This is a genomic window from Limimaricola soesokkakensis (genome assembly GCF_900172345.1).
Classification (GTDB): domain Bacteria; phylum Pseudomonadota; class Alphaproteobacteria; order Rhodobacterales; family Rhodobacteraceae; genus Limimaricola; species Limimaricola soesokkakensis.
The window spans coordinates 497,081-543,416 of sequence record NZ_FWFY01000002.1 but is presented as its reverse complement, the minus strand read 5'-3'; the positions used below and the strand labels follow the sequence as shown (position 1 = coordinate 543,416).

The 46,336-nt window shown below is 69.0% G+C and carries 42 protein-coding genes, 1 tRNA gene and 2 riboswitches (1 of these 45 only partly in view); of the genes, 24 read left to right on the top strand and 19 right to left on the bottom strand.

Features of this window, described 5'->3' with window-relative positions; translation table 11 throughout:
- Window positions 1-485 precede the first annotated feature (485 nt).
- The 4 genes from msrQ to LOS8367_RS05355 form a co-directional block, all read right to left on the bottom strand.
- Window positions 486-1,115, bottom strand: coding sequence for a protein-methionine-sulfoxide reductase heme-binding subunit MsrQ (gene msrQ, locus LOS8367_RS05370; protein WP_085895438.1), 630 nt, complete (start codon window positions 1,113-1,115; stop codon window positions 486-488).
- Window positions 1,115-2,014 carry a protein-methionine-sulfoxide reductase catalytic subunit MsrP gene (msrP, locus tag LOS8367_RS05365; RefSeq protein ID WP_085895437.1) on the bottom strand — a complete coding sequence of 300 codons (900 nt, stop codon included), beginning with the start codon at window positions 2,012-2,014 and terminating at the stop codon, window positions 1,115-1,117. Before msrP ends, msrQ begins: the two co-directional genes overlap by 1 nt.
- Window positions 2,015-2,213: 199 nt before the next feature.
- Window positions 2,214-4,829, bottom strand: coding sequence for an ATP-dependent chaperone ClpB (gene clpB / locus LOS8367_RS05360; RefSeq protein ID WP_085895436.1), 2,616 nt, complete (start codon window positions 4,827-4,829; stop codon window positions 2,214-2,216).
- 172 nt (window positions 4,830-5,001) lie between these two features.
- Entirely contained in the window at window positions 5,002-5,364 is a 363-nt protein-coding gene (locus LOS8367_RS05355; protein WP_085895435.1) for a hypothetical protein, read from the bottom strand.
- A gap of 146 nt (window positions 5,365-5,510) precedes the next feature.
- Here LOS8367_RS05355 and pyrF point away from each other — a divergent pair, with 146 nt between their 5' ends.
- Window positions 5,511-6,242 (top strand): orotidine-5'-phosphate decarboxylase, encoded by a 732-nt coding sequence (gene pyrF, locus LOS8367_RS05350; RefSeq protein WP_085895434.1) that lies wholly within the window; start codon window positions 5,511-5,513, stop codon window positions 6,240-6,242.
- Between the two features lie 112 nt (window positions 6,243-6,354).
- Complete coding sequence (locus LOS8367_RS05345) at window positions 6,355-6,567, top strand: orotidine 5'-phosphate decarboxylase (RefSeq protein ID WP_085895433.1); 213 nt, start codon at window positions 6,355-6,357, stop codon at window positions 6,565-6,567.
- 70 nt (window positions 6,568-6,637) lie between these two features.
- Here LOS8367_RS05345 and LOS8367_RS05340 read toward each other — a convergent pair whose 3' ends face one another.
- Complete coding sequence (locus LOS8367_RS05340) at window positions 6,638-7,879, bottom strand: D-amino acid dehydrogenase (RefSeq protein ID WP_085895432.1); 1,242 nt, start codon at window positions 7,877-7,879, stop codon at window positions 6,638-6,640.
- A 119-nt stretch (window positions 7,880-7,998) separates the two neighbouring features.
- Window positions 7,999-8,090: riboswitch (glycine riboswitch) on the bottom strand.
- A 185-nt stretch (window positions 8,091-8,275) separates the two neighbouring features.
- Between LOS8367_RS05340 and LOS8367_RS05335 the strand changes: the two genes are divergently transcribed.
- On the top strand, window positions 8,276-9,040 hold the full coding sequence (locus LOS8367_RS05335) for an HpcH/HpaI aldolase family protein (protein ID WP_085895476.1): 765 nt from the start codon (window positions 8,276-8,278) through the stop codon (window positions 9,038-9,040).
- Here the strand turns inward: LOS8367_RS05335 and LOS8367_RS05330 are convergent.
- A complete protein-coding gene (locus LOS8367_RS05330) occupies window positions 9,037-9,474 on the bottom strand; it encodes an NUDIX hydrolase (protein WP_085895431.1) in 438 nt (145 codons plus the stop codon). The two genes, LOS8367_RS05335 and LOS8367_RS05330, sit on opposite strands and share 4 nt — an antisense overlap.
- Here LOS8367_RS05330 and LOS8367_RS05325 point away from each other — a divergent pair.
- A complete protein-coding gene (locus LOS8367_RS05325; protein ID WP_085895430.1) occupies window positions 9,473-10,729 on the top strand; it encodes a DNA polymerase IV in 1,257 nt (418 codons plus the stop codon). The two genes, LOS8367_RS05330 and LOS8367_RS05325, sit on opposite strands and share 2 nt — an antisense overlap.
- On the opposite strand, the gene LOS8367_RS05320 is transcribed toward LOS8367_RS05325, so the two are convergent.
- From LOS8367_RS05320 to LOS8367_RS05310, 3 genes are all read right to left on the bottom strand, one after another.
- Window positions 10,726-11,613 carry a lytic transglycosylase domain-containing protein gene (locus tag LOS8367_RS05320; RefSeq protein ID WP_085895429.1) on the bottom strand — a complete coding sequence of 296 codons (888 nt, stop codon included), beginning with the start codon at window positions 11,611-11,613 and terminating at the stop codon, window positions 10,726-10,728. The two genes, LOS8367_RS05325 and LOS8367_RS05320, sit on opposite strands and share 4 nt — an antisense overlap.
- A 50-nt stretch (window positions 11,614-11,663) precedes the next feature.
- Entirely contained in the window at window positions 11,664-13,457 is a 1,794-nt protein-coding gene (locus LOS8367_RS05315; protein WP_085895428.1) for an SLC13 family permease, read from the bottom strand.
- Between the two features lie 80 nt (window positions 13,458-13,537).
- The gene (locus LOS8367_RS05310) at window positions 13,538-14,401 is read right to left on the bottom strand and encodes an N-formylglutamate amidohydrolase (RefSeq protein WP_085895427.1); all 864 of its coding nucleotides are present in this window, start codon (window positions 14,399-14,401) and stop codon (window positions 13,538-13,540) included.
- A gap of 144 nt (window positions 14,402-14,545) precedes the next feature.
- Between LOS8367_RS05310 and LOS8367_RS05305 the strand changes: the two genes are divergently transcribed.
- Both LOS8367_RS05305 and ykgO read left to right on the top strand, forming a co-directional pair.
- Window positions 14,546-14,620, top strand: a tRNA-Val gene (locus tag LOS8367_RS05305).
- 82 nt (window positions 14,621-14,702) lie between these two features.
- Complete coding sequence (gene ykgO, locus LOS8367_RS05300) at window positions 14,703-14,828, top strand: type B 50S ribosomal protein L36 (protein ID WP_008884645.1); 126 nt, start codon at window positions 14,703-14,705, stop codon at window positions 14,826-14,828.
- Window positions 14,829-15,005: 177 nt separating this feature from the next.
- Here ykgO and LOS8367_RS05295 read toward each other — a convergent pair whose 3' ends face one another.
- The 3 genes from LOS8367_RS05295 to LOS8367_RS05285 all read right to left on the bottom strand — a co-directional run bounded on the left by LOS8367_RS05295 (window position 15,006) and on the right by LOS8367_RS05285 (window position 18,699).
- Complete coding sequence (locus tag LOS8367_RS05295; RefSeq protein ID WP_085895426.1) at window positions 15,006-16,667, bottom strand: peptidoglycan-binding domain-containing protein; 1,662 nt, start codon at window positions 16,665-16,667, stop codon at window positions 15,006-15,008.
- A 170-nt stretch (window positions 16,668-16,837) separates the two neighbouring features.
- The gene (locus LOS8367_RS05290; RefSeq protein ID WP_085895425.1) at window positions 16,838-17,686 is read right to left on the bottom strand and encodes a DUF481 domain-containing protein; all 849 of its coding nucleotides are present in this window, start codon (window positions 17,684-17,686) and stop codon (window positions 16,838-16,840) included.
- Between the two features lie 275 nt (window positions 17,687-17,961).
- Window positions 17,962-18,699 carry an SDR family NAD(P)-dependent oxidoreductase gene (locus LOS8367_RS05285; RefSeq protein WP_085895424.1) on the bottom strand — a complete coding sequence of 246 codons (738 nt, stop codon included), beginning with the start codon at window positions 18,697-18,699 and terminating at the stop codon, window positions 17,962-17,964.
- A gap of 177 nt (window positions 18,700-18,876) precedes the next feature.
- Between LOS8367_RS05285 and LOS8367_RS05280 the strand changes: the two genes are divergently transcribed.
- From LOS8367_RS05280 to LOS8367_RS05255, 6 genes are all read left to right on the top strand, one after another.
- Window positions 18,877-19,875: a glutathione S-transferase family protein gene (locus LOS8367_RS05280; RefSeq protein WP_085895423.1), complete on the top strand. Its 999-nt coding sequence runs from the start codon at window positions 18,877-18,879 to the stop codon at window positions 19,873-19,875.
- Between the two features lie 79 nt (window positions 19,876-19,954).
- Window positions 19,955-20,338, top strand: a complete 384-nt coding sequence (locus LOS8367_RS05275; RefSeq protein WP_085895422.1) for a DUF1636 family protein — start codon at window positions 19,955-19,957, stop codon at window positions 20,336-20,338.
- A complete protein-coding gene (locus LOS8367_RS05270; RefSeq protein ID WP_085895421.1) occupies window positions 20,335-21,282 on the top strand; it encodes a threonine-phosphate decarboxylase in 948 nt (315 codons plus the stop codon). Before LOS8367_RS05275 ends, LOS8367_RS05270 begins: the two co-directional genes overlap by 4 nt.
- Before the next feature lie 20 nt (window positions 21,283-21,302).
- Window positions 21,303-22,184, top strand: coding sequence for an adenosylcobinamide-phosphate synthase CbiB (gene cbiB / locus LOS8367_RS05265; RefSeq protein ID WP_242665511.1), 882 nt, complete (start codon window positions 21,303-21,305; stop codon window positions 22,182-22,184).
- A gap of 64 nt (window positions 22,185-22,248) precedes the next feature.
- Window positions 22,249-23,451: a lytic murein transglycosylase gene (locus LOS8367_RS05260; protein ID WP_085895419.1), complete on the top strand. Its 1,203-nt coding sequence runs from the start codon at window positions 22,249-22,251 to the stop codon at window positions 23,449-23,451.
- Window positions 23,452-23,533: 82 nt separating this feature from the next.
- Window positions 23,534-24,271, top strand: a complete 738-nt coding sequence (locus LOS8367_RS05255; RefSeq protein WP_085895418.1) for a MauE/DoxX family redox-associated membrane protein — start codon at window positions 23,534-23,536, stop codon at window positions 24,269-24,271.
- A 340-nt stretch (window positions 24,272-24,611) separates the two neighbouring features.
- On the opposite strand, the gene smc is transcribed toward LOS8367_RS05255, so the two are convergent.
- Window positions 24,612-28,067: a chromosome segregation protein SMC gene (smc, locus tag LOS8367_RS05250; RefSeq protein ID WP_085895417.1), complete on the bottom strand. Its 3,456-nt coding sequence runs from the start codon at window positions 28,065-28,067 to the stop codon at window positions 24,612-24,614.
- A gap of 163 nt (window positions 28,068-28,230) precedes the next feature.
- Window positions 28,231-28,453: riboswitch (cobalamin riboswitch) on the top strand.
- A gap of 35 nt (window positions 28,454-28,488) precedes the next feature.
- Between smc and LOS8367_RS05245 the strand changes: the two genes are divergently transcribed.
- Window positions 28,489-28,659, top strand: coding sequence for a CbtB domain-containing protein (locus LOS8367_RS05245; protein WP_085895416.1), 171 nt, complete (start codon window positions 28,489-28,491; stop codon window positions 28,657-28,659).
- 10 nt (window positions 28,660-28,669) lie between these two features.
- Complete coding sequence (locus LOS8367_RS05240; protein ID WP_085895415.1) at window positions 28,670-29,347, top strand: CbtA family protein; 678 nt, start codon at window positions 28,670-28,672, stop codon at window positions 29,345-29,347.
- On the opposite strand, the gene LOS8367_RS05235 is transcribed toward LOS8367_RS05240, so the two are convergent.
- Complete coding sequence (locus LOS8367_RS05235; RefSeq protein WP_085895414.1) at window positions 29,344-29,673, bottom strand: DUF1636 family protein; 330 nt, start codon at window positions 29,671-29,673, stop codon at window positions 29,344-29,346. The genes LOS8367_RS05240 and LOS8367_RS05235 overlap by 4 nt on opposite strands.
- 45 nt (window positions 29,674-29,718) lie before the next feature.
- Between LOS8367_RS05235 and cobW the strand changes: the two genes are divergently transcribed.
- Window positions 29,719-30,783 carry a cobalamin biosynthesis protein CobW gene (gene cobW / locus LOS8367_RS05230; RefSeq protein WP_085895413.1) on the top strand — a complete coding sequence of 355 codons (1,065 nt, stop codon included), beginning with the start codon at window positions 29,719-29,721 and terminating at the stop codon, window positions 30,781-30,783.
- The gene (locus LOS8367_RS05225) at window positions 30,780-31,232 is read left to right on the top strand and encodes a GNAT family N-acetyltransferase (RefSeq protein ID WP_242665505.1); all 453 of its coding nucleotides are present in this window, start codon (window positions 30,780-30,782) and stop codon (window positions 31,230-31,232) included. Before cobW ends, LOS8367_RS05225 begins: the two co-directional genes overlap by 4 nt.
- Window positions 31,233-31,234: 2 nt before the next feature.
- Here LOS8367_RS05225 and LOS8367_RS05220 read toward each other — a convergent pair whose 3' ends face one another.
- Window positions 31,235-31,417, bottom strand: coding sequence for a hypothetical protein (locus LOS8367_RS05220; protein ID WP_085895412.1), 183 nt, complete (start codon window positions 31,415-31,417; stop codon window positions 31,235-31,237).
- Between the two features lie 78 nt (window positions 31,418-31,495).
- Between LOS8367_RS05220 and cobN the strand changes: the two genes are divergently transcribed.
- From cobN to cobO, 5 genes are read left to right on the top strand one after another with little or no spacing between them, the layout of a single operon-like run.
- Window positions 31,496-35,191 carry a cobaltochelatase subunit CobN gene (gene cobN, locus LOS8367_RS05215; protein WP_085895411.1) on the top strand — a complete coding sequence of 1,232 codons (3,696 nt, stop codon included), beginning with the start codon at window positions 31,496-31,498 and terminating at the stop codon, window positions 35,189-35,191.
- On the top strand, window positions 35,188-35,832 hold the full coding sequence (locus LOS8367_RS05210) for a nucleotidyltransferase family protein (protein WP_207569220.1): 645 nt from the start codon (window positions 35,188-35,190) through the stop codon (window positions 35,830-35,832). Before cobN ends, LOS8367_RS05210 begins: the two co-directional genes overlap by 4 nt.
- Complete coding sequence (locus tag LOS8367_RS05205; protein WP_085895410.1) at window positions 35,829-36,179, top strand: CidA/LrgA family protein; 351 nt, start codon at window positions 35,829-35,831, stop codon at window positions 36,177-36,179. The genes LOS8367_RS05210 and LOS8367_RS05205 overlap by 4 nt, the downstream gene beginning before the upstream one ends.
- Window positions 36,176-36,913, top strand: a complete 738-nt coding sequence (locus LOS8367_RS05200) for an LrgB family protein (protein WP_085895409.1) — start codon at window positions 36,176-36,178, stop codon at window positions 36,911-36,913. The genes LOS8367_RS05205 and LOS8367_RS05200 overlap by 4 nt, the downstream gene beginning before the upstream one ends.
- Before the next feature lie 57 nt (window positions 36,914-36,970).
- Window positions 36,971-37,579, top strand: a complete 609-nt coding sequence (gene cobO, locus LOS8367_RS05195) for a cob(I)yrinic acid a,c-diamide adenosyltransferase (protein WP_085895408.1) — start codon at window positions 36,971-36,973, stop codon at window positions 37,577-37,579.
- Here the strand turns inward: cobO and LOS8367_RS05190 are convergent.
- The 3 genes from LOS8367_RS05190 to LOS8367_RS05180 form a co-directional block, all read right to left on the bottom strand.
- Entirely contained in the window at window positions 37,576-38,961 is a 1,386-nt protein-coding gene (locus LOS8367_RS05190; RefSeq protein ID WP_165761384.1) for an HWE histidine kinase domain-containing protein, read from the bottom strand. The two genes, cobO and LOS8367_RS05190, sit on opposite strands and share 4 nt — an antisense overlap.
- Window positions 38,962-39,080: 119 nt before the next feature.
- Window positions 39,081-40,706, bottom strand: coding sequence for a thiamine pyrophosphate-binding protein (locus LOS8367_RS05185; RefSeq protein ID WP_106534967.1), 1,626 nt, complete (start codon window positions 40,704-40,706; stop codon window positions 39,081-39,083).
- 73 nt (window positions 40,707-40,779) lie between these two features.
- Window positions 40,780-41,826: an NAD(P)/FAD-dependent oxidoreductase gene (locus tag LOS8367_RS05180; RefSeq protein ID WP_085895405.1), complete on the bottom strand. Its 1,047-nt coding sequence runs from the start codon at window positions 41,824-41,826 to the stop codon at window positions 40,780-40,782.
- Window positions 41,827-41,874: 48 nt separating this feature from the next.
- Between LOS8367_RS05180 and mnmC2 the strand changes: the two genes are divergently transcribed.
- The gene (gene mnmC2 / locus LOS8367_RS05175) at window positions 41,875-42,552 is read left to right on the top strand and encodes a tRNA (5-methylaminomethyl-2-thiouridine)(34)-methyltransferase MnmC2 (protein WP_085895404.1); all 678 of its coding nucleotides are present in this window, start codon (window positions 41,875-41,877) and stop codon (window positions 42,550-42,552) included.
- On the top strand, window positions 42,552-43,418 hold the full coding sequence (locus tag LOS8367_RS05170; RefSeq protein ID WP_085895403.1) for a DMT family transporter: 867 nt from the start codon (window positions 42,552-42,554) through the stop codon (window positions 43,416-43,418). The genes mnmC2 and LOS8367_RS05170 overlap by 1 nt, the downstream gene beginning before the upstream one ends.
- Before the next feature lies 1 nt (window position 43,419).
- On the opposite strand, the gene LOS8367_RS05165 is transcribed toward LOS8367_RS05170, so the two are convergent.
- Window positions 43,420-45,531 (bottom strand): lytic transglycosylase domain-containing protein, encoded by a 2,112-nt coding sequence (locus LOS8367_RS05165; RefSeq protein WP_085895402.1) that lies wholly within the window; start codon window positions 45,529-45,531, stop codon window positions 43,420-43,422.
- A 148-nt stretch (window positions 45,532-45,679) separates the two neighbouring features.
- On the opposite strand from LOS8367_RS05165, the gene dapA reads away from it, so the two are divergent.
- Window positions 45,680-46,336, top strand: partial view of a 4-hydroxy-tetrahydrodipicolinate synthase gene (dapA, locus tag LOS8367_RS05160; protein ID WP_085895401.1) — the 5' portion only. Its footprint extends 219 nt past the window's final position; the window shows 657 of its 876 coding nt (coding positions 1-657); it begins with the start codon at window positions 45,680-45,682; the stop codon falls past the right edge of the window.

The following is a 46,336-nucleotide window of genomic DNA, read 5'->3' as shown; positions in this document are numbered from 1 at the left end:
ACGTTCGAACCTCTGCACATCGTCCCATCCGGCTAGGATGGGACAGTCATCCGTCTGACTGTGCTTCCAGGTTTCATCAGAAACCGAAAGTCCGTCAAACGGTGAAGCTGACACCGGTCATCGGGGCGAACCCCTACCGGCGCGACATACAGACGTTGATCCATCGAACTGAACCAAGCCGCCCGCATATCTCTTCAGATATCTGCGATGTCAAAGAGCAAGAAGAAAACCAAACAACCGCGCCCTAACTTCCGGCGCGCCGCCCAGTCCCCTTCGGAATTTCCCACCGACGCTGCATCTCTGCGCCGCCGGTGAGGGGCTATTTAGGGAAAGGTTCCGGGGGCCGCAAGCGCAAATCTCAACTTTTCTGCCCTGCCCGCGAAACCAGCATGATGTTGTGAATAATCCGTCATTTCGAGGCCCTCTGATGGCCTCCAAGCGCCATCATGCGCAACAATCGACAATTCGCCATTCTTGCTCGAATGTCAGGCCGCGGCGCGCCCTTGCTGCAGCAGCGATTTCCAGCGAATCCGAGTCGCCAGAAGCCCAAGGATCAACCCAAGATAAACCAGTGGCTCGATCTGAAAGCCCTTGGCGAGCCAGATATAGTGAACCGCGCCCAGAATCGCGATGCCGTAGACCAGCTGATGCAGACGCCGCCAGTTGCGACCCAGCCTGCGAACCGACCAGTTGTTTGAAGTCAGTGCCAATGGGATCAGCCCGAGAAAGGCGATCATGCCGACCGTCACATAGGGCCGCTTCAGGATGTCGGCCCAGACCCGACCGAAGCTCTGCACGTCCAGAAGCGCCCAGACCGAGAAATGCGCCAGCACGAAGAAGAAGCACAGCAGCCCGATCGCGCGCCGGAACTTCAGCAAGCTGACACGGGTGTATTTCATCAGCGGGGTCACCGCGAGGCCAGCGACCAGAAGCTTCAGCGCCGTGTCGCCATATTCGCGCTCCAGCGCGTTGATCGGCTCGACCCCGAGCCGCCCGGTCAGCGCCTGCCAAAACAGGAAGCCCGCCCAGATCGCGCCCAATACATAGAGCGGCCAAGCCGGGACCCGGCGCAGCATGCCGTTGATCCGCTGCGCGGTGGTGAGCGGTCGTGCCATCAGAACTGCGCCTTCAGGTCCATGCCCTCGTAGAGAGAGGCGACCTCGTCATAGCCGTTGTACATGAGCGTGTCCTGCCGCGAAGAGAACAGCCCGCCGCCGATGCGCCGCTCGGTGGCCTGGCTCCAGCGCGGATGGTCGACGGTGGGATTCACATTGGCATAGAAGCCGTATTCCGAGGGCGCGAGGCTGTTCCAAGTCGTGACTGGCTCCTCCTCCACCAGAGAAATCCGCACGATCGACTTGATCGACTTGAAACCATATTTCCACGGCACCACGAGTCGGATTGGCGCACCGTTCTGCTTGGGCATCGGCTCGTCATAGAGCCCGGTCGCCATGATGGTTAGCGGGTGCATCGCCTCGTCGAGCCTGAGCCCCTCAACATATGGAAAGTCGAGCACACCCCGGCGCACGCCGGGCATGTTCTCGGGCTGCACCGCCGTCTCGAAGGCAACGTAGCGAGCATTGGACTGCACGCCCGCCCGATCGAGGATGTCCTTGAGCTCGATCCCCTGCCACGGCACCACCATCGACCAGGCCTCGACGCAGCGCAGGCGGTAGATACGGTCCTCGACCGCAAGCCCGCCGATCAGCTCGGCGAGAGGATAAGTGCCCGGATTGTCGACGAGGCCGTCCACGGTCACCTGCCAATCGGTGGTGTCGAGCGCTTCGGCATTCTTGGCCGGATCGGCCTTGCCGGTACCGAACTCATAGTAGTTGTTGTAGGTGGTGATCTCTTCATAGCTGTTGGGCTCGAGAGCCTCCTGCGCCCCAACTGGTCTGGCAAGACCGCCGAGGCCCAGCGCCCCTGCTCCAGCCATGATCTGACGGCGATTCAGGAACAGGCCGCGCGGCGTCGCGTCGGCGCGGGTCAGGTTGTTGGTACAGCGATAGGCCATCGGGCTCTCCTCGGTCGGGCAGGGTTCGACATAGACACGTTCTAGACCGCGAACATGTTTCGCAGCGTCACGATGGCGTTGAAACACCGGTGAAACTCGTAACTTGGGATGAAAACCGCGTGACCCGGCCGAGGGCCTCCGGCACGCAAAGGCCCCGGCGGATCGCTCCGCCGGGGCCAGCTCGCGCGGGGCGCACGGATCAGTGCAGCACCGCGCTCTCGGGCTTGGGCCGGTTGCTGCCCGACACCCGGTCGCCGACGATCAGCCCGTCGGCGCCGGCACTGACCTGCACCCCCTGGCCGTCGCGGATGTCGCCCGCGAGGATCATCTCGGCGAGCTGGTCCTGCAACGCCCGCTGGATCACCCGCTTGAGCGGGCGTGCCCCGAAGACCGGGTCATAGCCCTCATCGGCAAGCCACTTCTTCGCGGACTCGTCCAGCGACAGCGTGATGTTGCGGTTCGCCAGACGCTTCTCCAGCCGCTTGAGCTGGATCTCGACGATGCCCGCCATGTCGTCGCGGCCGAGCCGGTCGAAGATGATCGTCTCGTCGAGCCGGTTGAGGAACTCGGGTCGGAAATGCGCCCGCACCGCATCCATCACGTCGCGCTTGGCGCGCCCCGAATCCGCCCCGTCGGGCAGCTGGCTCAACGCCTGCGCGCCGAGGTTCGAGGTCAACACGATCAGCGTCTGCTTGAAATCGACCGTGCGGCCCTGCCCATCGGTGAGCACGCCATCGTCCAGCACCTGCAACAGCACGTTGAACACGTCCGGATGCGCCTTTTCGACCTCGTCGAACAGGATCACCTGGTACGGCCTGCGCCGCACCGCCTCGGTCAGCACGCCGCCCTCGTCATAGCCGACATAGCCCGGAGGCGCGCCGATCAGCCGGGCCACCGCGTGCTTCTCCATGAACTCGGACATGTCGATGCGCACCATCGCCTGGTCGTCGTCGAAGAGATACTCGGCCACGGCCTTGGTGAGCTCGGTCTTGCCGACGCCAGTCGGTCCAAGAAACAGGAACGAGCCCAAGGGACGGTGCTCGTCGTTGAGACCGGCCCGCGCGCGGCGCACCGCATTGGCCACCGCCCGCACGGCGGTGTGCTGGCCGATGACGCGGCGGCCAAGCTCCTCCTCCATGCGCAGAAGCTTCTCACGCTCGCCCTCGAGCATCTTCGAGGTCGGGATGCCGGTCCAGCGCTCCACCACCTCGGCGATCTGCTCGGGACGCACCGCCTCCTCGACCATCAGCGGATCGTCGGATTCCTCCGCCGCTTTCAACTCGCGCTCGAGCTGTGGAATGACGCCGTAGCTGAGCTCACCCGCCTTGGCGAGGTTGCCTTCGCGCTTGGCAATGTCGAGCTCGGCGCGGGCGCGGTCGAGCCGCTCCTTCAGCGTGCGAGACCCTTCGAGCCGATCCCGCTCGGCCTGCCACTTGGCGGTCATCGCATCGGCCTTCTCGATCAGAGCGCCCAACTCCTCCTCGATCTTCGCCAGCCGCTCCTTGGAGGCTTCGTCATCCTCGCGCCGGAGCGCCTCGGCCTCGATCTGCATCTGCAGGATCTGCCGGTCGAGCGCGTCGAGCTCCTCGGGCTTGCTGTCCACTTCCATGCGCAGCCGCGACGCCGCCTCATCGACGAGGTCGATCGCCTTGTCGGGCAGGAAGCGGTCGGTGATGTAGCGATGCGACAGCTGCGCCGCCGCCACGAGCGCGGAATCCGAGATCCGCACGCCGTGATGCAGCTCGTATTTCTCGCGGATGCCGCGCAGGATCGAGATCGTGTCCTCGACGGTCGGCTCCTCGACCATCAGCGGCTGGAACCGCCGGGCCAACGCCGCGTCCTTCTCGACATATTTGCGGTACTCGTCGAGCGTGGTCGCGCCGATGCAGTGCAGCTCGCCGCGCGCCAGCGCCGGCTTGATAAGGTTCGCCGCATCCATGGCGCCGTCGGATTTGCCCGCGCCCACCAGCGTGTGCATCTCGTCGATGAACAGGATGATCTCGCCGGCGGCGGCCTCGATCTCCTTCAGGACCGCCTTCAGCCGCTCCTCGAACTCGCCGCGATACTTCGCGCCGGCGATCAGCGCGCCCATGTCGAGCGCCATCAGCCGCTTGTTGCGCAGGGATTCGGGCACGTCGCCATCGACGATCCGCAGCGCCAGCCCCTCGGCGATCGCGGTCTTGCCGACGCCCGGCTCGCCGATCAGCACCGGGTTGTTCTTGGTGCGGCGCGACAGCACCTGCATCGAGCGACGGATTTCCTCGTCGCGGCCGATGATCGGGTCGATCTTGCCCTGCTCGGCGGCCTCTGTCAGGTCGCGCGCGTATTTCTTCAGCGCGTCATAGCCTTCCTCGGCATTGGCGCTGTCGGCAGTGCGGCCCTTCCGCACGGCGTTAATCGCGGCATTCAACGACTGCGCGCTGACCTTGCCGGCGTCGAGCGCCTCCTTTGCCTTGGACTTCACCATGGCAAGCGCCATGAGGATTCGCTCGGCCGGGACGAAGCTGTCGCCCGCCTTCTTCGCGATCTTCTCGGCCTCGTCGAGGACGCGGCCGGTGCTCTGGTCGAGATAGGTCTGCCCGGCATCGCCCGACACCTTGGGCAGCTTCGACACGGCCGCATCGGCCGCCTCGCGCACGCGCGCCGCGTCGCCGCCCGCATTGGTGATCAGGTTCGCGGCCAGGCCCTGCTCGTCATCCATGAGCGCCTTCAAGAGGTGCTCCGGCGCGAGGCGCTGGTGGCTTTCGCGCATCGCGATGGTCTGCGCCGCCTGGATGAAGCCGCGCGACCGCTCGGTGAACTTTTCGAGGTTCATCTGTCTCTCCTTGTTGAAGCGCCCGGTCCCGGGCGCCCGCTCCAGCGGCGCGCCCCTGTCGGGCCTCAAGGGGAAAAATGGGAGGGGCGGCGCCGTTGCGCAAGTATCACAGTCGTAAAAAGGGCCACCGGAGCGCGCTCCGATGGCCCTGTTGTCAATGACTTGGGCTCGATCACTCCGATGGCGGGACCGGGTCGAGGCCGCCATCATCATCGACATTGTCGAAATCCGGCTCGCCGGCCTCGTCGCTGTCGGTATCGGCCACGCTCGGACGCACGTTGTCGTCGGGGGTCTGCGGCTCGGCGTCGTCGGTCAGCGCATCGTCGATGATCGCGTCGTCGGGCTCGGCATCGCCGGTTTCACCCACGCGATCGGGGGTCTCGCTCGGCATCTCGAGCGGGGCGGTGTCGAACTCCTCTGCCTCCTCGGCGCGGAACCAGCCGCCCAGCACGAGGAAGATGACGAGGAGGATGAATCCCATCGGGATCATCACGTAGATCAGGGCGCGGCGCGAGCTGCGGGGCTTGTCGGCCATGTCGGTCTCCTTGGCTTGGCCGCCCAAGCGGCCCGTTCCCAAGCGCAACGCGGCTTTGCCCTCGGCGTTCCCGTCCCCGCGCTTGACCTGCCCGCCGCGCGCGCGTCAAAAGCGCGCGACCCCCCTCGGACCCCCGGAGCGCCGCCATGACCGACCATGCCCTCGCCGATGACCGCCTGATCGTCGCCATCGACCGCCCGGACGCGCTGTCCGGGCTGCAGCTCGCCGAACAACTCGGCGACGCGGTCTCCTTCTACAAGATCGGGCTGGGCATGCTGACGGGTGGCGGCCTCGCGCTGGCACGCGAGCTCAAGGACGAGCATGGCAAGCGCATATTCCTCGACATGAAGCTGTTCGACATCGGCGCGACGGTCGAGGCGGCGGTGCGCGGGCTGGCACAGTTCGATCTCGACTTCCTGACCGTGCATGGCGACCCGCATGTGGTGCGCGCCGCGCGCGAGGGCGCGGGCGGCAAGCAGACCCAGATCCTCGCCGTGACGATCCTGACCTCGCTCGACCGCGACGATCTCGATGCGGGGATGATGCGCGCGGGCACGGTGGCCGAGATGGTGGTCGAGCGCGCCGCTCGTGCGCTCGAGGCCGGGGCCGATGGCGTCATCGCCAGTCCGCAGGAGGCCGCGGCGATCCGCTCGCTGCCCGAGGCGCGCGGCAAGCTCATCGTGACACCCGGCGTGCGGCCGGTGGGCGCGGCGCTCGGCGACCAGAAGCGGGTGATGACGCCGGCGCAGGCGATCGCGGCGGGGGCCGACCATGTCGTGGTGGGCCGGCCGATCTGGCAGGCGGATAACCCCCGCGCCGCCGCGCAGGCGATCCTGCAGGAAATGGTATCCGCTCAAGCACGCACCCCCAACACCTAGGGGATTCAATTCCCACGAAAAATGAATCGAAGAGTCTTCGCGGTCACAGGGAACCGAAATCGCGTTTTGTCGGTTGACGATCCAGAAAAAGCGAGCAGCGGAGACACTTCGAATGCAGACCATCAGACTCGGCGACGTGCGTTACAACGCCCAGATCGGTGCCTTCGAGGCGCGCGTGGACGTGGACCGCAACGGCACCACCTATCGTTACCCCTGTCAGGTGGCCGGGCCGATCGACATGGATGCCGGCCATGTGCGCGCCGGGCTGACCCGTCACGCGATGCGCATGTCCGACAGCGGCGCCTCGCTCTGGTCGCATCTCTGAACGCACCGCTTCACCGCCATACGAAAAAGGCCCGCCATCCGGCGGGCCTTTCGAGTCTTTGGCGATGCCCTCAGGCCGCCTGCGGCACCAATGCCCCGAAGAGGCGGGGGGCATCCCCCTCGCCCACCGTTTCGCCCAGCGCCTCGGCGGTGGCAGCCGAAAGCGTCCAGCCGAGATGACCGTGGCCGGTGTTGTAGAACACGCGGGGATGCCGGCCCGCGCCCACCTTCGGCATCATGTTCGGCATCATCGGCCGCAGCCCGGCCCAAGGCACGCAATGCTCGGTCGAAACGCCGGGAAACAGCCGCTCGACCCAGTCGACCAGCGGCTTTACCCGATCCGAACGGATGTCGCGGTTGAAGCCGTTGAACTCGGCCGTCCCCGCCACGCGGAACCGGTCCTCGCCCAGTCGCGAGGTGACGATCTTCGCCTTGTCGTCGAGCAGCGAGACATAGGGCGCGGCGGCCCGGCTCGACGCATCGCGCAGATTCACGGTGATCGAATACCCCTTCACCGGGTAGATGTTCACCCGGTCGCCAAGCTTCGCGGCGATCGCCCGCGAGCCGACGCCGGCGCAGACCACGACGCCGTCGAAGCGCTCGGGCTCGCCGGCAGTGACGGTGACGCCATCATCCGATGCACGCACATCCGTGATCTCGGTCCCCATCCGGAACCGCACGCCCTGCCCTGCCAGCCAATCGGCAAGACCGGTGGTGAACTTGTGGATGTCGCCGGTGGAATCGCTCTCGGTGACGAAGCCACCGGTGAGCGGCCCGGTCAGTTGCGGCACGCGCGCGCGCACCTCGTCGGGGCTCAGCTCGTCACGCCGCAGCCCGCCTTGCGCCAGGAGCTTGTTGACCCGCCGTCCATCGGCGAGGTCCTTCTCGGTCTGGTAGAAATGCACGATGGTGGCGGGCGAGAAGTCGAAATCGATCCCCGCCGTCTCGGCCATCTCGCGCATCCCGGCCCGCGCCGCGATGGCGAGCTTCGTGGTCGCGATGGTGTTGACCTCGTAGTTGCGGATCTGCCCGAGGAACTCGGCCATCCAGCTCAGCTTGTGCCACGACGGCTTGGGATTCACCGACAGCGGGGCATCGGGCTTCAGCAGCCACTTCGTGCCCTTGAGCACGGTGGCCCAGCGGTTCCAGACCTCGGCGTTCGAGGCCGAGAGTTGGCCACCATTGGCAAAGCTCGTCTCCATGGCAGCATAGCGCTGCCGGTCGAAGACGGTGACCTCGTGGCCCCGTTTCCACAGTGAATAGGCGGTGGTGACACCGGTGATCCCGGCGCCCAAGACGGCGTAATGCGGCATATGGCCTGCTCCAGCGCGCCCCTTCCGTCCCTGGTGCCTGAGAGCTTCGTCGCCCCCCGCATCATGCGGATCGCGACTTTCCCCTTCGGCGGGCCTCGCGGCCTCTCTCCGGATGTCATGCGGCCCAACCGGTCCTTTTGCCTGAGAGATCGCGGGGCGCGCGACTGCTCCTTCGGCGGCGGACCGTCCCGCTCTCTCCCGGCAGGACCGTTTCCTATAGGAAACATACGGCAAGCGGGATCGTTCCGCCAGAGCATACCGCACAGAATTCCCTCGGGTCGCGCGAAATGCGTGACATTTCCGCCGCCACGCTTGCAACTGCCCGGAATCGCGCCGATCCTCCGAGGCGACCCGGGCCGATGGATCGGCGACACGCCGCGCAGGGAGGAGGGCGAGGTGGAGAATCCGAAGAACCAGTTCAAGGCAGCCCTACGAGAGGGGCGCCAGCAGATCGGCCTGTGGAACATGATCACCGGGCCACTGGTGCCCGAGGCGTTGTCGGGGCTGGGATATGACTGGGTCGTGATCGACACCGAGCATTCGCCCACCGATGTCTCGGACGTGCTGCCGGCGCTGCAGGCGATGGCCGCCGAGCCCGGCACCTCGGCCGTGGTGCGGCCCGCTTGGAACGACCCGGTCCTGATCAAGCGGCTTCTGGATTTCGGCGCGCAGACGCTGCTCATTCCTTACGTGCAATCGGCCGAGGAGGCGCGCGCGGCCGTCGCCGCCACCCGCTACCCGCCGGTCGGCATGCGCGGCGTCGCCGGGCTGCACCGCGCGACGCGCTATGGCCGGATCGGCGACTACATGGCCCATGCGCATGAAGAGACCTGCGTGCTGGTACAGGTCGAGACCCGTGCCGCGCTCGACCGGCTGGAGGAGATCGCCGGGGTCGAGGGCGTCGACGGCGTGTTCATCGGCCCCGCCGACCTCGCCGCCAGCCTCGGACATCCGGGGCGGCAGGACCACCCGGAGGTCGTCGAGGCGATCATGGGCGCGATCGATCGGCTCGGCGCGATGGGCGTGCCGGCGGGCACCCTGACCCTCGACGACGCCTTCGCGCGCCGTTGCATGGAGCGCGGCACCCGCTTCACCGCGGTTGGCATCGACGCCTCGCTCATGCTGTCGGGCGCGCGCGATCTTCTGGCGCGGTTCCGCTAGAGCCCGCGCCAGAGCCTGAGCCGCGCCTGCAGGGCAGGCACCGCATCCGGCGCGGCAAGAAACGCCTCCGGCGCCATCAGTGACCATCCCTGCCCCTCGTCACCGAAGACGATCTCCGCCTGGGCCGCCGCCGCCATGCGCAGCACGTAGAACCAGACGAGGCCGGGGCGGGTGGCGCCGTCGAAGCTGCGCCGCCATAGCATCTCGGCCCGGCCCATCTCCAACCCCACTTCCTCGCGCATCTCGCGCGCCAGCGTCGCCTCTGGGCTCTCGTCGCCCTCGCGCCCGCCGCCCGGGAAATCCAGCGAACCGGGAAAGCTGATGTCGGGCCGGTCGTCGCGCCGGATCACGAGCAGGCGATCCCCTAGAAACAGCGCCGCCTTCGCGCCGTCGAAGCTTTCGCCGCCCCAAGCGGAACTGTATGATGTCGCCATGCCGTCCCTTTGCCGCGCCTGTCTCACTGCCTTCGACGAGGCGGGCAAACGCTGCCCCGCCTGCCGGTCCCCGCGCGTCACATCCCATCCGGAACTGTTCACGCTGTCCATCGCGCACATGGATTGCGACGCCTTCTTCGCCAGCGTCGAGAAGCGCGACAACCCCGATCTGGTCGACAAACCGGTGATCGTCGGCGGCGGCAGGCGCGGCGTCGTCTCGACCGCCTGCTATCTCGCCCGGATCAGGGGCGTGAAATCGGCGATGCCGATGTTCCAGGCGCTCAAGCTCTGCCCGGAGGCGGTGGTGGTGAAGCCGCGATTCGAGGCCTACACCGAGGCCTCGCGCGCGATCCGCGCGATGATGGAGGAGATGACCCCCGCGATCGAGCCGCTCTCGCTCGACGAGGCGTTTCTCGACCTCACCGGGACCGAGCGGCTGCATGGCGCGCCGCCCGCCGTGATGCTGGCGCGGCTGACGAAGCGGATGCAGGACGAGTTGGGCCTCACCGGCTCGATCGGGCTGTCGCACAACAAGTTCCTCGCCAAGATGGCCAGCGATTTCGACAAGCCGCGCGGCTTTTCGGTGATCGGCAAGGCGGAAACCCTCGACCTGCTGCGCCCCAAGCCGATCGGCCTGATCTGGGGCGTCGGGCCACAGGCGCAGGCTAGCCTCGACGCCGTCGGCATCCGCACCTTCGAGGACGTGCTGCGCTGGGAGCTGTCGGATCTGGTGCGGCGCTTCGGCGGATTGGGCGAGCGGATCTACCACCTCGCGCGCGGCGAGGATCGCAGGCGGGTCAGCCCGCACGAGCCGGTCAAGGGCATCTCAAACGAAACCACCTTCGAGGCCGACACCAAGGACCCCGAGATCCTCGACGGGCATATCTGGCGCATGGCCGAGAAGGTGTCGTCGCGCGCCAAGGCGAAGGACCTGGTGGGCCGCGTCGTCACGCTCAAGCTCAAGCGCGCCGATCACACGCTACTGACCCGCCGCGTCAGCCTGCGCGCACCGACCCAGATCGCCGACACGCTCTATCGCACCGCGCGCGGGCTGTTCGACGCGCGCGGCGAAAGCGGCGCCTACCGGCTCTTGGGCGTCGGGCTATCGGAGCTGTCGCCGGTGGCGACCGCGCCCTCCGAGGCGGATCTGCTCGATCCGGACCGCGCCGCGCGGGAGCGGGCCGAGCGGGCAGCGGACGCGATCCGCGCGCGATTCGGCGCCGAGGCGATTCTCAAGGGCCGAGCGCTGCGCTAGTTCTTCAGCACCATGCAGGAGGCGCCCGCCGCCCGCAGCTTCGCGCAGAGCGCTTCGGCCTGGGCCCGGCTTTCGCGACCGATCTGGGCGACATGGCGCTGCGCCGGCTGGCCCGGCAGCCGCGAACGGGTAAATGCCACCTGCTCGGAACCGATCACCCCGCCCGCCTGCCGCCGGAGCTGCGCCACCCGCTTCTCCACCGCGCCGCGCCCCGGCGCCGAGGCGAGGATCACGCCCCATGGCAGGATCGGCACCGTGACCCGGAACTGCGCGATGCTGCGCCCCTTGGCCTGTTCTTGGCAGGCATCGCGGAACGGCCGCCCCGACGCGAGCGTGAGATCGAGCTTTTCGGGCGGGGCATCGCGCCATTCCAGCGCCGCGTAGCCGGTGATCGCCTGCACATAGGCCTCGGTCTCGTTGGGCAGCCAGTCATTTCCGGCGAGGAACTTCTCGGCCCGGGCCTCGCCCGCGTTATAGGCGACGGCGGCAAGGCCGAGACTGCCGAAACGATCAGTCAGTTCCGCCAAATAAGCGGCCGAGGCGGCCAGCGCCTGAACCGGGTCGAACGGATCGGCCAAGCCGCGCAGCTTCGCGGTGCCGGGCATGAACTGCGCGATGCCCAGCGCCCCCGCCGGGCTCACCGCGCCCGCGTCGAACAGGCTCTCGCGCCACAGCAGCCGCGCGAAGAAGCCCACGTCGAGCGCGTTGCGCTCCGCGAAGGTCTCGATCGCGGCGCAGACATCGGGGATGTAGCTGTCGAGCGCGATGCAGGGGCCACCCGGCAGGCAGCGCCGTTCGGATGCCTGCACGATCCTTTCCTGCGCCATCAGCGGCGCGGCGGACCAACCGGCCCAGAACACGAGGCAAAACAGGATACGGATCATGCGGCCCAGTCTTGCGGGATTCGCGCGCCGAGAGAAATCAACTTCGCGTCTCAGCCGGGTGTCAGTGGAAATACCAGCGGGATCACCAGCACCGCGGCCGCGCCAACGATCAGGTTCATCGGCACGCCGATTCTCAGGAAATCCGCGAACCGGTAATCGCCGGCGCCATAGACCAACGTGTTGGTCTGGTAGCCCACCGGCGTGGCGAAGCTGGCCGAGGCCCCCATCATCACCGCGACCACCAGCGGCCGCGGGTCGATTCCCGTCTGCTGGCCCAGCGCCACGGCGATCGGCGTGACCACCACCGCCACGGCGTTGTTGGTCACCGTCTCGGTCAGGATCGAGGTCAGCGCGTAGAGCGCGGCCAGCAGCACGATCGGCGGCAGCTCTTCGAGCCAGGGCGCCAGCGTCTCGACAATCAGCGCAACCGTTCCGGTGTCTTCCAGCCCGATGCCGATGATCAACATGGCGAGAATCAGCACGATGATGCCCGCATCGATCGAGCCCCATGCCTCGTCATTGTCGATGCAGCGGCACAGCAGGATCGCCGCCACCGCGCCTAGCGCCAGGAGCGCGATCGGCGCCACCTCGAAGGCCGCGAGACCGACCACCATGAGCAGCGCCAGCAGCGCCAGAGGCGCGCGCCGCCGCCTGTAGGCGCGGCCCGAGGGGCGGGTGACCGAAACCAGTTCGTTGCCCTGCGCCAACCGGTCGAGCCCTTCGGCCGTGCCTTCGAGCAGCAGCTTGTCGGCGGGGCGAAGCCGGGCCGAGCCCAGATCGGGACCTGGAACGTGCCCCTGCCGATGCGCGCCGAGCACCCTGAGACCGTAGCGATAGCCGACGGAGAGCTGTGAGACGGTGTCTCGTGGGCTGCCATGGGCCGGCGTCACCATCGCCTCGGCCACGAGCAAATCCTCGTCGCCGACCCGGGCGCCGGTGCCGCGCCTGAGGCCGACCACCACCCCCGGCAGGGCCCGCAACGTCAGGATCTCGGACGTGGTGGCGATCGCCACGAAGATGTCACCCGCCGCGACCACGTGATCCTCGAGCCCCGAACGGCGCAGCCGCGCGCCCTCGCGCCGGGCGGTGATCCGGATGCCCGGCCGCGTCAGATCCGCAACCTCCGACAACGGCTTGCCGATGCCTGCATGGCCTTCGAGAAGGCGGACCTCGGTCAGGAACGTCGTCTCCGCGACCCCCGCATCACCGCGCGCGCGCCGGTCGGGCAAGAGCCAGGGCCCCAGCAGCGCCAGCGCCACACCGCCCACGGCGGCCACGGCGAATCCGACCGGCGCGATCTCGAAGATCCGGAACGTCTCGAGCCCGTGCTCGGCCGCGACCCCCGCCACGAGGATGTTGGTCGAACTGCCGATCAGCGTCAGCGTGCCGCCCAGCACCGCCGCATAGGAGAGCGGGATCAGCAGCCGCGTCTCGGCGATACCGAGGCTGCGTGCCAGGCGGATGATGACCGGGATCAGAATCAGCACCACGGGAGTGTTGTTGACGATGCCCGATGCGAGCAGCGTCGCCCCGAGAAACACCCCCAGCGCCACGGCGGGACGGGTCTCGGCCCTAGCGATGACGAGCGCCGCGAGCGCGTCGAGAAGCCCGGTACGCACCAGCGCGCCGGAGATCACGAACATCGCCGCGATGGTGATCGGCGCCGGGTTCGAGAACACCTCCAGCACCCGATCGGCCGGGGTCAGCCCCAACATCACGAACAGCGCCGCGGCGCCGGCGGCCGTGACGTCCGGGGGATAGCGTTCGATCAGGAAAGCCACGAAGAGCAAGGCGAGCGCCAGCAGCGCCACGATGGGCTGAAGCTCCGCGGGTATGAGTGGCAAGTCCGATCCTCCGGGGTCCTGGGCCGGGTCATGCCGGTGCCTGCCGGTCAACCGGCACCGCGCGAGGAGGTTCCGCGTCTCTACTCTGCCGCGAGCTGCCCGGAGCCCGCGGCTCCGATCACCGCGATCTCGGCGATCACCCCCGACAGACGCGCCCGGAATGCCTCGAACCCCGAATGCGGTTCGATTCGCGCCTCGTCCATGTAAAGCGAGCGATCGATCTCGATCTGCACCGCGTGCTGGCGCCGCGAGGGACGGCCATATGTCTGAGTAACATAGGCGCCGGCGAAGGGCGTGTTGCGCGCCACCCTGAGGCCGGCAGCGGTGAAGGCGGCTTCGATCCGCGCCATCACCCGCGGCGCCGCGGCGGCGCCGTAGCGGTCGCCCAGCACCACATGCGGGCGCGGCCGGCCACGCGTGCCGGCCAGTTCGATCGCCTCATGCGGCATCGAGTGGCAATCGATCAGGATCGACTCGCCGAACTGTTCCAGGCTTTCGGCCAGGAGCGACTGCAGGGCGGCGTGGTAGGGGATCCAGCCGGTGTCGAGCCGCTCGCGCGCCTCGTCGAGGCCGATCTTGCCGGAATAGATCGCCCGGCCGCCAGCGACGACGCGGGGAATCACCCCCAGCCCGCTGGCGACGCGCGGGTTGTGCGCGCGTCGCACCACCCCCTCGACCAGCGCCGGATCGAGCTCGTCGGCGGCGCGATTCAGATCGACCCAGGCGCGCGGCACCCGCGCCGCCAGAAGCGGCGCGCCGTGCTCCGGCGCCGCCGCGAAAAGCTGGTCGACGAAGGCATCCTCGGAGGAGCGGATCAGCCGCGCATCAAGCCCGGTACGGGCCAGAAGCGACTTGGGATAATCACGCCCGGAATGGGGCGAGGCGAAGACGACGCAGCTGGTACGCGCCGCCGGTCGGGTCAGGTCGAAGGCGGCCATGCGCATGAACTCCGGGGGGCTCCGAGGGAAAGGATAGCTTGGAAACTTCTTCGGCCAAAACCCCTTGAACCCCTCCGCCGTTCCCCGTATAGCACCGCTCACCCGACGACGAACGGTGACCCGCAAGGGTCGCGGGACGTCTGACGGCCAGGGCGGTTAGCTCAGCGGTAGAGCACTTCGTTGACATCGAAGGGGTCACAAGTTCGAACCTTGTACCGCCCACCACGGATTTCACCGGCCCCCAACTTCGGGGGCCGAATTTTGCAACCACGGCGCAATCGCCGCGCCGCGACAAGGAGAGAGCACCATGAAGGTCGCCAACTCGCTTCGTTCGCTCAAGCAGCGCCATCGCGATTGCCGCGTCGTGCGCCGCAAGGGCCGCGTCTACGTCATCAACAAGACGCAGCGCCGCTTCAAGGCCCGCCAGGGCTGAAGCCGGCGATCCGCTCCCGCAGCGGATACAGGGATCAGGGGCCGCCTCCGAAAGGAGGCGGCCCTTTCCTTTTGTCGCATTCGAAGCTCCATCGTAACGTAGGAAGCCCGGCTTCGCCGCGAAGCTGAGGGGCCTCCCGGCGGAAGCGCCCCCCCTGCGAGAGGGAGGGGCCGCGCCTCAGGGATTGACGATATCGGTGACGGAATCGGCAAGAAGCCGCACCACCGTCGCCTCGTCGAGATAGCCCGTCGCCTCGATCTCGCGCGCTCGCTGGTAGCGCCGGATCGCCCGGCGGGTGGCCTCATCGAAGCTACCATCCACCTCGCCGGGCTCCAGCCCTTGCGCGTCGAGCCGCTGCTCCACCAGGCGCGCCGTCAGCGCGTTGAGCCCGAGATCGCGCTCGACCTGCTCGGCCGCGGCGCGGGCGTCGCTCTGCGCGACCTCCTGGCGCAGCGCCGCGATCTTCGCCTCGGCCTCCTCCTTGAAGCTGCCCTCGGGATAGGCGCGCTGGTAATCGCGATAAGCCTCGATCGTGTCGGCCTCGCGGGCCCTGTCCCAGGCGGCGCGGTCCTCGGCCTGCGCGGCCCGGCGCTTTTCCTCCTCGATCAATGCCAGCCGGTCGGCCGCCGTCTCGGCAAAGAGCCCGTCCGGGTAGCGGTCGAGATAGGCCCTGAGCCCCGGCTCGTCGCCCCGGGCGCCAGTTTCATCCCAGAAGGACCGGTCGGCGCGGGCCGCCTGCTCGCGCTGCCGCTCGGCCTCGGCCTCGAGTTCGGCGGCGCGCCGCGCGGCCTGCGCGTCGATTCGGCTGATCTGCTCCGGCGTCAGATAGGAGGTCTGGGAGAACCCGTTCTGCTGCTGCCAGTTGCTGATCGCCTGACGGGTGCCGGGACCAAAGATGCCGTCGATGCCACGGGTGTTGAAATCGAGCAGGCTCAGGCTGCGCTGGATGTCGCGGCGCTGGTCGCGGCTGAGGCCGATCGCCTCCTCGGCCAATCGCGCATCGCGATCGGGTTCGGCGATGATCTCGGCGATGGCGGCCTCGGCGGCTTCGGCATTGGCGCCGCGCGGGTAGCGCGCGAGGTAGTCGCGATAGGCCTCGATCGTGCCCAGCGCCACCGTGCCGCGCCAAAGGGCCGCCTCGGCCGCGGGATCGGCCTCCGGCGTGGCGACCGTGGGCGTTTCGGGCCGTTCGGGCATGAAGATGCGGGCGCGCGGCAGGTAGCCCTGCGCCTCCAGCTCCTCGGCCTCGCGAATTGCGGCGCTGAGATCGCCGCGTGGCTCGGCCAGCGGGCCCTGCATGAACCGCGCCACGGCGCGGGGGCTGCCGGTCAGCACCGTGACACCTTGCGGAATCTCCAGCGCGCCCAGCCCCTCGCCGACCCACGGGTCGAAGGAGTTGGAGCCGTCCGGCTCGACCGCGATCAGCAGCAGCGACCGCCCCGGCGCCTCGGCCAGCGCCCGCAGCACCCCCTCGACCGGCAGCGCCGCAGCACCAGGGTTCAAGAGCCCCGGCCCCTCAGCCTCGGCGGTGAGGAACCAGCTGCGCGCGCCATCCGTGGCGAAGCGACCCGAGAGCGCCACCACCAGACGGTTCGCCTCCGGCACCCGTTCGAGCCAGTCTCGGGCGATGTCGGCGGTGCTTCCAGCCCGGCCGTTGGGCAGCGCGAAGACCTCGAATCCCAGCCCGCGCAGTTCGTCGGCTGCTTCGATGATCTCGGTCCCGCGCGACAGCCGTCCCAGCGTCTCGTAGCGCTCGGTCCCCAGAAGCAGCGCCGCATCCTGCGCCAGCGCCGCGCCGGCCCAGAAAATGAGCGCGGTGCTCGTCAACAGATGGCGCATTCGGGGCTCCTCCTTGTTCTTTCGCGTTCGTTCGCGCGGCCAGACTGGCCCGACCGGGCCGCGTCATCAAATAGCAACTTCGTGGTGGCGGGTCGAAAAGGGACCCCGACACGGAAAAGGGAGACGGGTTTCCCCGCCTCCCTTCCCGGAATGCAACCGATCGAGGGAGATCAGTTGAACGAATAGACGATCGACACGCCAAGGGTGTTGTCGGTGTCGTCGTCACCGGGCGCCGGGTCGGTGCGGTACTCGGTGAACAGGTTGGTGCGCATCGCGAGCGCGTTGTTCATCGCGACGGTGACGCCCAGATCGTTGGTGACATAGGTGTCGGCGTCGGAGGCGATCACGTCGGTGTCGTTGGTGATGAACAGGTCCGGCGAAATCCGGTTGAAGTAGTTCGACGACACGGACAGCGCGGCCTCGTCGATCTCTTCGCCCTCGGCGGTCTCGAGGTAGCGGTAGCCCGGACCGGCCTGGATCGACCACTGCACGTCGGGGGTGTTGAACACGCGGTAGCCCACGCCGACGCCGACGAAGGCGTCGGTTTCGAAGGTGTCGTCCTCGTCATAGGCCACGACCGCGGTGCCGAAGCCGTAGAAGGTGTCCGAGAAGTCGCGGGTGTAGTCGTAGCCGGCGAGCAGACGGTTCAGGTCGTCCTCTTCCTCTTCGGCGTCGAAGTAGGAGTAGCTCAGCTTGACCTCGTGGCCGTTGACGCCGTCGAAGAAGCCGAAGCGGGCACCGAGGCCGAGGGTCGCGGTGTCGTCATTGCCGCTGGTGGCGGTGCCGCGGGCCGAGATCGAGCCGGTGAAACCGAGTTCACGGCCTTCGTTGCCAAAGGTCGGGTCTTCGACTTCGAAGTCGTCCTCGATGTCCTCGTCGAGATCCTCCAGCGTGTCGTCGAGCTGGTTCTCGGAGCTGAAGACCGGGCTGTTGACGTCGTCGAAGTTCTGAGCGGCGGCGGCAGTGCCCATCAGGCCGAGGATGGTCGAGGCCATCAGCAGTTTGTAAGTGGCAGTCATTTCATTGTCCTTTCGGTTCCAGAGGCCGGCCTGTGACCGGTTCCGTTGCGGGTTCCATGGTCGCTGAACGCGGCCTTCGCAAATCCGATCCCCTCCTGCAACCGAAGGCACACGAGAGGGGCATTTTTGCAACACGACATCGTTCCGCCCCCTTCGCTCCGGAATATGAACCGGCCCGACGCAGGGTCAAACACAATTAACGTTACGGAATGCAGCACGGCCTCGGCCGGAGTGAGGCTGTTGCAAATTGGCAACTCATTGGTGACCAGCTAGGGTCAGCGCTGCCCATAGAGACGGAAATAGGCCCAGTCGGGCAGGAACTGACCGCTGCGCATCAGCAGGGAGGTGCCATAGGGAAAGTTCATCTTGAACCGGTCCGAGCTCATATGCTCGAACATCTCGCGCGCCGCGCGGGCGGGCTCCATCGCGAAGGGAGCGGGCGCGTCCGAGCGCTCACCTAGGCGGGTGCGCATCGCGCCCGGGTTGACGAGCTGAACCTCGACCCCGCTGCCTCTCAGATCATGGTGCAGCGACTCGGCCAGATGCATCACCGCCGCCTTGGAAGCGCCGTAGCCCACCGATCGTGGCAATCCACGGAACCCGCTCAGCGCCCCGGTCAGCACGACATGGCCGCGTCCCCGCGATAGCATCCCCGGCAGCACGGCGCCGACGATCCGGGCGGGGCCGATGTAATTGACCGCCGCCATCTCCTCGAGCCGGGCCTCGTCCCAGTCACGCGCGCTCATCGGCCAGCAGGTCCCCACGAGGCAGGCCACCCCGTCGATCTCGCCTGCGTCCGACGCGGCCGCCTGCACCGCCTTGGCATCGGTGACGTCGAGCGGCAGCACCGTGGCACGGCCCGGCAACGCCGCCGCGAGCGCCTCGAGCCGATCGCGCCCGCGCGCGCTCAAGACAAGTTCCACGCCCGACCGGCTCAGGCAGAAGGCAAGCTCGCGCCCCAGCCCTTCGCTCGCGCCGACCAGCCAGTACCGCTTGCCTTGCCAGTCCCGCACCTGCCCTGCCCTCCATCCTATGCGTCGCCAAGACAACCGGGCCGCCGCGTAGCGGTTCCGGCAGCCTCGGACCCCGGTTCCGGCCCCGCACCGCACAACACCTGTTCGTGCACGAGGCTGACGCAACGCGATATTCGGACCTAGATGTCGGCGATCCGCAGCAACCGAGGAGCGATCATGGGACGTCTGCAGAACGGCGAATGGCAGGATGTCTGGTACGACACGAAATCGACCGGCGGCAAATTCGAGCGCACGACCACCAAGTTCCGCAACTGGATCACGCCCGATGGCCGCCCCGGCCCCACGGGCGAGGGCGGTTTCGAAGCCGAATCCGGCCGTTATCACCTGTTCGTCTCCTATGCCTGTCCCTGGGCACACCGGGCGCTGATCTTTCGCGCCCTGAAGGGGCTCGATGCGCATATCGATGTCAGCATCGTGCATCCCGAAATGCTGTCGGATGGCTGGGAATTCCGCACCGATTTCGCCGGCGCCACCGGCGATCGCCTGTTCGGCCTGCCTTTCCTGCGCGATATCTATACCCGTGCCGATCCAAAGATCTCCGGCCGGGTCACGGTGCCGGTGTTGTGGGACAAGCAGCGCGACACAATCGTCTCGAACGAGAGCGCCGAGATCATCCGAATGCTGAACGGCGCCTTCGACGAGATCACCGGCAATCGCGACGATTACTGGCCGGAGGCGCTGCGCGACGGCATCGAAGAGGTCAACGAGCGCGTCTATCACACGGTCAATAACGGCGTGTACAAGGCGGGCTTCGCCACCTCGCAGGAGGCCTATGACGAGGCGGTGGAAGACCTGTTCGACAGCCTCGATTGGCTCGAGGCGCGGCTGTCCGAGAACCGCTATCTCATGGGGGATCGGATCACCGAGGCCGATTGGCGGCTGTTTACCACGCTGATACGCTTCGACACGGTCTATCACGGGCATTTCAAGTGCAACCGCGCCAAGCTCGTCGAATACCCGAACCTGTGGGGCTACACGCGGGAACTCTACCAGTGGCCCGGCGTCGCCCCGACGGTGCATTTCGGCCATATCACGCATCACTACCATTACAGCCACGAGACGATTAACCCGCACCGCATCGTGCCGATCGGCCCGGATCTCGACCTGATGGCGCCGCATGGGCGCGACGAGATCGGCGCACGCGACGCCGCCTGAGCCGCCTGTCTTCGCCTCAAGCCCTCCAACCGCCCCGTTCCGCTTGTGAACCGGGCGGTTTTCGGTTTGAACCGCCGCCATGAGCACGCAAAGCCCCACCACCTGGATCACCATCTGCGACACCTGCAAGCGCGAGGGCTGGGACGAAACCTCCGGCGCGACCGATGGTGAACGCCTCGCCAACCTCGTCGAGCAGGCGGCCGAGGGCCTGCCGGTGCGCACCCGCCGCACCTCCTGCCTGATGGGCTGCCAACAAGGCTGCAACGTCGCGGTGCAGGCAGCGGGCAAGCTGAACTACACGTTGGGCCGGTTCGAGGTTTCCGAGGAAGCCGCGCGCGGCATCGTCGACTGGGCGGTGCTGCATGGCGAGAGCGCGACGGGCCAGGTGCCCTACAGGACATGGCCGCAGGCGGTGAAGGGGCATTTCGTGACCCGCCATCCGCCGCTGCCGGACGCCGAATGAGCGACGCGACCCTGACGAGCCGCGATCATGGCGGCGGCCTCGACGCGGCAATCGCCCGGCATGGCGGCACGCGCGAGGGCTGGCTCGACCTCTCGACCGGCATCAACCCGGTGCCTTACCCGGTAGGCGCCCTGCCCTTCGACGCCTGGACCGCGCTGCCAGACCGGGCCGCGCAGGACCGGCTGGTCGCCGCCGCGCGCCGGTTCTGGCGGGTGCCGGAGGGCGCCGCGATCCTAGCCGCGCCCGGGGCCTCGGCGCTGATCGCGCGGCTGCCGCGCCTTGCGCCGACCGGCGCGGTGCGCATCCCCGGCCCCACCTATAACGAGCACGAGGCGGCCTTTGCCGCCGCCGGCTGGAAGATCACCACCCGCTCGGCCAAGGCACAGGTGGCGGTGCACCCCAACAACCCCGATGGCCGAATCTGGCAGGCCTCGGAGATCACCGCCGGTTTCGCCGTGATCGACGAAAGCTTCTGCGACATCCGTCCCGACGCGTCTCTCGTGGCCCTTGCGGGGCGCCCCGGCACGGTGGTGCTCAAGAGCTTCGGCAAGTTCTGGGGTCTCGCCGGGCTGCGCCTCGGCTTCGCCATCGCCGAGCCCGCGCTGATCGAGGCGCTGGCTGAGAGCCTCGGGCCTTGGCCCGTCTCCGGACCGGCGCTGGCCATCGGCGCGCGGGCGCTCGAGGATCAGGGCTGGGCCAGGACGACACGCGAACGGCTGAGGTCGGACGCGGCGCGGCTCGACGCGATGCTGACTGCCCGGGGGGCGAGCGTCGCCGGAGGCACCGACCTGTTCCGCCTTTATGAGGTGGAGGACGCGGCGGCCTGGCAGGAACGGCTGGCCCGTGGCCATGTCTGGAGCCGGATTTTCCCGTGGTCGGCCACGCATCTGCGGCTCGGCCTGCCCGCCCCCGATCGCTGGGGGCAGATCGAGGCCGCGCTGTGAGCCTCTGGCTGCTGATCGCCATGGCGCTCGATGCGGTGTTCGGCGAGCCCGAGGAGATCTGGAGCCGGGTGCCGCACCCGGCGGTGCTGATGGGGCGGGTGGTTGGCTGGTTCGATCGCAGCCTCAACACCGGCGGCCCGGCGCGCGGGCGCGGCGTGCTGACCTGCGCGGCGCTGGTGTTCGGCGCCTATTCGCTGGGCGAGGCGCTGGCTGCCCTGCCCGGCCCCTTTGCCGAGATCCTCGTCATGGCGATCCTGCTCGCGCAGCGCAGCCTCGTCGATCACGTTCGCGCCGTGGCCACCGGCCTACGGCAATCGCTCGCCGAGGGGCGCCGCACGGTTTCGATGATCGTCGGGCGCGACACGGCCGCGATGGACGAGGCGGCCGTGGCCCGCGCCGCGATCGAGAGCGCCGCCGAGAACCTCTCCGACGGCGTCACCGCCCCGGCCTTCTGGTTCCTGATCGGCGGGCTGCCGGGGCTGCTGATCTACAAGATCGTCAACACCGCCGATTCGATGATCGGCTACCGCACGCCGCGCCATGAGGGCTTCGGCTGGGCCTCTGCCCGGCTCGACGACGTGATGAACTGGATCCCCGCGCGCCTGACCGCGCTGCTGATCTGGCTGGTCTCGGGGCGCCCCGGCCCTTGGCGCGAGATTTCGGCCGATGCCCGGCTGCACCGATCCCCCAACGCTGGCTGGCCCGAGGCGGCGATGGCGCGTGCGCTGGGCGTGGCGCTGTCGGGCCCGCGCGCCTATCACGGCCGAATGCAGGACTTCCCCTGGGTCCATCCACAAGGCCTGCGCGAGATCGGCGCGGCAGCGGTCGAGGCCGCCTGCGCCATGCTGTGGAAGGCATGGGCGGCGGGACTTTGCGTGGTGATCGTGCTGGCGTGGACGTGAGTTGCCCCCGCCGGTGGCCGCTGTCAGGCTCCGCCGCGACCCGCAATTGTCAGGACATTTACATATGCGCCATACCGCCCGTCTCGCCGCCCCGCTGATCCTCGCGGCCCTGCCCGCCTTCGCGCAGGCCCAGGAAGCCACCGGCCCCAAGCCGCCCTGTGGCGGCGATTTCGGCGCCTGGGTCGAAGGGGTGAAGGCCGAGGCCGCCGCGATGGGCCATGCGCCTGATACGGTGAACATCTTCTTCTCGGGCGTGCGCCCCGACCAGTCGGTGCTGCAGGCCGACCGCGCGCAGGGCGTGTTCCAGCGCGATTTCATCGACTTCTCGCGCCGGCTGATCTCGGAGAACCGCATCGCCAATGGCCGCGCCAACGCCGAGAAATACGATTCGACCTTCGACCGGATCGAGGCCGACTACGGCGTGCCGCGTGGCGTGCTGCTGGCCTTTTGGGCCTTCGAGACCGATTACGGCGCGGTGCAGGGCGACTTCAACACCGCCAACGCGCTGGCGACGCTGGCGCATGACTGCCGCCGCCCCGAGCTGTTCCGCCCGCAACTCCTCGCTGCCGTGGAGCTCTATGCGCAGGGCGGCATCGACCCCGCCTCGACCACCGGCGCCTGGGCGGGCGAGATCGGTCAGGTGCAGATGCTGCCCGAGGACATCATCGAGAACGGCATGGATGGCGACGGCGATGGCCGCGTCGACCTGAAGGGCTCGGCCCGCGACGCGCTGCTGTCGGGCGGCAAGATGCTCTCGAGCCTTGGCTGGCGCGCGGGCGAGCCCTGGCTCCAGGAAATCACCTTGCCCGAGACGCTCGACTGGAGCCTGACCGGGCTCGATACGCAGCGGCCCGTCTCGGAATGGCAGGCGCTCGGCGTTTCGGCGCGCAATGGCGATCTCGGCTCCGCCGATCTGCCCGCCTCGGTGCTGCTGCCGATGGGCAAGGACGGCCCCGCCTTCCTCGCCTATCCGAACTTCCGGGTCTATTTCGAATGGAACCAGAGCCTCGTCTACGTCACCACCGCCGCCTATTTCGCCAACCGGCTCGAGGGCGCACCGGTCTATGACGCGGGTAACCCGGCCCCGGGCCTCTCGGGCGAGCAGATGGTCCGGTTGCAGGAAAAGCTGCAGGCGCGCGGCTACGACGTGGGCGGCGCCGACGGCATTCTGGGCGAGATGACCCGGCAGGCGGTGCAGGCTGAACAGCAGCGGCTGGGCCTGCCCGCCGATGCCTGGCCGACCCCAGCGCTACTCGAAGCGCTCTGAGGCGCGAAGGAAACGCCCGGGAACCTTCCAGCCCGGGAAGGGCGTTGCGGGGGCAAGTCTCCAACGAAGGGGAGCCCCCGCGATGGCCCAGGCCCAACTCTACCGCATGTCGATGCCCAAGCATCACTGCCCCTTCGGGCAGAAATCCCTGCACCTTCTGAAATCAAAGGGATACGAAGTCGAGGATCACGAACTGACCACGCGCGAGGCGACCGACGCCTTCATGCGCGAGCACGACGTGAAGACGACGCCTCAGGCCTTCATCGATGGCAAGCGCATCGGTGGCTACGACGATCTGCGCGCGCATTTCGACATGAAACCCGCCAAGCCCGAGGGCACGACCTACCAGCCGGTGATCGCGATCTTCGGCATGGGGCTGGCGCTCGCCATCGCGGTGACATGGGTGGCGCTGGGCAGCTTCCTCGCTTGGCAGACCATCGGCTGGTTCATCTCGATCTCAATGTGCCTGCTGGCGCTGCAGAAGCTGCGTGACGTGGAGAGTTTCACCAACGGGTTTCTCAATTATGATCTGCTGGCGCAGCGCTGGGTGCCCTATGCCTATGTCTATCCCTGGGCCGAGGGGATCGCGGGGGTGCTGATGACGGCGCTGCTGCTGACCTGGTTCTCGGCGCCGCTGGCGCTGTTCATCGGCACGGTCGGCGCGATCTCGGTCATCAAGGCCGTCTGGATCGACAAGCGCGAGTTGAAATGCGCCTGTGTCGGCGGCGACAGCAACGTGCCCTTGGGGTTCATCTCGCTCACCGAGAACGTGATGATGGCCGGGATGGGCCTGTGGATGCTGATCCGGCTGCTGCTCTGAGCCTTTACAATTCCGCAGCCGATGCACATTATATCGGCCATACGGTAGCGATCGGTCGATGATGTCTCATCCCTGATCAGGGCCCCGCAGAGTTGCCGCTCTGCGGGGTTTCTCTTTGCCGGGATTACTTCCCGACCCAGAGACGGACGGCAGTCAGCGCCAGCGTTGCCACTGCGACGACCACCATCCACTTACGGTAGCTGGCTTCGGTCAATGCATATCACCTCCCCTCGCCGCGAAGTGTCGCGGCAAGAGGAAGTCTTGCCAAATACGGCGAATTATCTCAAGTGTTCTTGTTTGGTTCTTCAATCACGAGTTGCTTCGTCCCCGAAGCAACCAGTCAGGCGACCATCTGCTCGGCCTTGCGCAGATCCACCGAGACGAGCTGGCTCACACCCTGTTCGCCCATGGTGACGCCATAGAGCCGGTCCATCCGCGCCATCGTCACCGCGTGGTGGGTGATGATCAGGAAACGGGTGTCGGTGCGGCGGGTCATCTCGTCGAGCAGGTCGCAGAACCGGGTGACGTTCGCGTCGTCGAGCGGCGCATCGACCTCGTCGAGCACGCAGATCGGCGCCGGATTGGCGAGGAACACCGCGAAGATCAGCGCCAGCGCGGTCAGCGTCTGTTCGCCGCCCGACAGCAGCGACAGCACCGAGAGCTTCTTGCCTGGCGGCTGGCACAGGATTTCGAGCCCGGCTTCGAGCGGGTCGTCGCTCTCGACCAGAGTGAGCCGCGCCTCGCCGCCGCCGAACAGATGCGTGAACAGCGTGCCGAAGTTCTCGTTGACCTGGCTGAACGCGGCAAGCAGCCGCTCGCGCCCCTCGCGATTGAGGCTGCCGATGCCCTGACGAAGGGCGCGGATCGCCTCTTCGAGATCGGCCTTCTCGGCGACGAGGCCGTCATGCTCGGTGCGGATCGCCTCGGCATCCTCCTCGGCGCGCAGGTTGACCGAGCCCAGCGCGTCGCGCTGACGGCGCAGCTGCGCGACCTTGGCCTCGACCTCCTCGGTGGGCGGCGGCGCGAGCGCGCCGATCTCCAGCGTTTCGAACAGCGCCTCGGGCGTGGTCTCCAGCGTCTCCTCGATCCGTTCCGCCGCCTGGGTCGCGGCGGTGCGGGCGGCCTCGGCGCGCGCCTCGGAGGCGGCGCGACGCTCGCGCGCCTCGGAGGCGGCGCGCTCGGCGGCGCGTTCGGCGGCCTGCGCATCCGAAAGCGCGCCCTCGGCCGTACGCAGCGCCTCGGCGGCGGCGTCGCGCCGCGCCTCGGCCTCGGCAATGCCCGCATCCAGCGTGCGCCGCTCGGCAAAGATCGCCTCGGGCCGCTCGCGGGCGCGCTCCAGCTCCGCCTCGGTCTCGCTACGGCGCGCGGTCAACTCGCCAACCCGGCCCCGCGCGGTCTCGGCGCGCTGACGCCAGCCGTCGAGCTCGCGCGCCACCGCTTCGGCGCGCCGCGCCCGGGCCTCGCCGTTGCGGCGGATCTCGTCGGCTTCGGAGCGGCGGGTGATCATGGTGATCCGCGCCGCCTCGACCAGCTGGCGGCCCTGTTCCACGGCCTCGCGCGCCGCGTCGAGATCATCCAGATCACGCAGCCCGGCCTCGGCCTCGACCAGCGCCTCGCGCCCGGCACGGCCCTCGGCCTCGTGCCGGCCCATCGCCTCGCTCGCGGCATCGCGGCGGGTCTGGGCGCGGCCCTTCTCGCCCTCGGCACGGCTGAGCGCGCGCGCGGCCTCCGAAAGCGCCGTCTCGGCGGCGCGGCGGGCGCTGCGGGCGCGGGCGTCGACCTCCTTCGCGCGCTCCAGCGCGGCCGCGGCGTCGGCATGGCGCTCGGTCAGCTCCTCCAGCTTCGCCTCGATCACCTCCAGTTCACCGCGCAGCGCCGCGAGTCGGTTCATCTGCTCCAGCCGCAGCGCCGCCGCCGAGGGCGCGTCTTCGGCCCCGGCGCGGTAGCCGTCCCAGCGCCACAGATCGCCCTCGCGGCTGACTAGGCGCTGACCGGGCTTCAGGCGCCCTTGCAGCGCCGCGCCCCGATCGCGCGCGACCACGCCGACCTGCGCCAGTCGGCGGCCCAGCAGGCCCGGTGCATGGACGAGGTCCGCCAAAGGCTCGGCGCCATCGGGCAGCGGCTGGTCGGCGTCGTAGCCGGGCAACTCGGCCCAGCCGGTCGTGCCGCGCGCATCGACCACGGGAGCCTTCAACTCGTCGCCCAGCGCCGCGCCCAGCGCCTTTTCGAAGCCCGGCTTGACCTTCAGCAGGTCGAGAAGCTGCTGGCCCTTGCCGTCGCTGCGCTCGACCAGGCGCGCCAGACCAGCGACCTCGGCGCGCAGCGCCTTGGCCTCGCCCTCGACGCCCGCGCGGGCGGCCCGTGCCTCGGCCTCGTCGGATTGCGCCTGCGCGCGCTCCGTCTCGGCCCGGGCCAGATCGGCCTCGGCGGCCTCGGCCGCGACCTTTGCCTGGGTCTCGGCCTCGACGGCCGCGGCCAGCACGGTTTCGGCCTGTGACGCGGCGGTGCCGGCGGCGTCGAGCTGGGCCTTCGTCTGCGTCGCCGCCTCGGCGCTCTTGGCGATACGGGTCCGGGCCTCCGCCACCAACCGCTGCGCCGATTGATGCCGCGCCGCGAGCCGGGCGGTGTCCTCGGTGCGCTGGCCTTGGGCATGCTCTGCCTCGGACAGGATCTCGCCCGCCTCGCGGGCCACCGCCTCGACCTGCGCCAGCCGCGCCTCGTGCCCCTGCCCGGCCTGAGCCAGCTCCGCCGCCTCGGCCTCGAGCGCGCGCATCGTCTCGCCCGCGTCGCGGTCGAGCACGCTTTCGCGTTCCATGTCGCGGTCGAGCTGTTCGATCCGCGCGCCCAGGGCCCGGATCGCTCCCCGCGCCCGCTTTTCCTGATCGAGCAGCCGATCCCGCTCGGCCTCTTGGCGGTTCAGCACGGCGGCGGCGATCGTCGCCTCCTCGCGCAGGGGCGGCAACGCGGCCTCGGCGGCGGCGCGCGCCTCGACCGCGCGGGCGGCGAGCCCGTCGGCCCGGGCGGCGGCCTGCGCCATCTCGCGCAGCTCCTCCTCGGCGGCGCGGCGCATCGTCTCGGAGGCGTTCCAGCGCAGCCACAACAACAATCCCTCGGCCGCGCGCAGCGCCGTGCCGATCTCGCGGTAGCGCGCCGCCGTGCGGGCCTGCCGCGCCAGCGTCGCGAGCTGCGCCGCCTGGCTCTCGACCACGTCGTCGACGCGGGACAGGTTCTGCTCGGCCCCGCGCAGCTTAAGCTCGGCCTCGTGGCGGCGCTGGTACAGGCCGGAGATGCCCGCGGCCTCTTCGAGGATGCGGCGACGCGCCGTCGGCTTGGCGTTGATCAGCTCGGAGATCTGGCCCTGCCGCACGAGGGCGGGCGATTGCGAGCCGGTCGAGGCGTCGGCGAAGAGCATCTGCACGTCGCGGGCGCGGACTTCCTTGCCATTGAGCCGGTAGGCCGAACCGAGATCGCGGGTGATGCGGCGCACGATCTCCAGCGTGTCGGCATCGTTGAAGGCGGCCGGTGCGAGCCGCTCGCCATTGTCGATGGAGAGCGTCACCTCGGCATGGTTGCGCGCGGGACGGGTCGCGGCGCCGGCGAAGATCACGTCCTCCATACCACCGCCGCGCATCGCGGTGGGGCGGTTCTCGCCCATCACCCAGCGCAGCGCCTCCAAAAGGTTCGACTTGCCGCAGCCATTGGGCCCCACCACGCCGGTCAGCCCGTCATCGATCACCAGATCGGTCGGGTCGACGAAGCTCTTGAAGCCGTTCAGCCGCAGCCGGGAGAATCGCATGAAAGCCGCCCTCGTTCGCGCTCGTGGTCGCGCGCCTATGCGGGAAAGGGGGGCGCGAAGTCAACGCGCGCGGCCCTTTGCGCGCGGGGTTCCGCCGCGTTTCGCCCGCAACGGCCAAGCCATTCGACCAAGGCTTGGCGCTTGACGCGGGGCGGTGCGACAGCGCAGAACGAAGGCGCAAGGTTCCCCGATGCGGCGCGAAGCGCCCGAGGGGAGGAAATCGGGAATGCGGAAGGGGCCGATCCAGTCAGGAGGCCCCCGGCCGCAGCCGCCCCCGCGACTGTAAGCGGTGAGCGTCCCTTCGAAACCACTGGGAGAGATCCCGGGAAGGTGGAGGGATGCCACGACCCGCGAGCCAGGAGACCGGCCCTGCGCGATGAAACCCAGGACCCCGTCGGGTGGACGGGACAGGAGAACTGACATGACGACCAAGACCATCGCTTCCTCGGGCACGCTTTCCGAGATCGCCACCATCGCCTTCGCCGCCGTGTTCGGCCTCGGGCTGATCTTCGCCGCGGGCTTCAGCCACGCCGGCGGCATGCATGACGTGGCCCATGATTCGCGCCACGCCACCGGCTTTCCCTGCCACTGATCGCACGATCATGCTGAAACAGATCGGGGCCAGCGCATTGTTCGCCGGCCTGGCCGCAGGCGTGTTCGCCGCACTCCTGCAGCTGTGGTTCGTCGTGCCCCTCCTGATGGAAGCCGAGCTCTACGAGTCCGGCGCGCGGGCGCATTTCACCGATGGCCATATCGGATCGGATGCCGGGGCGCCCCCGCTGGGCGACGCCATGGGGCGCCATCTGGGCACGCTCGCCATCAACATCGTCGGCTGGATCGGCTTCGGCTTCGTGCTGGCGGCGGGCTTCGCGCTCGCGGCCCGGCGCGGCGTCGAGGTGGATGCGCGGCGCGGGCTGTTGTGGGGGCTCGGCGGCTTCGTGGCGCTGTCGCTGGCGCCGGCCTTCGGGCTGCCGCCGGAACTGCCGGGCACCTTTGCCGCCGAGATCGGCGAGCGCCAGACTTGGTGGGCCTTTTGCGTGATCGCGACCGCGCTGGGCCTCGCGCTGATGGCCTTCGGTCGCGGCCCGGCCTGGCTCGCTGGCGGGGTGGCGCTGATCGCCGCGCCGCATCTGATCGGCGCGCCGCATCTCGACCGCTACTTTGGCAGCGCCGCACCGGAGCTGGCCGCCATGTTCTCGGCGCGCGCGCTCGGGGTCTCGGCCGCCGCTTGGGCTTTCCTGGGTCTCGCCGCCGGCTGGATCTGGTCGCGCGAGGCCTAGCCTGGGATGCGCCCCACCAGCCGGTGCCTGAGCCCGCCCAGCGGCCGCGCATCGGTGATGTCGCCGCCGGGCGCCTCGGCATAGAGATCGGCAAGAACATGGATCTCGGCCGCCTGCGTGGCCGGGTCCACCCCGGAGAAGAGATAGGCCGTCTTGCCCGCCCCCCGGATCGACAGGGCCACGGGCGAATGGCACAGATTGAGACAATCGACGAGGCGCAGCACGCAGCCCTCGCGCAGACCCTCGGCCACCGCCTCGGCCAGCGCCGCGCCACGTGGCGCCTGCCCCGGCGTAGCGCAGGTCGCGCAGATCGTGATGCAGTCCATTTCCACCCCCGGTGCTTTGGCACCGACCAGTAACGGATGACCCCGATGCCCGCAAAGATCCCCGCCACCGTCGTCACCGGCTTTCTCGGCGCCGGAAAGACCACGCTGATCCGTCACCTGCTCGAGAACGCCCGCGGCAAGCGCATCGCGCTCGTGATCAACGAATTCGGCGATCTCGGCGTCGATGGCGGCATCCTCAAGGGCTGCGGCATCGAGAGCTGCCGCGACGAGGACGTGGTCGAGCTGTCGAATGGCTGCATCTGCTGCACCGTGGCCGACGACTTCATCCCGACCATGGAAAAGCTCCTCGACCGCGACGAGCCGGTCGATCACATCGTGATCGAGACCTCCGGCCTCGCGCTGCCGCAGCCGCTGATCCGCGCCTTCAACTGGCCCGGTATCTCAACCCGCGTGACCGTCGACGGTGTCGTCACCGTGGTCGATGGCAAGGCGGTGGCCGAAGGCCGTTTCGCCCATGACATCGCCGCGATCGACGCCCAGCGCGCCGCCGATGACGGCCTCGACCACGAGACGCCGTTGTCGGAGCTGTTCGAGGACCAGATCGCCGCCGCCGACATGATCGTCGTCAACAAGACCGACCTCTTGGGCGCGGAGGAGGCCGAGGCGCTGGCCGCGAAGCTGAAATCCGAGGCCCGCGACGGCGTGCAGGTGGTGCGCGCCACTATGGGCGCGCTGCCCGTCGAAGTGCTGCTCGGCCAGGGGGCCGCGGCCGAGGCCGACATGGAGGCGCGCCACGAGGTGCATCACCACCACGATCACGACGACGAGGAGGACGACCACCACGACGCCGCGCATCACCACGGCCATGACGAGTTCGAGAGCTTCGTGGTGACGCGTCCCGAGGTGGCCGATCCGAAGGCCTTCGCCGCGCAGGTCGCCGAGGTGATCCGCGCGCATGACATCCTGCGGCTCAAGGGTTTCGTCGCAGTGACCGGCAAGCCGATGCGGCTGACGCTGCAGGCGGTGGGTCCGCGCATCGACACGCATTTCGACCGCCCCTTCGGTGCCGACCCCCGCGAGACCCGGCTGGTGGTGATCGGCGAGGCAGGACTCGACCGCGCGGCGATCGAGGCCGCGCTGGCGGCGTGAGCGTCACCGTGAAGCGGGCGCGCGCGACCGATCCCGGTCCGCGCGCGCTGATCGAGGCGAGCCAAGCGCTGATGCGTTCTCTCTACCCACCCGAGGAAAACCATTTCCTGCCGATCGAGGCGCTCGACGCTGCCGATATCCGGTTCTTCGCGGCCTATGAGGACGACGCGCCGCTGGGCTGCGGCGCGCTTCACGTGAAACCGGGCTATGGCGAGTTGAAATCGGTCTTCGTCGCCGAAGCGGCGCGTGGCCGCGGCGTGGGCGCCTTGCTCCTCGATCGGCTGGAGCGGACGGCGCGCGACGAGGCGCTGCCGCTGATCCGACTGGAGACGGGCGACAAGCTGGCCGCCGCCCATCGTCTCTATGCAAGGCACGGCTTCGCCGTGCGGGGCCCGTTCGGCGATTACGCCGAGAACGGGTCGAGCGTCTTCATGGAGAAGCGGCTGTGACCTCAGCCCTTGGGCTCGGGCGCTTTCCCGGCGGCCTTCTTCGCGGCCTCCTTCATGCGCTTGAGCAGCTCGGCCTTGTCGTCGCGCTTGTCATAGGGGGTCTTCTCGGTGCCGCGCTCGTTGTGCTCGCGGTGCTTGGGCGTATTGCGGCCCTGACGGGGCCCGCCCGACTTGCTGTAATCCATCATCCGCTCCTGTAACTGGGGGGTGCCGTTCCCTGCCCCAACGCGCGGGGCTTCGCAAGCGTTCACGAAAGGGCCGCCATGCATCTTCTCGCCGCCACGCCGGGCACCGTCTCCGACGGCACCGAGGCCGTCGATCTCGGCCAGACGCCCGGCGACCTCGTCGTCATTTCCGCCGCCGACACCGAGCTCGCCGCGCTGAGCTCGGCGCGGGCCTCGATGCCGGACGCGCCCGATCTGCGGCTGGCGAGCCTGATGCATCTGCAGCACCCGATGTCGGTGGACCTGCATCTCGACGATTGCGCGACGAGATCGCGCCTCGTCGTGGCGCGCGTGCTGGGGGGCTCGGGCTACTGGAAATACGGGCTGGTGCAATACGCCGCACGGCTGGCCGAGGCTGGCGTGCCCTTCGCCGCCCTGCCCGGTGACGACAAGCCGGACCCGGAGCTGCGCGAACTGTCGACCGTGAGACCTGCGGATTACGACGCGCTGTGGTCCTACCTCGTCGAGGGCGGCCCCGAAAACGCGGAAAACTTTCTCGCTCATGCGCGCCACATGCTCGACGGCACCGAACCGCCCCAGGCCGCCCGCCCGCTATTGCGCGCCGGGCTCTACTGGCCCGGCCTCGGCATCGCCGATCTCGACCGGCTGCGCGAGGCTTGGGCCGAAGATGCTCAGGTGGTGCCGGTGGTATTCTACCGGGCGCTGCTGCAAGGCGCGCAGCTGGCGCCGATCGACCGGCTGGTGCGGGCCTTGTTGCGGGCCGGGCTGAACCCGATGCCGATCTTCGTGGCTTCGCTCAAGGACCCGGTCTCGCGCGACACGCTGACCGGGCTGATGGAGGCCGCGCCGCCTTCGGTGATCCTCAACGCCACCTCCTTCGCGACGGGAGGCGCGAGCGCAGGCGACGCCTCGGCCCTCAACCCGCTCGCCACCCCAGAGGCCAACGAGGCCCCGGTGTTCCAGATCGTGCTCTCGGCCAGCAGCGAGGAGGTCTGGGAAGAGGGCCTGACCGGTCTCTCGGCGCGCGACATCGCGATGAACGTGGCGCTGCCGGAGGTCGACGGACGGATCCTGAGCCGCGCCATCGGCTTCAAGGGCGAAGCTTTCTTCGACGAGGCGACCCAATGCCGCGTTGCCACCTACCAGCCTCGCGCCGACCGGATCACCTTCGTGGCCGAGCTGGCGGCGCGTTGGGCCAAGTTGCGCGCCACGCCCGCCTGCGATCGCAAGGTGGCGCTCGTGCTGGCCAACTACCCCAACAAGGATGGCCGCCTTGCCAACGGCGTCGGCCTCGACACGCCCGCCGCCACCGTTCACGCGCTCAAGCTGATGCAGGGCGCGGGCTATGCCGTCGAGGACACGCCCGAGGACGCGCAGGCGCTGATGGACCGGCTGATGGCGGGGCCGACCAACTGGCTGACGGACCGCGCGACGCGCGAGGGCGGCGAGGTGCTGCCGCTCGAGGAGTACGAGCGCCATTTCAGCGACCTCCCCTGGGCCGCCAAGCAGCAGATTCTCGACCGCTGGGGTCCGCCAGGCGACGACCCTTTCATCTTTCCCCAAATACGCAATTCCGACGGCGGGCCCTGCCGCGGCTTCGCCCTGTCGCTGCACCGCTTCGGCAATGCGGTGGTCGGGCTGCAGCCCGCGCGGGGCTACAACATCGACCCGACCGAGACCTACCACTCGCCCGATCTTGTGCCGCCCCACCACTACCTCGCCTTCCACTTCTGGCTGCGCCACCACTGGGGCGCGGATGCGGTGGTGCATATGGGCAAGCATGGCAATCTCGAATGGCTGCCGGGCAAGGCCGTGGCACTGTCGGAGACCTGCTGGCCCGAGATCGCGCTGGGCGCGACCCCGCACCTCTACCCGTTCATCGTCAACGATCCGGGCGAGGGCACGCAGGCCAAGCGGCGCGCGCAGGCGGTCGTCATCGACCACCTGACCCCGCCGCTGACCCGCGCCGAGAGCTATGGCCCGCTGCGTGACCTCGAAGCGCTGGTGGACGAATATTACGAGGCCGCGGGCGTCGATCCGCGCCGCATCACCCATCTGCGGCGCGAGATCCTGAGCCTCGCCGAGACCACTGGCCTTGCCTCGGATGCCGGGTTCTCGGGACAGGCCGACACCGATCTCGCCAAGCTCGACGCCTGGCTGTGCGAGTTGAAGGAAGCGCAGATCCGCGACGGGTTGCACGTGTTCGGGCAAAGCCCCGAGGGACGGCAGGAGCGCGACCTCGCCATCGCCCTGGCCCGCGTGCCGCGCGGCACAGGCGCGGCCTCGATCCTGCGCGCGCTGGCCGATGACCTGTCCCTGGGCTTCGACCCGCTCGATTGCGAAATGGCCGCCGCGTGGGACGGTCCGCGCCCCGAGGCGCTTTCGGGCGAGGGCAAGTGGCGCAGCGCGGGCGACACGGTAGAGCGGCTGGAGGAGCTGTGCCAGCGCCTGCTTGACGGCAAGGCCCCTGCCCCGGGCCCCGCCTCCGCCGCCGTTCTGGAAGAGATCGAAACGAAGCTCCGCCCCGCCATCGCCGCCTGCGGCCCGGCCGAAGGCGCGGGCCTGCTCACCGGTCTCGATGGCCGCGCCGTGGCGCCCGGCCCGTCGGGCGCGCCGACGCGCGGGCGACCCGACGTGTTACCGACGGGGCGCAATTTCTTCTCTGTCGACGCGCGTGCCGTGCCGACGCCCACGGCTTGGGCGCTGGGCTGGAAATCGGCGAACCTGCTGGTCGAAAAGCACCTGCAGGACCATGGCGACTGGCCGCGCAGCATGCTGGTCACCGCATGGGGCACCGCCAACATGCGCACGGGCGGCGACGACATCGCGCAGGCGCTGGCCCTGATGGGCGTGAAGCCCACATGGGATGCCGCCAATCGCCGCGTTACCGGCTTCGAGGTGCTGCCCGAAGGCGTGCTGGGTCGGCCGCGCGTCGACGTGACATTGCGCATCTCGGGCTTCTTCCGCGACGCCTTCCCGCAGCTGGTGGCATTGGTCGACAGCGCGGCCCGCGCCGTGCAGGCATTGGACGAGGCGGAGGACATCAACCCGGCGGCTGCGCGGGTGCGCGCGGGCGAGTCCGCCGCACGGGTCTATGGCTCGAAGCCCGGCGCTTACGGAGCCGGCCTTCAGGCCCTGATCGACGAGCGGATCTGGACCGAGCGCGCCGATCTGGGGGCCGCCTATCTCGACTGGGGCGGCTATGCCTATGGCGCGGGACAGGAGGGCGCGGCCGACCGCGATGGGTTCGCCGCGCGGCTCGGGCAGGTCGAGGCGATCGTGCAGAACCAGGACAACCGCGAGCACGACATCCTCGACAGTGACGACTACTACCAGTTCGAGGGCGGCGCGGCGGCGGCCATCGCGAGCCTTCAGGGCCGAGATCGGCCGATCTACCACAACGATCATTCGCGTCCGGAACGCCCGGTCATCCGCAGCCTCGACGAAGAAATCGCCCGCGTCGTGCGAAGCCGCGTGGTGAACCCGAAATGGATCGATGGCGTGAAGCGCCACGGCTACAAGGGCGCCTTCGAGATCGCGGCGACGATCGACTACCTTTTCGCCTTCGCCGCCACCACGCGGGCAGTGAAGAACCACCATTTCGACCTCGTCGAAGAGGCGGTGCTGGCCGACGAGGACACGCGCGACTTCATCGCCGAGCACAACCCGCCAGCGCTCAGGGAGATCGCCGAGCGGCTGCAGGAGGCGATCGACCGCGGGCTGTGGCAGCCGCGCTCGAACTCGGCCCGTGCCCGGATCGAGGCACTGCGGTGAGCGAGGCGCTTCAGGAACGGCTGGTCGGGATCATCCGCGCCACGCCGGAGCTCATGGCCGCCTTCCGTGCGGCCCGCGCGCTCGACCTGCCCGATTGGTGGATCGTCTCGGGCGCGCTCTACGGCGCGGTGTGGAACGCGCTCACCGGGCGCCCGGCGCTGCACGGGGTCAAGGATATCGACCTGTTCTATTTCGACCCTGACACGAGCTGGGCGGCCGAGGACCGCGTGATCCGCCGCGCCGCGCCGTTCTTCGTCCCCGCGCCACCGGTCGAGATCCGCAACCAGGCGCGGGTGCCGCTGTGGTATCGTGACCGCTTCGGCCATGCCTGCCCGGATTACGCGTCGAGCCGCGAAGGGATCGACCACTTCGCGTCGCGCACGCATTGCGTCGGCATGCGGCTGCGCCCCGATGACGGCTTCGACATCTACGCGCCCTACGGCCTCGAAGATGTCTTCGCGATGCGGGTCGTGCCGAACCCGATCCTGCCGAACCGCGCCACGCACGAGGCCAAGGCGACACGGCAGAAGGCATGTTGGCCCGAGCTGACGATCGAGCCATGGCCGGAGACCCTACACGTTCGACATCCCGCATCCCCGCTTCTAACTGAGAGCCACCCAAGCCGCCCGGAGGCTACATGATCGTCAATCTCGTCGTCCTGCTCGCCTGCCAGCTCGCGGGGGAGGTCGCGGCAAGGGGTCTCGGCCTGCCCGTACCCGGCCCGGTGATCGGCATGGCGCTGCTCTTCGCGGCACTGATCCTGCGCCCCGCTCTCGCCGAACGGATCGCCCCGACGACCTCGGCGCTGCTCACGCACCTGTCGCTGCTGTTCGTGCCGGCCGGTGTCGGCGTGGTCGGGCATCTCGACACGCTGGGCCGCGACGGCGTGGCGCTGATCGCGGCGCTGCTGCTCTCGACCGTCGCGGCGATCCTCGCAGGCGTCTACGTCTTCCTCGCCGTGGCACGGCTCACCGGGGCCTCGGAATGACCCCCGCCGATCCCGCCGAAATCTGGACCTATCTGCGCCAGGACCCGCTGTTGTGGCTGACCGCGACGCTGGTGGCCTATGGCTTGGGCGATCTGGCGTTCCGCCGCGCCGGGCGCAAACCACTGGTGAACCCGGTGCTGGTCGCGGTGGCGCTGCTAGCGCTGCTGCTGCGTGTCACCGGCACGCCCTATCAGAGCTATTTCGAAGGCGCGCAGTTCGTGCATTTCATGCTCGGTCCCGCAACCGTCGCGCTGGCCTTACCCCTTTATGCCAATCTCAGGCTCATCCGCTCCGCCTTCTGGCCGATGCTGGCGGCACTGGCGGCAGGTTCGGTCACCGCTCTGGTCACCGCCGTGGCCATCGGCGCGGCCTTCGGGCTCAGGGGCGAGACGCTGCTGTCGCTGGCGCCGAAATCGGTGACGGCACCCGTGGCACTCGGCGTGTCCGAGACGATCGGCGGTGCGCCGAACCTGACGGCGGTGCTGGTGATCATCACCGGCATCACCGGCGCCGTTGTCGCGACGCCGCTTTTGAACCTGTTCCGGATCCGCGACTGGCGCGCGCGCGGCCTCGCCGTGGGCGTGGCGGCGCATGGCATCGGCACGGCGCGGGCGTTCCAGATCAACGAGACGGCGGGCGCCTTCGCCGGCATCGGCATGGGGCTGAACGCGCTGCTGACGGCGTTGATCGCGCCGCTGCTCGCGCCGTGGCTGGTCGCCTGGCTGACCGGCTGACGGGTTGCGGAGCGACCGGCTCTGGCGCAGTCTGGCGCCCCGAAGAGGAGCCATGAGATGACCGACGACACCGACCGCCACGCGATGAAGATGGCCAAGAAGAAGGCCGCGCGCGACAAGATCATGGCCACCAAGACCGACGAGAAAGGCCTGATCATCGTTCATACCGGCAAGGGCAAGGGCAAGTCTTCGGCCGCCTTCGGAATGATCTTCCGCTGCATCGCCCACGAGATGCAATGCGCCGTGGTGCAGTTCATCAAGGGCGGCATGTCCACGGGCGAGCGCGACCTGATCCTCGAGCGCTTCTCGGATGTCTGCCAGTTCCATACCATGGGCGAGGGCTTCACCTGGGAGACGCAGGACCGCACCCGCGATACCGAGATGGCGCAGGCGGCCTGGGAAAAGGCCAAGGAGCTGATCCGCGACCCCGAAAACCGCATGGTGCTGCTCGACGAGATCAACATCGCGCTGCGCTACGAATATCTCGACATCCGCGAGGTCGTGACCTTCCTGCGCGAGGAAAAGCCGCGCATGACCCATGTCGTGCTCACCGGGCGCAACGCGCATGAGGACCTGATCGAGGCCGCGGATCTGGTGACCGAGATGGAATTGGTGAAGCACCCCTTCCGCTCGGGCATCAAGGCGCAGATCGGCGTCGAGTTCTAGCGCGCCACGGGGCGGCGTTCGATCAGCCGCTTCAGCTCGGCCACCACCCGGTCCTCGCTCACCGGCTTGGACAGAACCTGGGCCTCGGGGAACTCCTGCTTGAGCTCCTCGCCATCGACATTGCCGGTGACGAACAGCAGCGGCACGCCTAGGCCTGCGAGATCGCGCGCCAGGGGCAGGCTCGATTCCGAGCCGAGCCGAACGTCGAGCACCGCCGCATCGGGCCGGCTCGATACCGCCTTTTGCGCCTCGTCGAGCCGGGTATAGGGCCCCTCGACCAGTGCCCCCTGTTCGCCCAGCGCCATTTCGAGCGAGATCGCGATCAGGAACTCGTCCTCGACCACCATCACCCGGCGACCGTCGAGCTGTCCCTCGCCATGGGTCGCCCGTTCGCTCTCGGCGACGTCGTGGCCCACCGGCAATTCGATGACGCAGACCACGCCCGTCTCGGCGAAGTCGATCCGCACCTCGCCCTCCTCGGCGCGCAGGATCGAGCGCAGCAGGGTCGAACCGAACCCCCTTTGCGCTGGCGGCGAGACGCGCGGCCCGCCGGTTTCGCGCCAGACGACCTGTGCCCGCCCCGGGGCGAGCCGGGAGACATTGACCGACACCCGCCCCTCGCCGGTGCTGAGCGCGCCGTACTTGATCGCGTTTGTGGTCAGCTCATAGAGCGCCAGCGACAGGCTCTCGGCAATCTTCGGCGCCAGCGTCGCATCGGTGGCGCCGCTGACTGAAAAGCGGTCCGGCTCGGGCGCAAAGGGCGAGACGGCGCTGTTGATCACGTCCCAGATCCTGAGCGCGCTTTCCGACAGCTGCACCGTCAGCGCATGGCTGCGCGACAGCGCCTCCATCCGGCCCAGCAGGCTGCGTTCGAGATCGGCCACGCTGCTCGCGCGCCGCGCCGACATACGCACCATGCCCTGCAGAACCGACAGCATGTTGCGGGTGCGGTGGTTCAGTTCGGAGGTCACGAGACGCAGCCGCTCCTCGGCCTCCTTGCTCTCGGTGATGTCGATGACATGGCCGATGATCCGCTCGTGCCCGTTTTGCGGATCGACCACGTGGCGGCCATGGGCGGCGATCCAGCGCAGCTTGCCGTCGGCGCGCAGGATCCGGCAGTCGAAGGACCAGTTGCGTTTCTCGGCCAGCGCCGTGCCATAGGCCTCGTCGACCCTGGCCCGGTCTTCCTCCACCACGTGGGAGAGGAAATCCTCGTAGCTCCAGGACGGAAGCTGCTTGTCGTAGCCGAAGATTTGATCGTGACGCAGGCTGCGCCAGGCCTTGCCGGTCGTCACGTCGAGATCCCAGACACCGATTTCGCCCACGGCCAGAACCAGCCGCAGATGATCGGCGCCAGCTGTCAGCTCCGTTACGTCTTCCATTCCCGCTGTCGGTCTCTCGCTACTCATCATTCCGACCTATATGTCGGGGTATTGCAATTGAACCGCAAGTCGTCGGTGCTACGGATTTCGTGCGCCGCCGTACCAAGCCCGAACCTGCCTCACCCCAGCACCTGACCGGTCGAAAGCGCCGCCGGATCGACCCGCAATTCGATCACCGCCGGACGCCCGCTCTCGCGCGCCCGCCCGAAGGCCGCGGGGAAATCGGAGTCGCACTCCACCACCTCGCCATGCCCGCCATAGGCGCGCGCGAACTCCGCGAAATCGGGATTGGCCAGCGCCGTGCCGGAGACGCGGCCGGGGAAATGCCGCTCCTGATGCATGCGGATCGTGCCATAGCGGCCGTTGTTGACAACGATCACGATCGGCGCCGCGCCATGCTGCAGCGCCGTCGACATCTCGTTCAATGTCATCTGGAAGCAGCCATCGCCCGCGAGGCAGACCACCGCGCGCCCCGGATGCGCCAGCGCCGCCGCGATCGCCGCCGGAAAGCCGTATCCCATCGAGCCCGACGTCGGTGCGAGCTGGGTTCGGAACCCCTTGAACCGGAAATAGCGGTGCAGCCAGCCCGCGTAGTTGCCGGCACCGTTGGTCAGGATCGCGTCCTCGGGCAGGTTCTCCGAAAGCCAGCCGATGACCCGTTCCAGTTTCACCGCGCCGGGGGTCTCCTTCGGCACGAGCCAGCCTTCGTAATCCGCGCGCGCGTCCCGGGTCCAGCCGGACCAATCGGCGCCGCAGGGATCGAGCGCGGCCATCGCCGAGATCATCGCGGGCGCCGGGGCCACCGCCGCCAGCTCAGACCGCCAGACCCGGCCGATCTCGTCCGGATCGGCATGGACATGGAGCAGCGTCTTGTCGTCGACCGCGGGCTTGAGCAGCGTGTAGCCCTGCGTCTCGATATCGCCCAGACGCGTGCCGATCGCGAGAATGGCGTCGGCTGTGCGCACGCGCTCGGCGAGCCTCGGGTTCACCCCGACATTCAGGTCCCCGACATAGTGGGAATGGCGGTTGTCCATGTAGTCCTGTCGCCGGAACCCCGCCGCCACGGGCAGGCCCTGGGTTTCGGCGAAGCGGGCCAGATCGGCGGCGGCGGCCTGCGACCAATGCGGCCCACCCACCACCACGAGCGGGCGCTCGGCCCGGGCCAGTCGTGCCATGATCCGCGCCGCCACCCTCGAGAGATCGGGTGCCAACCGCTCGGGCGCGGGTCCGAGATCCGGTGTCTCCGCATGTCCCGAGAGCACGTCCTCGGGCAGCGCCAACACCACCGGGCCGGGGCGGCCCGACATCGCCACCTCGAAGGCGCGCCCGACATATTCGGGAATGCGCGCGGTGTCATCGATCTCGGCCACCCATTTGGCGAGGCCGCCGAACATGGCGCGGTAATCCACCTCCTGGAACGCCTCGCGATCGCGGTCGCCCCGCGCGATCTGCCCCACGAAGAGCACCATCGGCGTGCTGTCCTGCCGCGCCACATGCACCCCGGCAGAGGCGTTGGTGGCGCCGGGGCCGCGCGTGACGAAGGCGACGCCGGGCCGGCCGGTCAGCTTACCATGCGCCTCGGCCATCATCGCCGCCCCGCCCTCGTGGCGGCAGACCACGTTGGCGATGGCGCTGTCATGCAGCCCGTCGAGCACGGCGAGAAAGCTTTCGCCCGGCACCGAGAACACCCTCTCGACCCCCAGCCTCGAAAGCTGCTCCACCAGAATCCGTCCGCCGTGCCGCATCATCGCCTCCCCCGTTGCGGGGCCGAACATGACCGCCCCGAGCCCGGCGGGCAAGGTGGCGCGGACCGGTCGATCAGAGGCTCGCCTCGGGGCGGAAGCTTTCGGGAATGCGGTCGGTGCCTTCCAGCACCAGATCGGCCAGCACCTCGCCCACCAGCGGCGCGAGGCCGAAGCCGATCTTGAACCCGCCATTGGCGATGAAGGCGTTTTCGCGAAACGGGTGCGGGCCCAGCATCGGCGCGCGGGAGCGGGCGCGCGGCCGAACCCCGGCCCAGCGCTCCACCACCTCGGCCCCGGCCAGCGCCGGGCAGAGCCCGCGCGCCCGTGCCACCAGCGCGTCGAGCTGCGCATCGGTGGCGGCGCCGTCGTCGTAGTCGCGCTCGGAGGTCGAACCGATCCCCACCGTGCCATCGGCATGCGGCACCGCGTGCAGCCCATCGGCAAAGATCTGCGGCGCGTCGCTCGCATCGAATCCACGCGGCCGCAACAGCGCCGCCTGCCCCTTCACGCCGGTCCCCGCCGTCTTGCCCGCCAAGGCCGATATCTCCTCGAGCCCGGCGACGCCGGTGGCCCAGATTACCGGCCCCTCGGGCAGCCCGTCGCGCGTGATCTCGCCGCCCAGCACCTCGAGCGCGCGCGCCAGTGCCAGCGTCGCATGGCGCGGATGCAGCCGCGCGGTGAGCGTATCATGCACCAGCCGCCCCGAGGGGCTAGCGGGTGTCCAGTCGCCGCCCGGCGCCGCGATCACGCGCCATTCCGCCCGGCCCTGCCACAGATCATCGGCGCCGCGCGCCCGCTCTTCGGCCCGCGCCACCGCCGCCGCATCGGCCAGCGGCTGCAGCCGTCCGGTGCGGGCATAGCCGGGATCGGCGCCGGAGAGCCGGGCGATGTCGGCCCAGTATTCCTCGGCCATCAGGAGCGCCTCGAGCTGGAACGCCTTTTTCTCGTTCCATTGCTCCGGCACATGTGGGGCCAGAGCGCCGACGATGCCGCCGGAGGCGCCGGCGGCCGGTCCGTGGGGATCGATCACCCGTACATGCGCCCCGCGCCGGGCGCAGGCCACCGCGACCGAGAGCCCCCAGGCCCCGGCGCCCATCACCGTCAGATCCACGCTTGCCATCGCCCACCGCCCCCGTCATCACGAGGCCGCAACCTAGGGCAGACGCGCATGAACGACCAGCGGGCGGAGATCGACTGGCGGGACGACCGGGTGCCGGTTTCGACCCGTTTCGACGATCCCTATTTCTCGATCCATGACGGGCTCGCCGAGACCCGCCACGTCTTTCTCGCGGGCAATGGCCTGCCGGGGCGCTTCGGCGGGGACTTCCGGATCATGGAGACCGGCTTCGGCACCGGGCTCAACTTCCTCACCGCATGGGAGGCGTGGGAGATGGCGGGCGCGCGCGGCACGCTGCGCTTCACCAGCTTCGAGGCCTTTCCGATGTCGCCCGCCGACACCGCCCGGGCCCTGACCGCTTTCCCGGCCCTCGCAACGCGCGCCGCCCGGCTCGTCGCGGCGCTGGAGAGCGGGCTGGGGCTGCACCGTTTCGGGGAGGCGGTAACGCTCGAAATCGTCGTGGGCGACGCGCGCAAGACGCTGCCGCGACACCACGGCCGCGCCGATGCCTGGTTTCTCGACGGCTTCGCCCCCGCAAAGAACCCCGAGCTTTGGGGCGAGGCGCTCCTGGCCGAGGTGGCGTCGCATACCGCTCCGGGTGGCACGCTGGCCAGCTATACCGCCGCGGGCCATGTGCGCCGAGCGCTGGCGGCGGCTGGGCTCGAGGTCGAGCGGGCGCCGGGCTACGGGCGCAAGCGACACATGACCATCGCCAGAAAGCCCGCCTGATGCGCAACGACAACCGCCTCGGCATCCTGCTGATGACGATCACCACTTTCGTCTTCGCGATGCAGGACGGGATCTCGCGCTATCTGGCCGAGCATTACAGCGTCTTCATGGTGGTGATGATCCGCTACTGGTTCTTCGCCGCCTTCGTCATCGCCATCGCGCGGCGGCAGAAGGGCTCGATCCGCGCCGCCGCGAACACGTCGCAGCCGCTCCTGCAGATCGGGCGCGGGCTGCTGCTCGCGGGCGAAATCTGCGTCATGGTGATCGGCTTCGTGCATCTCGGTTTGGTCGAGAGCCACGCGATCTTCGCGGTCTACCCGCTGCTGATCGCGGCGCTGTCGGGGCCGGTCCTGGGCGAAAGCGTCGGCTGGCGACGCTGGGCCGCCATCGGCATCGGTTTCGTCGGCGTGCTGGTGATCCTGCAGCCCGGTCTCGGGGTCTTCGCGCCGGCGGCGCTGTTTCCGTTGGTGGCGGCGGTGATGTTCGCGCTCTACGGGCTGCTCACCCGCTATGTCGCGCGGCGCGACGCGGCGGCGACGAGCTTTTTCTGGACCGGCGTGACCGGCGCCGTGCTGATGACCGTCATCGGCCTGCCCAACTGGGAGCCGATGCAGGGCTGGGACTGGGCCGTGATGGCGCTTTTGTGCGTCACCGGGGCGGGCGGGCATTTTCTGCTGATCAAGACCTACGAGGTGGCCGAGGCCGGGGCGGTGCAGCCCTTCGCCTATCTGCAGCTGCCCTTCGCCGCGTCGCTGGGGCTCTTGGCCTTTGGCGAGACGCTCGCGCCCAACGTGGCTCTGGGCGCCGCGATCGTGGTGGGCGCGGGCGTGTTCACGCTGATCCGCACCCACCGCAAGGCGGTCTAGATCACTCCACCGGGCGCTGCGGCGGGCGCATGCCGCCGATCGACATCGGCGCGAGGATCGACAGCGACATCGACGATGCGCGCCCCTCCGGCGTGACCTCGACGGCGGGCGGCACCGGCGCCGGTTCGGTCGCGGCCACCACCGTGTCAGCGTCGCGCGCCTGCGGCCGCACGAAGGGCGGCTTGCCGTTCAGGATGTCCGTGAAGTTCACCGGCCCGGTCTCGCCGGTCAGCCGGGCCCGGTAGACAGGGATCGATTCGCTCACCCGCATCACGTAGTTACGGGTCTCGGTGAAGGGGATGTGCTCGATCCAGTCGACCACGTCGGCCTGGCCGATCCGCGGATCGCCGCGCTCGGCCATCCATGTGCGCGGCCGCGAGGCACCGGCATTGTAGCCCGCCGAGATCATCACCGGGCTCTGGCCGAAGGTCTCCTCGAGATAGGCAAGGTAGCGCGAGCCGAGCTTGGCGTTGTAGCGCCAGTCGGTGGTCAGCTTGGAACGCGAATAGGGCAGCCCGAGCCAGCCCGCGACCTCTTCGGCGGTGGCAGGCATCAGCTGCATCAGCCCCAGCGCGCCCACCGGGCTGCCGACGCCGATGTTGAACTCGCTCTCGCGGCGGGCGATCGACATCGCCAGCTCCGGCGCCACCGGCAGCTCGGTCTCGGCCAGGGCGTGCAGCGGGAAGTAGATCTCGGGGATGACGATCTGTCGGTAGGCCGCGGCCTTGCCCAGCGTCAGCGCCAGATGCGTCTCGTCGCGCTCCATCAGCATCCGCCCGAGCTGGGCGATGCCCTCACGGTCGAGCGAACGGCCCAGCTCCACGACGAAGCGCAGCGCGGCGCTGTACTGCCCGGCGTCGAGCAGGAAGGCCACGGCCTGAGTGCGGTCATCTTTGAGGAACGCGCCTTGGCGCCAATCGGCCACCGGCTCGTGACCGGTGAGCGCCGGATCGAGCGACAGGCCGAGCTTTTCGGCGGCCAGCAGCCCGTAGAAGGCGGTCTGGTGCAGCGCCGCGCGCGCGTAATCGAGAGCGGCCTGATCATAGGCACCCCGGGCCTCGCGCGCCCGGCCCTGCCAATAGCCGGCCCGGGCCAACGAGATCGGGCTTTCGACGTCGCTCTCAAGGTGCTGGAAATGCTTCAGCGCCTTGGCGGGATCGTCGAGATAGGTCAGCGCGATATAGCCCGAGAGCCATTCGAGATCGGCGTAGAAGCTGCCCTCGGTGAGGAAGTGCTGGCTGGCGAGCTTGTAGGCCCGCTCGGCCTCTCCCTGCCGCATCAGCCAGCGCGCCAGAGTCGCGCGCCACGAGGCCCAGCGGAACGGATCGCCGAGCGTCTCCTCGCTGCCGGTATGGCGCTCGATGATCTCCAGCGCCTCGGTGTAGTCGCCCTTGTCCGCGAATCGGTTGAACCGGGCATTGGCAATGCCGGGTGTGTCGCGCAGCCGCTCGGGCACCCGGCCCAGCATCTGCGCCGCGCTGCGGTCGCGAATCAACGCCACGCGCGCCTCGGCGACGCGGCGTTCATCGGCGGACAGGGTGTCGAACAGCCGTTCCGCGTCGGTAATACGCCAGCGCCAGAGCATCGCATCGACCCGGTCGGCGTGATGCGGCGCAAGGATGTCGCCGAAGGCCTCGATCATCGCGGCATGGCCGGAACCGTCGAGCCCCAGCGTCAGCCAGCTCTCGATCAGCATCTCGCGCGCGGCGTCCACCTTGCCTTGCGCCATCAGCGCCTCGGCCAGGCGCACCGCCCCCTCGCCGGTCTCGGGCGCATTGTCGCCGAACCAGGCGATCACCTGTTCGGGCGGCAGGCCCTTGGGCATGTCGCGCTCGCCCTCGGCGCGGATCTGCTCAAGCCGCGGCCAGTCGGGATGCGCCGCGACGAAGGCGACGTACTCCTCCCAGGCGCCCTGCCCGGCCTGCAGTCGTTCCCAGGTCACCAGATCGAGCGCCACATCGCCCAGCGGCGCCGCAAGCGCCCGCGCCTGGGTCCAGTCGCGGCGCTCGGCCGCGTCGAGCGCGGCCTCGATATCGGCCTTGGCCGGCAGCGCGGGGGCCCAGAACGCCAGAACGGTGGCGAGGGCGGTGGAGAATCGGATGGGTGTCGTCATGCGTGGCTGCTCCGGGATTTCCGTGTCTCTCGGCATGGACCGTCAACCTAAGGGTACCGGGTTAAGGCGCAACTCACAAACTTGGCAAGCCGCGGAAAGCCGTCTAGGGTCCGCGCGATTTTACCCCCCCGGACTCAGGACGCCTCACATGTTCAAGGGATCTCTCCCGGCCCTCGTCACCCCCTTCGCAGATGGCCAGGTGGACCTCGAGACGCTGAAGAAACTGGTCGAATGGCATGTCGCGGAGGGCAGCAACGGCCTCGTGCCCGTCGGCACCACCGGGGAAAGCCCGACGCTGACCCATGAGGAGCACGACCTCGTCGTCGAGACCGTGGTGAAAACCGCCGCCGGCCGAATCCCCGTGATCGCCGGCGCCGGCTCGAACAACACGACCGAGACCGTGCGGCTGGTCGAGGCAGCCAAGGCTGCGGGCGCCGATGCCGCCCTCGTGGTCACGCCCTATTACAACAAGCCGACGCAGCGCGGGCTGGTGGCGCATTTCATGGCCGCCGCCGAGTGCGGCCTGCCGATCGTCATCTACAACATTCCCGGCCGCTCGGTCGTCGACATGACGCCCACCACCATGGGCGAGCTGGCCCGCCACCCGATGATCATCGGCGTCAAGGACGCGACCGGCGATTTGAGCCGCGTGCCGAAGCAGCGAATCCATTGCGGCGCCGACTTCCTGCAGCTCTCGGGCGAGGACGCGACCGCGCTGGGCTTCAACGCCCATGGCGGCCGGGGCTGCATCTCGGTCACCGCCAACGTCGCGCCGCGGCTCTGCGCCGAGTTCCAGGATGCGACG

Excerpts from the sequence above, each read along its gene's own strand:
- LOS8367_RS05180 (WP_085895405.1), bottom strand. The coding sequence starts at position 41,826 with ATGGCAAGCGTGGATCTGACGGTGATGGGCGCCGGGGCCTGGGGGCTC.
- LOS8367_RS05325 (WP_085895430.1), top strand. The coding sequence starts at position 9,473 with ATGCCGTCCCTTTGCCGCGCCTGTCTCACTGCCTTCGACGAGGCGGGC.
- msrQ (WP_085895438.1), bottom strand. The coding sequence starts at position 1,115 with ATGGCACGACCGCTCACCACCGCGCAGCGGATCAACGGCATGCTGCGC.
- LOS8367_RS05205 (WP_085895410.1), top strand. The coding sequence starts at position 35,829 with ATGATCGTCAATCTCGTCGTCCTGCTCGCCTGCCAGCTCGCGGGGGAG.
- clpB (WP_085895436.1), bottom strand. The coding sequence starts at position 4,829 with ATGAACCTCGAAAAGTTCACCGAGCGGTCGCGCGGCTTCATCCAGGCG.
- LOS8367_RS05275 (WP_085895422.1), top strand. The coding sequence starts at position 19,955 with ATGAGCACGCAAAGCCCCACCACCTGGATCACCATCTGCGACACCTGC.
- smc (WP_085895417.1), bottom strand. The coding sequence starts at position 28,067 with ATGCGATTCTCCCGGCTGCGGCTGAACGGCTTCAAGAGCTTCGTCGAC.
- LOS8367_RS05220 (WP_085895412.1), bottom strand. The coding sequence starts at position 31,417 with ATGGATTACAGCAAGTCGGGCGGGCCCCGTCAGGGCCGCAATACGCCC.
- LOS8367_RS05190 (WP_165761384.1), bottom strand. The coding sequence starts at position 38,961 with ATGGAAGACGTAACGGAGCTGACAGCTGGCGCCGATCATCTGCGGCTG.
- LOS8367_RS05170 (WP_085895403.1), top strand. The coding sequence starts at position 42,552 with ATGCGCAACGACAACCGCCTCGGCATCCTGCTGATGACGATCACCACT.
- LOS8367_RS05340 (WP_085895432.1), bottom strand. The coding sequence starts at position 7,879 with ATGCCGCATTACGCCGTCTTGGGCGCCGGGATCACCGGTGTCACCACC.
- LOS8367_RS05320 (WP_085895429.1), bottom strand. The coding sequence starts at position 11,613 with ATGATCCGTATCCTGTTTTGCCTCGTGTTCTGGGCCGGTTGGTCCGCC.
- LOS8367_RS05290 (WP_085895425.1), bottom strand. The coding sequence starts at position 17,686 with ATGACTGCCACTTACAAACTGCTGATGGCCTCGACCATCCTCGGCCTG.
- LOS8367_RS05310 (WP_085895427.1), bottom strand. The coding sequence starts at position 14,401 with ATGCGCATGGCCGCCTTCGACCTGACCCGACCGGCGGCGCGTACCAGC.
- msrP (WP_085895437.1), bottom strand. The coding sequence starts at position 2,014 with ATGGCCTATCGCTGTACCAACAACCTGACCCGCGCCGACGCGACGCCG.
- LOS8367_RS05200 (WP_085895409.1), top strand. The coding sequence starts at position 36,176 with ATGACCCCCGCCGATCCCGCCGAAATCTGGACCTATCTGCGCCAGGAC.
- ykgO (WP_008884645.1), top strand. The coding sequence starts at position 14,703 with ATGAAGGTCGCCAACTCGCTTCGTTCGCTCAAGCAGCGCCATCGCGAT.
- LOS8367_RS05165 (WP_085895402.1), bottom strand. The coding sequence starts at position 45,531 with ATGACGACACCCATCCGATTCTCCACCGCCCTCGCCACCGTTCTGGCG.
- mnmC2 (WP_085895404.1), top strand. The coding sequence starts at position 41,875 with ATGAACGACCAGCGGGCGGAGATCGACTGGCGGGACGACCGGGTGCCG.
- cbiB (WP_242665511.1), top strand. The coding sequence starts at position 21,303 with ATGGCGCTCGATGCGGTGTTCGGCGAGCCCGAGGAGATCTGGAGCCGG.
- LOS8367_RS05295 (WP_085895426.1), bottom strand. The coding sequence starts at position 16,667 with ATGCGCCATCTGTTGACGAGCACCGCGCTCATTTTCTGGGCCGGCGCG.
- pyrF (WP_085895434.1), top strand. The coding sequence starts at position 5,511 with ATGACCGACCATGCCCTCGCCGATGACCGCCTGATCGTCGCCATCGAC.
- LOS8367_RS05245 (WP_085895416.1), top strand. The coding sequence starts at position 28,489 with ATGACGACCAAGACCATCGCTTCCTCGGGCACGCTTTCCGAGATCGCC.
- LOS8367_RS05280 (WP_085895423.1), top strand. The coding sequence starts at position 18,877 with ATGGGACGTCTGCAGAACGGCGAATGGCAGGATGTCTGGTACGACACG.
- LOS8367_RS05260 (WP_085895419.1), top strand. The coding sequence starts at position 22,249 with ATGCGCCATACCGCCCGTCTCGCCGCCCCGCTGATCCTCGCGGCCCTG.
- cobN (WP_085895411.1), top strand. The coding sequence starts at position 31,496 with ATGCATCTTCTCGCCGCCACGCCGGGCACCGTCTCCGACGGCACCGAG.
- cobW (WP_085895413.1), top strand. The coding sequence starts at position 29,719 with ATGCCCGCAAAGATCCCCGCCACCGTCGTCACCGGCTTTCTCGGCGCC.
- LOS8367_RS05255 (WP_085895418.1), top strand. The coding sequence starts at position 23,534 with ATGGCCCAGGCCCAACTCTACCGCATGTCGATGCCCAAGCATCACTGC.
- LOS8367_RS05330 (WP_085895431.1), bottom strand. The coding sequence starts at position 9,474 with ATGGCGACATCATACAGTTCCGCTTGGGGCGGCGAAAGCTTCGACGGC.
- LOS8367_RS05185 (WP_106534967.1), bottom strand. The coding sequence starts at position 40,706 with ATGCGGCACGGCGGACGGATTCTGGTGGAGCAGCTTTCGAGGCTGGGG.
- LOS8367_RS05345 (WP_085895433.1), top strand. The coding sequence starts at position 6,355 with ATGCAGACCATCAGACTCGGCGACGTGCGTTACAACGCCCAGATCGGT.
- LOS8367_RS05240 (WP_085895415.1), top strand. The coding sequence starts at position 28,670 with ATGCTGAAACAGATCGGGGCCAGCGCATTGTTCGCCGGCCTGGCCGCA.
- LOS8367_RS05270 (WP_085895421.1), top strand. The coding sequence starts at position 20,335 with ATGAGCGACGCGACCCTGACGAGCCGCGATCATGGCGGCGGCCTCGAC.
- LOS8367_RS05235 (WP_085895414.1), bottom strand. The coding sequence starts at position 29,673 with ATGGACTGCATCACGATCTGCGCGACCTGCGCTACGCCGGGGCAGGCG.
- LOS8367_RS05355 (WP_085895435.1), bottom strand. The coding sequence starts at position 5,364 with ATGGCCGACAAGCCCCGCAGCTCGCGCCGCGCCCTGATCTACGTGATG.
- cobO (WP_085895408.1), top strand. The coding sequence starts at position 36,971 with ATGACCGACGACACCGACCGCCACGCGATGAAGATGGCCAAGAAGAAG.